53 protein-coding genes and 1 tRNA gene (2 of these 54 running past the window's edge) are annotated in these 56,482 nt (G+C 70.7%); 31 read left to right on the forward strand and 23 right to left on the reverse strand.

What is annotated here, in order from left to right; genetic code table 11:
* From AC07DF_RS12830 to AC07DF_RS12840, 3 genes are all read right to left on the reverse strand, one after another.
* On the reverse strand, positions 1-1,161 hold the 5' portion of the coding sequence (locus AC07DF_RS12830; RefSeq protein WP_478969918.1) for an MFS transporter. It extends 162 nt beyond the left edge of the window; 1,161 of the gene's 1,323 nt are visible here — the first part of the coding sequence; the start codon lies at positions 1,159-1,161; its stop codon lies off the left edge, out of view.
* A gap of 148 nt (positions 1,162-1,309) precedes the next feature.
* Positions 1,310-2,041: a 2OG-Fe(II) oxygenase gene (locus AC07DF_RS12835; protein ID WP_478969920.1), complete on the reverse strand. Its 732-nt coding sequence runs from the start codon at positions 2,039-2,041 to the stop codon at positions 1,310-1,312.
* 40 nt (positions 2,042-2,081) lie between these two features.
* A complete protein-coding gene (locus AC07DF_RS12840) occupies positions 2,082-3,701 on the reverse strand; it encodes an ABC-F family ATP-binding cassette domain-containing protein (RefSeq protein WP_478969922.1) in 1,620 nt (539 codons plus the stop codon).
* 573 nt (positions 3,702-4,274) lie between these two features.
* Between AC07DF_RS12840 and AC07DF_RS12845 the strand changes: the two genes are divergently transcribed.
* From AC07DF_RS12845 to AC07DF_RS12855, 3 genes are all read left to right on the forward strand, one after another.
* Entirely contained in the window at positions 4,275-5,276 is a 1,002-nt protein-coding gene (locus AC07DF_RS12845) for a HesA/MoeB/ThiF family protein (protein ID WP_478969924.1), read from the forward strand.
* A 109-nt stretch (positions 5,277-5,385) separates the two neighbouring features.
* Entirely contained in the window at positions 5,386-6,714 is a 1,329-nt protein-coding gene (locus AC07DF_RS12850) for an ABC transporter substrate-binding protein (RefSeq protein WP_478969926.1), read from the forward strand.
* Positions 6,715-6,723: 9 nt separating this feature from the next.
* Positions 6,724-7,470, forward strand: a complete 747-nt coding sequence (locus AC07DF_RS12855) for a class I SAM-dependent methyltransferase (protein WP_478969928.1) — start codon at positions 6,724-6,726, stop codon at positions 7,468-7,470.
* 112 nt (positions 7,471-7,582) lie between these two features.
* Here the strand turns inward: AC07DF_RS12855 and AC07DF_RS12860 are convergent, their stop codons facing one another.
* Complete coding sequence (locus tag AC07DF_RS12860) at positions 7,583-8,284, reverse strand: DUF5324 family protein (protein ID WP_478969930.1); 702 nt, start codon at positions 8,282-8,284, stop codon at positions 7,583-7,585.
* 352 nt (positions 8,285-8,636) lie between these two features.
* On the opposite strand from AC07DF_RS12860, the gene AC07DF_RS12865 reads away from it, so the two are divergent.
* Positions 8,637-9,164: a peptidylprolyl isomerase gene (locus AC07DF_RS12865; protein WP_215120285.1), complete on the forward strand. Its 528-nt coding sequence runs from the start codon at positions 8,637-8,639 to the stop codon at positions 9,162-9,164.
* 136 nt (positions 9,165-9,300) lie between these two features.
* Positions 9,301-10,191 (forward strand): rhomboid family intramembrane serine protease, encoded by an 891-nt coding sequence (locus AC07DF_RS12870; protein ID WP_454366268.1) that lies wholly within the window; start codon positions 9,301-9,303, stop codon positions 10,189-10,191.
* 255 nt (positions 10,192-10,446) lie between these two features.
* Here the strand turns inward: AC07DF_RS12870 and crgA are convergent, their stop codons facing one another.
* Positions 10,447-10,701, reverse strand: coding sequence for a cell division protein CrgA (gene crgA / locus AC07DF_RS12875; protein WP_215120283.1), 255 nt, complete (start codon positions 10,699-10,701; stop codon positions 10,447-10,449).
* Positions 10,702-10,839: 138 nt separating this feature from the next.
* Between crgA and AC07DF_RS12880 the strand changes: the two genes are divergently transcribed.
* Genes AC07DF_RS12880 through AC07DF_RS12905 form a run of 6 tightly spaced genes read left to right on the forward strand, consistent with a single transcriptional unit; the run spans position 10,840 to position 15,132 of the window.
* Entirely contained in the window at positions 10,840-11,622 is a 783-nt protein-coding gene (locus tag AC07DF_RS12880; RefSeq protein ID WP_478969933.1) for a DUF881 domain-containing protein, read from the forward strand.
* A 20-nt stretch (positions 11,623-11,642) separates the two neighbouring features.
* Positions 11,643-12,320 (forward strand): class E sortase, encoded by a 678-nt coding sequence (locus AC07DF_RS12885; RefSeq protein WP_478969935.1) that lies wholly within the window; start codon positions 11,643-11,645, stop codon positions 12,318-12,320.
* A 17-nt stretch (positions 12,321-12,337) separates the two neighbouring features.
* A complete protein-coding gene (locus AC07DF_RS12890) occupies positions 12,338-12,535 on the forward strand; it encodes a hypothetical protein (protein ID WP_189727378.1) in 198 nt (65 codons plus the stop codon).
* Entirely contained in the window at positions 12,532-13,170 is a 639-nt protein-coding gene (locus AC07DF_RS12895) for an aminodeoxychorismate/anthranilate synthase component II (RefSeq protein WP_193479173.1), read from the forward strand. Before AC07DF_RS12890 ends, AC07DF_RS12895 begins: the two co-directional genes overlap by 4 nt.
* Positions 13,167-14,366: a class E sortase gene (locus AC07DF_RS12900; RefSeq protein ID WP_478969937.1), complete on the forward strand. Its 1,200-nt coding sequence runs from the start codon at positions 13,167-13,169 to the stop codon at positions 14,364-14,366. Before AC07DF_RS12895 ends, AC07DF_RS12900 begins: the two co-directional genes overlap by 4 nt.
* A 13-nt stretch (positions 14,367-14,379) precedes the next feature.
* Positions 14,380-15,132, forward strand: coding sequence for a class E sortase (locus AC07DF_RS12905; RefSeq protein WP_478969939.1), 753 nt, complete (start codon positions 14,380-14,382; stop codon positions 15,130-15,132).
* Positions 15,133-15,137: 5 nt separating this feature from the next.
* Here AC07DF_RS12905 and AC07DF_RS12910 read toward each other — a convergent pair whose 3' ends face one another.
* Together AC07DF_RS12910 and AC07DF_RS12915 are read right to left on the reverse strand one after the other, a co-directional pair.
* Complete coding sequence (locus AC07DF_RS12910) at positions 15,138-15,764, reverse strand: restriction endonuclease (RefSeq protein ID WP_478969941.1); 627 nt, start codon at positions 15,762-15,764, stop codon at positions 15,138-15,140.
* Positions 15,765-15,862: 98 nt separating this feature from the next.
* Positions 15,863-16,420 carry a TetR/AcrR family transcriptional regulator gene (locus tag AC07DF_RS12915; RefSeq protein WP_478969943.1) on the reverse strand — a complete coding sequence of 186 codons (558 nt, stop codon included), beginning with the start codon at positions 16,418-16,420 and terminating at the stop codon, positions 15,863-15,865.
* A gap of 66 nt (positions 16,421-16,486) precedes the next feature.
* Between AC07DF_RS12915 and AC07DF_RS12920 the strand changes: the two genes are divergently transcribed.
* Positions 16,487-17,566, forward strand: a complete 1,080-nt coding sequence (locus AC07DF_RS12920) for an FAD-dependent monooxygenase (protein WP_478969944.1) — start codon at positions 16,487-16,489, stop codon at positions 17,564-17,566.
* A gap of 753 nt (positions 17,567-18,319) precedes the next feature.
* Here the strand turns inward: AC07DF_RS12920 and AC07DF_RS12925 are convergent.
* From AC07DF_RS12925 to AC07DF_RS12960, 8 genes are all read right to left on the reverse strand, one after another.
* Positions 18,320-18,508, reverse strand: coding sequence for a hypothetical protein (locus AC07DF_RS12925; protein WP_478969946.1), 189 nt, complete (start codon positions 18,506-18,508; stop codon positions 18,320-18,322).
* 82 nt (positions 18,509-18,590) lie between these two features.
* Positions 18,591-18,845, reverse strand: coding sequence for a hypothetical protein (locus tag AC07DF_RS12930; protein ID WP_466631066.1), 255 nt, complete (start codon positions 18,843-18,845; stop codon positions 18,591-18,593).
* 1,019 nt (positions 18,846-19,864) lie between these two features.
* Complete coding sequence (gene pknB / locus AC07DF_RS12935; protein ID WP_478969948.1) at positions 19,865-21,883, reverse strand: Stk1 family PASTA domain-containing Ser/Thr kinase; 2,019 nt, start codon at positions 21,881-21,883, stop codon at positions 19,865-19,867.
* A gap of 168 nt (positions 21,884-22,051) precedes the next feature.
* Positions 22,052-23,530: a peptidoglycan D,D-transpeptidase FtsI family protein gene (locus AC07DF_RS12940; protein WP_478969950.1), complete on the reverse strand. Its 1,479-nt coding sequence runs from the start codon at positions 23,528-23,530 to the stop codon at positions 22,052-22,054.
* The gene (locus tag AC07DF_RS12945; RefSeq protein WP_478969952.1) at positions 23,527-24,975 is read right to left on the reverse strand and encodes an FtsW/RodA/SpoVE family cell cycle protein; all 1,449 of its coding nucleotides are present in this window, start codon (positions 24,973-24,975) and stop codon (positions 23,527-23,529) included. The genes AC07DF_RS12940 and AC07DF_RS12945 overlap by 4 nt, the downstream gene beginning before the upstream one ends.
* A 27-nt stretch (positions 24,976-25,002) precedes the next feature.
* A complete protein-coding gene (locus AC07DF_RS12950) occupies positions 25,003-26,556 on the reverse strand; it encodes a Stp1/IreP family PP2C-type Ser/Thr phosphatase (protein WP_478969954.1) in 1,554 nt (517 codons plus the stop codon).
* Between the two features lie 138 nt (positions 26,557-26,694).
* A complete protein-coding gene (locus AC07DF_RS12955) occupies positions 26,695-27,210 on the reverse strand; it encodes an FHA domain-containing protein FhaB/FipA (protein WP_478969956.1) in 516 nt (171 codons plus the stop codon).
* Between the two features lie 10 nt (positions 27,211-27,220).
* Positions 27,221-28,090, reverse strand: coding sequence for an FhaA domain-containing protein (locus AC07DF_RS12960; protein WP_478969958.1), 870 nt, complete (start codon positions 28,088-28,090; stop codon positions 27,221-27,223).
* Between the two features lie 476 nt (positions 28,091-28,566).
* On the opposite strand from AC07DF_RS12960, the gene AC07DF_RS12965 reads away from it, so the two are divergent.
* Positions 28,567-28,650, forward strand: a tRNA-Leu gene (locus AC07DF_RS12965).
* Positions 28,651-28,783: 133 nt separating this feature from the next.
* Here AC07DF_RS12965 and AC07DF_RS12970 read toward each other — a convergent pair.
* The 3 genes from AC07DF_RS12970 to AC07DF_RS12980 all read right to left on the reverse strand — a co-directional run bounded on the left by AC07DF_RS12970 (position 28,784) and on the right by AC07DF_RS12980 (position 32,939).
* Entirely contained in the window at positions 28,784-29,386 is a 603-nt protein-coding gene (locus AC07DF_RS12970) for a winged helix-turn-helix transcriptional regulator (RefSeq protein ID WP_478969960.1), read from the reverse strand.
* A gap of 63 nt (positions 29,387-29,449) precedes the next feature.
* On the reverse strand, positions 29,450-31,900 hold the full coding sequence (locus AC07DF_RS12975; protein ID WP_478969962.1) for an FtsX-like permease family protein: 2,451 nt from the start codon (positions 31,898-31,900) through the stop codon (positions 29,450-29,452).
* Positions 31,901-32,216: 316 nt separating this feature from the next.
* Positions 32,217-32,939: an ABC transporter ATP-binding protein gene (locus AC07DF_RS12980; protein ID WP_478969964.1), complete on the reverse strand. Its 723-nt coding sequence runs from the start codon at positions 32,937-32,939 to the stop codon at positions 32,217-32,219.
* Positions 32,940-33,098: 159 nt separating this feature from the next.
* On the opposite strand from AC07DF_RS12980, the gene AC07DF_RS12985 reads away from it, so the two are divergent.
* The 4 genes from AC07DF_RS12985 (at position 33,099) to AC07DF_RS13000 (ending at position 37,178) form a co-directional block, all read left to right on the forward strand.
* The gene (locus AC07DF_RS12985; RefSeq protein WP_478969966.1) at positions 33,099-34,370 is read left to right on the forward strand and encodes a sensor histidine kinase; all 1,272 of its coding nucleotides are present in this window, start codon (positions 33,099-33,101) and stop codon (positions 34,368-34,370) included.
* Between the two features lie 12 nt (positions 34,371-34,382).
* A complete protein-coding gene (locus AC07DF_RS12990) occupies positions 34,383-35,042 on the forward strand; it encodes a response regulator (RefSeq protein WP_478970960.1) in 660 nt (219 codons plus the stop codon).
* Positions 35,043-35,161: 119 nt separating this feature from the next.
* On the forward strand, positions 35,162-35,833 hold the full coding sequence (locus AC07DF_RS12995) for a ScbR family autoregulator-binding transcription factor (RefSeq protein WP_478969968.1): 672 nt from the start codon (positions 35,162-35,164) through the stop codon (positions 35,831-35,833).
* Between the two features lie 91 nt (positions 35,834-35,924).
* Positions 35,925-37,178, forward strand: a complete 1,254-nt coding sequence (locus AC07DF_RS13000) for a cytochrome P450 family protein (RefSeq protein WP_478969970.1) — start codon at positions 35,925-35,927, stop codon at positions 37,176-37,178.
* Positions 37,179-37,190: 12 nt separating this feature from the next.
* Here AC07DF_RS13000 and AC07DF_RS13005 read toward each other — a convergent pair whose 3' ends face one another.
* Positions 37,191-38,114, reverse strand: a complete 924-nt coding sequence (locus AC07DF_RS13005) for an NAD-dependent epimerase/dehydratase family protein (RefSeq protein ID WP_478969972.1) — start codon at positions 38,112-38,114, stop codon at positions 37,191-37,193.
* Positions 38,111-39,127 (reverse strand): ScbA/BarX family gamma-butyrolactone biosynthesis protein, encoded by a 1,017-nt coding sequence (locus AC07DF_RS13010; protein ID WP_478969974.1) that lies wholly within the window; start codon positions 39,125-39,127, stop codon positions 38,111-38,113. Before AC07DF_RS13010 ends, AC07DF_RS13005 begins: the two co-directional genes overlap by 4 nt.
* Before the next feature lie 170 nt (positions 39,128-39,297).
* On the opposite strand from AC07DF_RS13010, the gene AC07DF_RS13015 reads away from it, so the two are divergent.
* From AC07DF_RS13015 to AC07DF_RS13030, 4 genes are all read left to right on the forward strand, one after another.
* A complete protein-coding gene (locus tag AC07DF_RS13015) occupies positions 39,298-39,963 on the forward strand; it encodes a ScbR family autoregulator-binding transcription factor (RefSeq protein WP_478969977.1) in 666 nt (221 codons plus the stop codon).
* 107 nt (positions 39,964-40,070) lie between these two features.
* Positions 40,071-41,504 carry a DUF2252 domain-containing protein gene (locus AC07DF_RS13020; protein ID WP_478969979.1) on the forward strand — a complete coding sequence of 478 codons (1,434 nt, stop codon included), beginning with the start codon at positions 40,071-40,073 and terminating at the stop codon, positions 41,502-41,504.
* 76 nt (positions 41,505-41,580) lie between these two features.
* A complete protein-coding gene (locus tag AC07DF_RS13025) occupies positions 41,581-42,429 on the forward strand; it encodes a hypothetical protein (protein ID WP_478969981.1) in 849 nt (282 codons plus the stop codon).
* 81 nt (positions 42,430-42,510) lie between these two features.
* On the forward strand, positions 42,511-42,840 hold the full coding sequence (locus tag AC07DF_RS13030) for a rhodanese-like domain-containing protein (protein WP_478970962.1): 330 nt from the start codon (positions 42,511-42,513) through the stop codon (positions 42,838-42,840).
* Positions 42,841-42,856: 16 nt separating this feature from the next.
* Here AC07DF_RS13030 and AC07DF_RS13035 read toward each other — a convergent pair whose 3' ends face one another.
* Positions 42,857-43,990, reverse strand: coding sequence for an acyl-CoA dehydrogenase family protein (locus AC07DF_RS13035; protein WP_478969983.1), 1,134 nt, complete (start codon positions 43,988-43,990; stop codon positions 42,857-42,859).
* Positions 43,991-44,293: 303 nt separating this feature from the next.
* Here AC07DF_RS13035 and AC07DF_RS13040 point away from each other — a divergent pair, with 303 nt between their 5' ends.
* Genes AC07DF_RS13040 through AC07DF_RS13050 form a run of 3 tightly spaced genes read left to right on the forward strand, consistent with a single transcriptional unit; the run spans position 44,294 to position 47,000 of the window.
* On the forward strand, positions 44,294-45,049 hold the full coding sequence (locus tag AC07DF_RS13040) for a DUF5819 family protein (protein WP_478970964.1): 756 nt from the start codon (positions 44,294-44,296) through the stop codon (positions 45,047-45,049).
* Complete coding sequence (locus tag AC07DF_RS13045; RefSeq protein WP_478969985.1) at positions 45,046-46,263, forward strand: HTTM domain-containing protein; 1,218 nt, start codon at positions 45,046-45,048, stop codon at positions 46,261-46,263. The genes AC07DF_RS13040 and AC07DF_RS13045 overlap by 4 nt, the downstream gene beginning before the upstream one ends.
* A complete protein-coding gene (locus AC07DF_RS13050) occupies positions 46,260-47,000 on the forward strand; it encodes a TrmH family RNA methyltransferase (RefSeq protein WP_478969987.1) in 741 nt (246 codons plus the stop codon). The genes AC07DF_RS13045 and AC07DF_RS13050 overlap by 4 nt, the downstream gene beginning before the upstream one ends.
* Here AC07DF_RS13050 and paaN read toward each other — a convergent pair.
* The gene (gene paaN / locus AC07DF_RS13055; protein WP_478969989.1) at positions 46,997-48,688 is read right to left on the reverse strand and encodes a phenylacetic acid degradation protein PaaN; all 1,692 of its coding nucleotides are present in this window, start codon (positions 48,686-48,688) and stop codon (positions 46,997-46,999) included. The genes AC07DF_RS13050 and paaN overlap by 4 nt on opposite strands.
* A gap of 160 nt (positions 48,689-48,848) precedes the next feature.
* On the opposite strand from paaN, the gene AC07DF_RS13060 reads away from it, so the two are divergent.
* Positions 48,849-50,366, forward strand: coding sequence for a 3-hydroxyacyl-CoA dehydrogenase (locus AC07DF_RS13060; RefSeq protein WP_478969991.1), 1,518 nt, complete (start codon positions 48,849-48,851; stop codon positions 50,364-50,366).
* On the forward strand, positions 50,363-50,953 hold the full coding sequence (locus tag AC07DF_RS13065; RefSeq protein ID WP_478969993.1) for a TetR/AcrR family transcriptional regulator: 591 nt from the start codon (positions 50,363-50,365) through the stop codon (positions 50,951-50,953). Before AC07DF_RS13060 ends, AC07DF_RS13065 begins: the two co-directional genes overlap by 4 nt.
* Positions 50,954-50,972: 19 nt before the next feature.
* Here the strand turns inward: AC07DF_RS13065 and AC07DF_RS13070 are convergent, their stop codons facing one another.
* Positions 50,973-51,458 carry an Lrp/AsnC family transcriptional regulator gene (locus AC07DF_RS13070; protein ID WP_478970965.1) on the reverse strand — a complete coding sequence of 162 codons (486 nt, stop codon included), beginning with the start codon at positions 51,456-51,458 and terminating at the stop codon, positions 50,973-50,975.
* A 190-nt stretch (positions 51,459-51,648) separates the two neighbouring features.
* On the opposite strand from AC07DF_RS13070, the gene pdhA reads away from it, so the two are divergent.
* From pdhA to AC07DF_RS13095, 5 genes are all read left to right on the forward strand, one after another.
* Positions 51,649-52,800, forward strand: a complete 1,152-nt coding sequence (pdhA, locus tag AC07DF_RS13075; RefSeq protein ID WP_478969995.1) for a pyruvate dehydrogenase (acetyl-transferring) E1 component subunit alpha — start codon at positions 51,649-51,651, stop codon at positions 52,798-52,800.
* Positions 52,797-53,801: an alpha-ketoacid dehydrogenase subunit beta gene (locus tag AC07DF_RS13080; RefSeq protein ID WP_478969997.1), complete on the forward strand. Its 1,005-nt coding sequence runs from the start codon at positions 52,797-52,799 to the stop codon at positions 53,799-53,801. The genes pdhA and AC07DF_RS13080 overlap by 4 nt, the downstream gene beginning before the upstream one ends.
* Positions 53,801-55,099 (forward strand): dihydrolipoamide acetyltransferase family protein, encoded by a 1,299-nt coding sequence (locus AC07DF_RS13085; protein WP_478969999.1) that lies wholly within the window; start codon positions 53,801-53,803, stop codon positions 55,097-55,099. Before AC07DF_RS13080 ends, AC07DF_RS13085 begins: the two co-directional genes overlap by 1 nt.
* Positions 55,100-55,184: 85 nt before the next feature.
* Complete coding sequence (locus AC07DF_RS13090) at positions 55,185-56,147, forward strand: NTP transferase domain-containing protein (RefSeq protein WP_478970001.1); 963 nt, start codon at positions 55,185-55,187, stop codon at positions 56,145-56,147.
* Positions 56,144-56,482: the start of a molybdopterin molybdotransferase MoeA gene (locus AC07DF_RS13095; protein ID WP_478970003.1), read on the forward strand. Its footprint extends 1,032 nt past the window's final position; the window shows 339 of its 1,371 coding nt (coding positions 1-339); it begins with the start codon at positions 56,144-56,146; its stop codon lies off the right edge, out of view. The genes AC07DF_RS13090 and AC07DF_RS13095 overlap by 4 nt, the downstream gene beginning before the upstream one ends.

Consider the following 56,482-nt stretch of genomic DNA (forward strand, 5'->3'; position numbering starts at 1 on the left):
GGGTTCGAAGCCCAGCGTCGTGAAGCGCATCGCGGAGGTGACCTGGCCGATCATGTGCGTCGGCGTCACCATCTGCTTGATCGTCTCGCTCATGACCAGGTTCACGACGATGGCGAAGCTCCACAGGAACATACCGGCGGCCACGGCGACGAACCGCAGGAGGGAGGAGTCCAGCAGTTCGGAGCCGGGGACGAGGAAGGCGCCCACGGTGGGCACGACCAGGGACAGGACATAGAGCAGCCGGGTCCGCACCTTGCTCATGAACGAGGAGGCGGCCGTCGCGGAGAGCACCCCGCCGAGACCGCCGGCGGCGCTCGCGAGGCCGACGAGGAGGGGGCTGAAGCCCAACTCCTTGACCACATAGAAGGTGTAGACGGCGAAGAACATCGCGGTGAAGAAGTTGAAGTGGGCCGCGGAGACGATCACCGGTCGCAGCACGGGGTGAGAGAAGGCCCAGGTGAAGCCGGTCAGGGCGCCCTTGACGGTCTCCTGCTCCTCCGCGCTCTCCTGCTCGGCGGCCTCGTCCGCGGCGGTCTGGTCCGCGGCGGTCTGGTCCGCGGCGGTCTCGTGCCCGGTGTTCTCCGCCCCCTTCTTCGTGCTGCCTCCGGACCCGAGCAGCAGCACCGTGCTCGCGACATAGCTGCAGACATCGGCGACCAGGGCCAGGGGCGCGCCCAGTGCCTGGACCAGGAGTCCTCCCAGGCCGGGTCCCGCCACCTCACTGACCGCCGTGCTGCCCTCCATATACGAGTTGATCTTGGGGAGTTGGCGGCGGTCGAAGGTGAGCACCATGTGCGACGACAGCGCGGAGTCGTACAGGAGGGTGAGGGCGCCGACCAGGAAGACGGTCGTGAAGAGCAGGGGGATGCTCAGCAGGTCCAGCGCGTAGGCCATCGGGATCATGCCGATCAGCAGCAGGCGCAGGATGTTCGCCGTCACCATGACCGACCTGCGCGGATAGCGGTCGGCGGTCATGCCCACCCACAGCCCCAGGAGCAGCACGGCCAGCGACTCGGCACTGCCGAGCAGGCCCATCTCGAACGCGGAGGCGTCGAGGGTTCCCAGGGCGAGCAGCGGGATGATGACCACGCTGGCCTGGGTACCGAACAGGGACACGGTCTGGGCGGTCCACAGATTTCTGAAACCGCGGTCTTTGAGCACGTCGGACTCCTGGCGGCACGCCGGTAGATCTGATGAGAACGGTGGTGGACGTCACCGCACGGCCCGCCTGTGGCGGCCAGAGCCGTGCGGGGATCAACAACCGGCCGCCGGAGGCTCGTTGGGGCGGGCCGTCGTCCGTGAGCGGCCGCTACTTGGCCGTGCCGAAGTGTACGGCGATGGAGTAGCGCACCCAGGACCGTGAGTGGATTTCGCACACGCTGTGGTGGTATCCGGGGTTGATCCGCAGGAGCGCCACGCGTCCCTGCTCGGGCTGCGTGGCCAGGGCGGCGCCGCTGGGAGCCTCCACCACGAGTTCACCGCCGTCGCCCGCGGCCCAGCCGGGGGAGAGGAAGAAGACGAGGCCGAAGCGCCGGTCGTCGAAGGTGTCGGAGTGACGGCGCAGATAGTGGCCGGTCTCGTACTTGGCGATGTCGGCCGAGCGGAAGGACACCCGCTCGCCGAAAGCATCCGAGAACGACTCGGCCACCTCGGCGCTCTTGAGCGCGGAGATGAAGGCGCGGATGCCCAGGGCGGTCCGGGGGATGTCGCGCAGACAGCCGCTGCGGGAGAAACGCCGCTCCGGAGGAGCCTCGGCGAATTCCTCCTCGCCGCACGGCTTCACGTTGTCATCGGGGGTGAGCAGCCAGTGCTCCGTGGCCCAGGTCGGCAAGGCGGCCAGCTCGGAGACGAGGGGGTCCGTCATGTCCGCAGGCATCAGGGGCAGGCTGGTGGCAGGAGCGTCACTGCCCGGCCGCAGCCGGCCGAGTGCTTCCGCCACGGGGGCCGCGGTCAGCTTGCCGATCGTCTTGCCGTGGAAGGCGATCGCGGCGTCCCTGCTCATGTGGTCCATGACGGAAGCGGTCTGCGCCGAGTCCTGCATCTTGCCTCTCCTTCGGTCGGTAGGGGGCCACGCCAAGGGATCAGCGGACCCTGGTCACCCGGTTCTCGTCCCACACCGGTTCCTGCGTCTGCACCACCTCGCCGTCGGAGCGGAAGAGGAGGTAGCGGTTGAAGGAGCTCGCGAGCCAGCGGTCGTGGGTGACCACGACGACCGTGCCGTTGAACTCCTCGATGGCCTGCTGCAGTGCCTCGGCCGAGACCAGGTCGAGGTTGTCCGTCGGTTCGTCGAGCAGGAGCAGCGTCGCGCCACCGAGTTCCAGGAGCAGGATCTGGAACCGGGCCTGCTGTCCTCCGGACAGCGTTTCGAAGCGCTGGTCCGCCGCGGCCGCCAGCTCGTACCGGGAGAGCATGCCCGCGGCGGCCCCGCGGTCCAGGCCCTCGCGGATGCCTTCACCGCGGCCCATGATCTCCACGAGCGTCTTGCCCACCCACTCCGGGTGCTGGTGGGTCTGGGTGAAGAAGCCGGGCACGACCCGTGCGCCCAGCCGCCAGGAGCCCGAGTGCTCCACGTCGAGGCCGGCCAGCAGCTTCAGCAGGTGGCTCTTGCCGGAGCCGTTCGACCCCAGCACCGCGACCCGGTCTCCCAGGTAGATCTCCAGGTCGAACGGTTTCATGAGGCCGGTCAGTTCCAGCTGGTCACAGGTGATGACGCGGGTTCCGGTACGGCCTCCCGTCAGCCGGGGGACCACGCGCTGCTCGCGGGGCAGCTCGGGCGGGCGGCCGGCCTCCTCGTACTTGCGCAGCCGGGTCTGGGCGGCGCGGTAGCGGGGCGCCATCGCGGCGCTGATCTTCGCCTGCTCGCCGAGGGTGTGCACCAGGTCCTTGAGCCGCTCGTGCTCCTCGTCCCACCGGCGGTGCAGCTCGGCCAGCCGTTCGCGCCGGGCCTGGCGGGCTTCCTTCCATCCGGTGAAGGAGCCGCCGTGCACCCAGGTGGTGCGGCCTTCGAGAGCGACGACCTTCGTGGCGACGTTGCCCAGCAGGGCCCGGTCGTGGCTGACCAGCAGCACGGCCTTGTCGGTGGTCCGCAGCTGCTCCTCCAGCCACCGCTTGCCCGGGACGTCCAGGTAGTTGTCCGGCTCGTCGAGGATGAGCACCTGCTCGCGCCCGCGCAGCAGCGCCTCCAGGACGAGGCGCTTCTGCTCGCCGCCGGAGAGGGTGTTGACGTCGCGGAAGCGGGCGCGGTCGAAGGGCATGCCGAGCGCCGCGGTGGTCACCACGTCCCACAGGACTTCGATCTCGTAGCCGCCGGCCTCGCCCCAGGTGCTCAGTGCCTCGGCGTAGCGCATCTGCGTGGCCTCGTCATCGCGTTCCATCAGCTCGAGTTCGAGGGCGTCGACATCCGCGGCGGCCGTGGCGATCCGCTCGGGGGCGGCGGCCAGCAGCAGATCGCGCACGGTCGAGTCATCACGCACCGAACCGATGAACTGCGGCATCATCGCCAGGCCGCCCTGGACGTGGACGGTGCCCGCACGCGGCTTGAGCCGCTTCCCCGCGACGTTGACCAGGGTGCTCTTCCCCGCGCCGTTGTGGCCGATCAGCGCCGCGACCTCTCCGGCTCCCACGGAGAAGCTGACGTCTTCGAACAGTGTCCGGCCGTCGGCGAGATTGCAGCGGACACTGTTGAATTCAAGGAATCCCATGATTCTGAGCTTCGTTCTCTCGCTTTGGAAGATGCGTTGCGTGCGGCGCGGAATTTAACGCTCCGGTTTTAGGTGGTCGGCCCAAAGGGACAACTTCCCCTGCTGGGTGGCCCTTCAATCCTCCGCATCAATCCCCCCGCAGCACGACGTCAAAGGCGTTCTGGCGTTTCACGGATCCTGCCTGGCCAGATCCGCGAACACAAGGGGAAGAAATGTCCGTGTTGCGGACATTGAGGATGCTTTACGATGAAAAATAAATCTGGATGAGAGACGCTTGACAAGCGCCTATCAGAATGGTGAAGCTTCCTGACGTCAGAGCAATTCGGTTCCGCTGCACATGAGGAGCGACAGTGAACGAGAACGTTGCTGAGTCCGCAATTCAGGTTGCCTCGCAGGAGCAGGATGACATCTTCTTTATCGAGGAGATGGACGTGGCCGACGCCGCTCAGGTGATGGTCCACCGCTGTTGACAGTGTGAGCGGGAGTGCGGCCCCGGTGAAACGGGGTCGCACTCCCGCTCCGTGCATCCCTGAGTGGTATCCGCTCCCTGCCTCGAGGATGTGTTCGCGCGCTATGCGTGTATGGCTGAACCCGGCCTGGCAACTGGAATCGGCCGACGGCACGGTGACGTTCCAGGGCGAGAAGAAGAAATACGTCCTCGATGACGGCGAGGGAACCGTCAGCCGGCTGCTGGAAGCCCTCGGCGGCGGCTGTGAGAACGCAGCCCTCGAAGCGCTGACGCGCCGTGATCCCGAATGCGCGGGCCTCGTCAGAGCCCTGCGGAAACGCGGTCTTCTCATCGAGTCGCCATCGGGACCCGCGGGCGACGACAGCGTCCATGCCCGGCAGTGGGGGCATCTGGCCCTCTACTCACACCGCCCTGACGAGGCACAACGCCGCATCTGCGGGGCCAAGGTCATGGTCATGGGCGTCGGCGGCACCGGCAGCGTGATCCTCCAGCACCTCATCGGAGCCGGCGTCAGGCGCTTCGTCCTGGTCGATTCCGACAAGGTTCAGCTGAACAACCTGAACCGCCAGTTCACCTTCCCCAGGGCAGCCGTGGGCGAACCCAAACTGGACGCGGCCCGCACCTATATCCGTGACCGAGTGCCGGACGCCGACATCTCGCTCGTCGACCGGTTCGTCGGATCGGCAGCGGAAATCGGCGAAGTCCTGGAAACGCATGCGGACGTCGATGTCATCGCCGTCTGCATCGACCAGCCGATCGGCAGTATCTCCGATGCGGTGGCCGAAGCTGCGTGGGGCCGGAATATACCGTCTATCTTCGGCGGTGTGGGCATGCAGAAGGGCTTCTACGGGCCGCTCTTCGCCCCGGGGAGATCGGCCGTGACTCCCGAGCAGCTCTCCTTTTCGGTGGGTGCCGGTGCCACACTGGATAATGATGCCGGGAATCTCCGGAGCACGCGCTATTCCTTCGGCCCCAACAACACCATTATCGGTGCCTGGATGGCCGCTGCGATCATTCATCACCTCGCGGGCATCACCGAGCTCGTCGAATACGACGCACGAAAAATCATCGACTTCGAAACTGGTCATATCATCGCCCAGGCCTGATAAGCGGGCGCTCGGCATGCTGTGGTGAAGGCTTTGAGCGGCTGTACCTCGCCCTAGCGATACGGTTCGCGCCAAAAACGCAGCAGTATCGCGCCAAAGGGGAAGCGGCATGTCCAAGCCGATCCGTGTGGAAACGGACCTGATTCCGTCGGGCCTCTACGGCGCGGCCGACGACTGGACCGGCCTGACGATCACGCGCCAACTCGCCCGCCCGCTCTTCGTGGAAGGCCCCGACCGCACCCTGAGGCCGGGCCTGCTGCACAACGCGCTCCGCCTGGACGAGAAACGCTGGGACTTCGCCGTGCGGCCCGGTGCGCGATGGTCCGACGGCCGGCCGATCCACGCTCGCGACATCGCCCGGCACATCGCGGCAGTCGCCAAGGGGGCCGGGCCCTTCGCCTGGCTCGTGTCGCTCATCGAGCGGATCCGGCCCCTCGATCCCGACCGGCTGCTGCTGACCACCCGCCACCCCGTCGGCAATCTGCCCGCGCTCCTGGCCAACCCCGTCTTCGGCCCCCGGCACGGCGACCCGGCCGTCACCAGCGGCGCCTACACCCTGGCCGACGGCCCGGCCGGTGAAATCCGCCTGCGGGCAACCGGCCCCTGGCCCGATGTCACCTACGTCCTGTCCTCCGGCGCCGAGCACGGGCAGCGCCTCTACGACCGAAGAGCCGTCGACATCACCTGCCCGACGACGTTCCCCGTGGCCCGCTGGGCGCATCGCGCCGACTACCCGGACCTCCAGGTCGACGACCTCGACATCGCCGTCGCCCTCCTACCGCCGAGCGGTATGGCCGAGGCACACAAGCAGGCCGTAGCGGCCGCACTCGACCGCCGGGACCTGGCGCGGGGGCTGCACGGCGCCCTCAGCCCACTGGACTCGTTGACGGGACTGTGGGACCCCCACCGATCACCCACCGCACCGGCCCGTGCGGCACGCGAACGGTTGCCGGCGCCCGGGCGCACCCCCGCCCGGCTGGTCTTCCCGGACTTCTCACCCAACCGGGAAACAGCACACATCCTCGCCGGCCAGATCGGCGAGAACACCGGACTCACCCTCCGGCCCGAGGCCATCGACTACCGGGCCTACCTCACCGAGCTCCACACCACGCACCGCGAAGACTTCCGCCTCGTGCTGATGGCCTCGCCCTGGCCCGACCCGGTTGCCCTCCTTCTCCCCTTCACCCGCCGCCCGGCGGCCCAGCTTCCCGGAGGGCCCGCTTCCGCGTTCAAGTACGTCGTGCACCGGGCTCTCGCAGCGGACGACCTCCAGGACCGGCTCGGCCACTGCGCCCAGGCCGAGGAGCTGCTGAGCGCGACCGGCGAAGTCTGCCCGGTCGGACGGCTCAGGTCGGCGGCCCGGCTCCGCGTGAAGAACTACGTCAGCCCGCCGTCCGGCTGGGCCGACCTGTCGGTGTGCGAACCCCCGCAGGACTGAGGACAAGCCATGGCAAAGATCAACTACCTCAAGGTCAACGAGCGGTACTGGGACTCCAACAGCGAGCTCTACCACGATGCCCACCCCGAGCACTTCGACGCTGACAGACACCCGTCCTGGGGGATCTGGCACCTTCCGGAGAGCGACCTCAAGATCTTCACCGATGACCTCCCGGCCGGCTCCCGGATCATCGACCTCGGCTGCGGCATCGGGCACGACACCACCGGGTTCGCCCGCGCCGGATACGAGGCCTACGGAGTCGAACTCTCCTCCGGCCAGCTCTCGCGCGCCCTCGGCGAAGGAGCCGCAGGCTTCGTCCAAGCCGCCGCGGAGCGCCTGCCGTTCCGTTCAGGGGTCTTCGACGCGGCCTTCTGCGACCACGGCGCGTTCGACTTCTCCCCACCACAACGCCTTCTCCAGGAAGCCCACCGGGTGCTCCGCCCCGGCGGCGTCCTCGGGCTGTGCACCTACTCCCCGCTCCTGCAGATGTGCTTCGACAACCGGAGCGGAACGGTCGGCGAGCGCCTCTCGAACCCCTACGGCGACGCCCGGATGAAGTACGGCGGCGACGTGGTGGTCTTCCACTCCACCTACGCCCAGTGGATCGACATGTTCCGGGACTGCGGATTCTCCATCGAACGTCTGGTGGAACCCCTCGCCCCGGCCGGCGGCGCCACCTACTTCAAGGAAGCCCTCGATCGGAACTGGGCGGAGAAGTGGCCGGCGGAAGTGGTGTGGAAGGTGCGCAAGAGCTGAGCTTGAGCTTGTTTCACGTGAAACAGCACGGCGGGGCGGGAGACCCTCACGGCCGGCTCTCAAAGCCGGACCTCGAGTCTCCCGCCCCGCCGTGCTGTTGCCCCGGCGGCCGTCAGGAACGGTCGTCGCGCTGAGCGGCCTCTTCCTCTGCCTGCTTGGCCTCGACCTCCGGGTCCAGGACCGACTGGCCGGTGCCGTCCACGGAGGACAGCCGGCCCGACTCGGGAACCTCGGTCGCGGCGGGCGGCTCCACCAGCCAGTCCGGGTTGGCCTGCTTGTCCCACCACTTCCAGGCGGCGAAGGCTCCACCGGCGAGGGCGCCCAGAATCGCCAGCGTCTTCACAGCACGGCCGGCCTTCGCCCGCCGTTCCTGCTTGCGGACCAGCTTCTGGATCTCCTTCGACGAGACCTGACCGCGCAGCGCGGCCAGCGCGGCCACACTCCGGGCGGCGGCCTCGGTCGTGACGGGACCAGCCGCGGCCATCGCCTGCTCAAGCCTCGGCCGGGAGTAGTCCGCCGCCTGCCGTGCGGCCTTGCGTGTACGGACGGCGGCTTCCTGGGCGGCCTGGTCGACCTTCGGCGGCACATGTGTACGGGCCTGCTCCAGATACGGCTGCACATGGGCGCCGTACTGAACGCGTGCCTGTCCGGCTGCCTGGGTCACCTTGGGCGCCAGCCGTACGCGTGCCTCGTGTGCGTAGTGCGTAGCCCTGTCCTTGGCCGTGTCGGCGTAGGGCGCCACCACTTCCGCGGCGTGCAGCACGCTGTCCTTCGCCGAACCGGTCGCGGCGCGCACGCTGTCGATGCGGGTCACGGGTTCCTCCTCCTCGGTGGCGTACGGTATTTCGACTTTCCACCCTTTTACGGATCATGCCTCCGGGTGCGCCGCCAGGCATGCGCGGGCGGGCATCCGGGTCACGGGAAACGGCGCCGGGCCCTCTCAGGTCGAGAGCCGATCACGTGCAATAGCGGATGAATCGGGGGCAACGGGAGCTTGTCGTCGACAATGCCACGGATCGCCGCCGCGCGCGCCTGCCCGGGACTACTCGACTGGATTTCCGCAACCGATCGGCCCCGTGTCCACCCGGCGAACGGAGGTCAGGCGACGTGGAGCGCCGTCCGTGCGAGGATCAGGGAGTCACGGAAAGACAACGGAAGGCAGGATCGTGGCTGAGCAGCTCTACGCCACCCTGAAGACCAACCACGGCGACATCGAAGTCCGGCTTCTGCCGAACCACGCCCCCAAGACGGTCAAGAACTTCGTCGAGCTCGCCCAGGGCGAGCGGGAGTGGACTCACCCCGAGACCGGGAAGAAGTCCACGGACAGGCTCTACGACGGTACGGTCTTCCACCGGGTGATCAGTGGCTTCATGATCCAGGGCGGTGACCCGCTGGGCAACGGCACCGGCGGTCCCGGCTACCAGTTCGAGGACGAGTTCCACCCGGACCTGCGCTTCGACAAGCCCTACCTGCTGGCGATGGCCAACGCCGGCCCGGGCACCAACGGCTCGCAGTTCTTCGTCACCGTCTCCCCGACGGCGTGGCTGAACCGCAAGCACACCATCTTCGGCGAGGTCACCGACGCGGCCAGCCAGAAGGTCGTGGACACCATCGCCACGATCCAGACGAACCCGCGCACCGACCGCCCGCTCAACGACGTGGTCATCGAGTCCGTCGTCATCGAGACGCGCTGAGCACGAAGGCCCCCACAGGGGAACCAATCGCCCCGCTCATCCGTAAGGATGGGCGGGGCGGGGCTTTTCCCACCACGGCTTTTGCGAGTCACGGCTTCCACCACAGACCCACGGCTTCCACGACATAGGGGATCTCATGGACGACCAGGCTGCGGGCAGCCCGCAGGACGCCCACAGCGTCCCCATGTGCTACCGCCACCCGGACCGCGAGACCGGCATCCGCTGCACCCGCTGCGAGCGTCCGATCTGCCCCGAGTGCATGGTCAACGCCTCCGTCGGATTCCAGTGCCCCGAGTGCGTCCGCACCGGCTCCGGCACAGGTCACAGCCCCACGGCCGCGATGCCCCGGACTATCGCGGGTGGTGCGATCACCTCCGACCCCCGTCTGCTGACCAAGATCCTCATCGGTATCAACCTGGCGGTGTTCATCGCCGTCCAGGTGCGCGAGTCGATCCTCACCGACATCGTCCTGCTCGGCGCGTGGCCGCCGGCGCCCTTCACGCCCACCCAGGGCGTGGCGGGAGGCGAGTGGTACCGCATGGTGACCTCGATGTTCACGCACCAGGAGATCTGGCACATCGCGTTCAACATGCTCAGCCTGTGGTGGCTCGGCGGCCCGCTCGAAGCGGCCCTCGGCCGGGTCCGCTACCTCGCGCTCTACCTCGTCTCGGGTCTCGCGGGCAGTGCCCTGGCCTATCTGCTGGCCTCTCCGAACACGGCCACGCTGGGAGCCTCAGGCGCGATCTTCGGCCTCTTCGGCGCCACGGCCGTGCTGATGCGCCGGCTCAACTACGACATGCGCCCGATCATCGCGCTGCTGGTGATCAACCTGATCTTCACCTTCAGCCCGGGCTTCAACATCTCCTGGCAGGCCCATATCGGCGGGCTCGTCGCCGGTGTCGTCGTCGGATACGCCATGGTCCACGCCCCCCGTGCGCACCGCGCGCTGGTCCAGTACGGCACCTGCGCACTGGTCCTCGGTGTGGTAGTCCTGCTGACCCTCCTGAGGACGGCCCAGCTCAGCTGAGCGTGATGTTGTCCACAGCGGGTGGCGAATCTTGTGCACACGGTGCGGGAACACATGTGCCCCCTGTCACCGACCTGCTTTTCCGCAGGTCAGGCAGGGGGCGAACAAGTTTTCGAGCTCCAGTACTTCCGTCGTACCGGCGTCAACACTCAACGAGTTATCCACAGATCGTCTTTCTTTTCCACCTGTGGATAACCGCTGTGGATAACTCAGCGAACAGCCCTGGGCAGAGCTGCGTTCACGGTCCGGTGACCGCTACTTCCACTGCGTGGAGACACCGAATCCGGCGGCGATGAAGCCGAAGCCCACCACGATGTTCCAGTTGCCCAGCGAGTCGATGGGCAGCGAGCCGTCGGTGACGTAGAAGACGACGATCCAGGCCAGACCGATGAGGAACATGGCCAGCATGACGGGCGCGACCCAGGAACGGTTGGTCAGCTTGATGGCCGTGGCCTGCTTCGCCGGCGGCGGCGTGTAGTCGGCCTTCTTGCGGATACGTGACTTCGGCACGAGGGTCTCTCCTGTCGATGCGCTGCGTGGCCGCGCAGGGTCTGGGTCTGGCTCGGGGCAGCGTAAGGGGACTCTGAGTGCTCCCCCGGTCGTCCGTTAGCGTAGTGCTTCCGTGGCGCCGAAGGAGATAAGGGTACGTTGAGCAATTCTGCCGACTCCCCCGGGACGGGATCCACCCCTGAGCGCGCGCGCCGCTTCCGGCCCGTGCGCATCCTCACGGCGGCCGTCTTCGCTCTCGCGGGACTCATCTTCTTCACCAGCTTCAACACCGCCAAGGGCACCAACATCCGTACGGACAGCTCCCTGCTGAAGCTGTCCGACCTCATCCACGAACGCAGCCGTGAGAACGGCGAGCTGGACGAGACCAACGGGGCCCTGCGCAACGACATAGAGGCGCTCGCCGAGCGGGACGACGGCAGTTCCAGGGCGGAGGACCTCAAGCTCTCCGCTCTGGAGCAACGCGCGGGCACCCAGAAGCTCAAGGGCGATTCGCTGACGGTCACCCTCAACGACGCCCCGCCGGACGCCACCGCCAAACTCCCCGGCTATCCCGAGCCGCAGCCCGACTTCCTGGTCATCCACCAGCAGGACCTCCAGGCCGTGGTGAACGCGCTGTGGCAGGGCGGGGCCAAGGGCATCAAGGTCATGGACCAGCGGCTGATCTCCACCAGCGCGGTGCGCTGTGTGGGCAACACCCTGATCCTCCAGGGCCGCGTCTACTCCCCGCCGTACAAGATCACCGCGGTGGGCGACCCGGGCAAGCTGCAGAGGGCGCTCGCGGCGTCGCCGGCGATCCAGAACTACATGGTCTACGTCAACGTCTACGGGCTCGGCTGGAAAGTCGAGGAGAACGGGCCGGTGACTCTTCCCGGCTACTCGGGCACAGTGGATCTGCACTACGCGAAGCCCGTGGAGCAGTAGCCAGGCCGGGGGAGCTGCCGGTGCGCGTGATCGTCAGGACCGTCAGCGAACTGTGCGTCACCGTCGGCACCGTGATCGTGCTGTTCGTCGTCTATGTACTGTTCTGGACCGGTGTGAAGGCCGACCATGTCATGGACGACCAGATCGACCTGCTCCAGAAGGAGTGGTCGAAGCCCCGTCCGCCGGCCGGCGGCTCCCCCGCGAGCCCGGGGCGGCCGGCGCCCTACACCAAGGGCAAGCCCTTCGCGATCATGTACATCCCGCGTCTTGGTTTCACGTGGAACAAGCCCGTGCTCGAGGGAACCGCCACCGGCACCCTGAAGAAGGGGCTCGGGCACTACGCGGACACCGCCCAGCTGGGGCAGAAGGGAAACTTCGCGGTCGCCGGCCACCGCCGCACCTACGGTGATCCCTTCAAGGACTTTCCCAGGCTGCGGCGCGGCGATGCGGTGGTGCTGACCGACGGCACGACATGGTTCACGTATCGGATCGACAAAGGCCCGTACAAAACAGTGCCCTCGGACATCGAGGTGATCGACCCTGTTCCACGTACTTCCGGGTACACGCGTGCGGGCCGGTATCTGACGCTGACCACGTGCGAACCGGAATGGGGGCACAGTCATCGTCTGATCGTCTGGGCGCACCTGGACTCCACCCAGCCTGTGGAGGCCGGGAAACCCGAGGCGCTGCGCCGTTAGTCTGGTTGCTGTACGGCGTGGGTCTGGTGCCGTGGTACGACGGAAGGGACGGCATGTACGGCTGGGTCTGGCGGCATCTGCCGGGGAACACGTGGGTGAAGGCGCTGATCTCACTCGCCCTGGTCGTGGCCGTGGTCTACGTCCTCTTCCAGTTCGTCTTCCCGTGGGCGGAACCGCTGCTGCCCTTCAACGATGTGACGGTGGACAACCAGTGAGCGCGCGCATTCTCGTCGTCGACAACTACGACAGCTTCGTCTTCAACCTGGTCCAGTACCTGTACCAGCTGGGCGCCGAGTGCGAGGTCCTGCGCAACGACGAGGTGTCGACGGCGCACGCCCAGGACGGCTTCGACGGTGTCCTGCTCTCCCCGGGTCCCGGCACTCCGGAGCAGGCGGGCGTCTGCGTGGACATGGTCCGGCACTGCGCCGCCACGGGCGTCCCGGTCTTCGGCGTCTGCCTCGGCATGCAGTCGATGCAGGTGGCGTACGGCGGCGTCGTGGACCGCGCGCCCGAGCTGCTGCACGGCAAGACCTCGCCGGTGGAGCACGCGGGCAAGGGCGTCTTCGCGGGTCTTCCCTCGCCCTTCACGGCGACGCGCTACCACTCGCTGGCCGCCGAGCCCGCCACCGTCCCGGCCGAGCTGGAGGTCACGGCCCGGACCCATGACGGCATAGTCATGGGCCTCAGGCACCGCGAACTGCCGGTCGAGGGCGTGCAGTTCCACCCCGAGTCCGTGCTGACCGAGCACGGGCACCGGATGCTGGCCAACTGGCTGGTGGAGTGCGGCGACCAGGGCGCGGTGGCGAGGTCGGCCGGGCTCGCCCCGGTGGTGGGCAGGGCCACGGCGTGACGGCGCTGCGCCCCGAGCGCGAGTCCGACACCTCGTACGGGCAGCAGTCGTACGGGGCGCGGGGCGCGTTCGAGGACTGGTCGGGTTCGGGGGCGTACGGCGCCTCCCCTCAGCCGGAACCGCAGCCGAACCAGCAGCCACAGCCGTACATGTCAGAGCCGTATATGCCGGGGCGCGAGCCCGAGCCGGACCCGTACACGGCGGCGTACGAGCCTCTCCCCGAGGAGCCGTATCTGCCTCCCGTCGACGAGGAGACGGTGGCGCTGCGGATACCGGATCCGCCGCCCGCGGCCGGTGACTCCACAACGGGCTCTCCGGGCTCCTCCGCCCCGCGGCAGGCCGGGCCGGCCCATGGCGGCCGGGCGGCCCGCAGAAAGGCCGCCAAGCGCCGTCACGGGCGCCATGGCGGCGCTCCGGACACCCGCTCGGCTCAGGAGGACCCGACTCAGGGGGACTCGGCTCGGGAGGGGCGGCGGGCGCCGCTGTCACGGGTCGAGGCGCGGCGGCAGGCGAAGGCGCGCAAGCCGGGCGCGGCGGTCGTCGCCAGCCGGGCGATAGGTGAGGTGTTCATCACGACCGGTGTGCTGATGCTGCTGTTCGTCACCTATCAGCTGTGGTGGACGAACGTGCGGGCGCACGCCCAGGCCGGCAAGGAGGCCAGCAGCCTCCAGGACGACTGGGCGAACGGCAAGCGCAACCCGGGGGCCTTCGAGCCGGGGCAGGGCTTCGCCATCCTGCACATCCCGAAGCTGGACGTGGTCGTGCCGATCGCCGAGGGCACCAGTAACAAGGGCGTCCTGGACCGGGGCATGGTCGGGCACTACGCGGACGGCGCGCTGAAGACCGCGATGCCGGGCGACAAGAGCGGCAACTTCGGGCTCGCGGGTCACCGCAACACCCATGGAGAACCGTTCCGGTACATCAACAAGCTCACGCCGGGTGATCCGATCGTCGTGGAGACGCAGGACGAGTACTTCGTCTACAAGATGGCGTCGATCCTGCCGGTGACCCCGCCGAGCAACACGAGCGTCCTGAAGCCCGTCCCCACCGGGTCCGGCTTCACCGAGCCCGGCCGTTACATCACGCTGACCACGTGCACGCCGGAGTTCACCAGCAAGTACCGGATGATCGTCTGGGGCAAGATGGTCGAGGAACGGCCGCGCAGCAAGGGCAAGCCGGATGCGCTCGTCAGTTAAGGGCAGATGACCAGTGGCAGCGACCACCGACACGGACCACGAAGAGCACATCGGCGCGCCCGCGCCACGGCGGGCAGCGGCACGCCGCCGGCCCGGCCCGATCGCCATAGCGGTCAGTGTCTTCGGGGAACTCCTCATCACCGCGGGCCTGGTCCTCGGGCTGTTCGTCGTCTACTCGCTGTGGTGGACGAACGTCGTCGCCGACCGCGCGGCCGGCAAGCAGGCCGACAAGATCCGTGACGACTGGGCCCACGGCCGGGGCGGCCCGGGTGTGCTGGACACCAAGAACGGCATCGGCTTCCTGCACGTGCCCGCGATGAGCGGCAGCGAGGTGCTGGTCGAGAAGGGCACGTCGAACAAGATCCTCAATGACGGCGTCGCCGGTTACTACACCGACCCCGTCAAGGCGACCCTGCCGATGTCGAACAAGACCGGCAACTTCTCCCTCGCCGCCCATCGCGACGGCCACGGCGCCAAGTTCCACAACATCGACAAGATCAAGAAGGGCGACCCGATCGTCTTCGAGACGAAGGACAAGTGGTACGTCTACAAGGTCTACGACATCCTTCCCGAGACCTCGAAGTACAACGTCAAGGTCCTGTCCAAGGTCCCGAAGGAATCCGGGAAGAAGAAGCCGGGCCACTACATCACCCTGACGACCTGCACGCCGGTCTACACGAGCACGTACCGCTACGTCGTGTGGGGCGAGCTGGAACGGGTCGAGAAGGTGGACGCGGACCGGACGCCGCCGAAGGAACTGGGCTGACGGTCCTACCGTGGGCCTTCCAGCCGCTGCAGCCGGGCGTTGTGGTGGCGGAGCCGCTTCTCGATGCGCTGGACGCCTGCCCGTAGGGCGACGAGCTCTCGCCGGTGCTCGCCCGACGTTTCGATCAGGGCGTTGAACATGGGGACGACGGTCTTGCCCAGGACGTGCGTGATGCGCTGGTCGATCCGGTCGTCGAGGGATACGGCGTCGGCCGGGACAGAGTTGTCCACAGGCTGTGTGCGGGCCAGGTACTCCACGTCGAGGAGATACACACGCACCTGACGTGCGACTTCGCTGTCACGGAGCAGCATGGCGACGTTGAGGACGGCGCGTCGGGAGAAGAGAGCGAGGGAGCGGGTGCGGGACTGGATTCCACTGAGGTTCTTGAAGGACCTCAGTTCTTCGCCGGTCAGCAGACCGTAGCCGTTGGCTTCCAGCTCGGTTCGGTGGTCCTTGACGAGTGACTTGATGGCTTCGAGACCGACCTCGAAGTACGCCGCCACCATCGCCGTCGTCACATGCATCCCGTCCGGCAGCAGCGACAGCGTCTTGACCCTGTCGAGTACGTCCGTGCGGTCGAGCACGCCGCAGCGCAGAGTCCGCGATTCCACCAGCGCCATTTCGTTGATCACGTCTTGTCCTTCGACTCGTATGGCCGGGGGCGGAGTTCCGATTCCCCACCGCACCCGGTCAACGAGTCGTGAAATGTGAAGACACGATCGGCCGAGCCCTAGCGCCGCAGCAGCGCCTCCAGTACCAAGCGGATGCCGGGCTCCGGGTCGAAGTGGGGCTGGGGCAGGGCCATCTGGTGGAAGATCATGCCGTCGAGGTAGTCGAACAGGACGCGGCAGCGCTCTCGCGGGACGGGGGAGCCCAGGGCCGTGAGCCACTGGGAGACCCAGTCGGTCAGGGACTGCTGGGCGCGGCTCAGTGGCTCGCGGACGTCAGGGCGGGCGAGGCCCTCGAGGATGAGTGCGTAGCGCGCGGCGGTGCGGTGGCGGCCCGGGCCGAGGGCGTGGCGGACCATGTGGGTCAGGGCCCCGACGAAGGCCTCGGGGTCCTCTGCCGCAGGCTCGCCCGCGGCCTGTTCCCAGTCCCGGCGGTCCAGTGACTCGAGGTGGGCGACGACGCCGCTGACCAGGACGTCTCGGCTGCGGAAGTGGTTGGACGTCGTGCCGGCCGGCACGCCTGCGGCGGTGTCGACGGCCTGGTAGGTGAGGCGCCGCAGGCCGCCCTCGGCCAGCACCGCGATGGCCGCGTCCAGTACTTCGTCCCGCCTGCCCGGCATGCTTCTGCCTCCCTCTTCACTATGAATATAGTGTTGCTACTACTACAAACATAGTAGCGTGGCGCCATGCCCAAGAAAGCGATCATCGTCGGCGGTGGCATAGGTGGTCTCGCCGCCGCCGTTCACCTCCAGGCCGACGGCTGGGACGTCGAGGTGCGCGAGCGTGCTCCCGGGCCGCCGGGCACCGGCACCGCAGTCGGACTGTGGCCCGGCGCCTTGGGGGCGCTCGACGAGCTGGGAGTCGGGCAGGCCGCCCGTCGGCAGGCGCGGCCGGCGACCCGGGGCACCTTCCTGCGGGCCGACGGCCGCCTCATCGGGAAAGTGGACTTCGCCGGCCTGCGCCGTCGTACAGGCGACACTGTGCACGTGATCGCACGGCCGGCGCTGTTCACAACCCTCACCGCCGCGCTCGACGACGGCGTCGTGCGCTACGGGGAGGAGGTGACCGATGTGCGTGCCCTCGCCGGGTCCTGTGATGTCGTCATCGCTGCGGACGGGCTGCGCAGCCGGGCCCGTACGACCCTCTTCGGCGCCGAATTCGGCCCCCGCTACTCGGGCGTCACCGCGTGGCACGGCACCGTGGACCTCGACACCGAGGCCATCAGCGAGACCTGGGGACAGCGCGCCCGCTTCGGCGTCACCCCACGCGCGGGCTGCCACTCCAACTGGTTCGCCTGCGCCCCCGCAGCCGAGCGCGTCCCCGTACCCGGCGGCGATCTCGCGGCCCTGCGGAGCCACTTCGGGTCCTGGCACCCCGGGGTGCGACGTGTCCTTGACCGGGTGGCCGAGGGCGGCGGCGCGGGCATCTCGCGCAACGACCTGTACGACCTGGCCGAGCCGCTCCCTCGGTACGTCAGCGGGCGCATCGCTCTGATCGGTGACGCCGCCCACGCGATGACACCCGACCTCGGCCGGGGCGCCTGCGAGGCGTTGACCGACGGCGTCACCCTGGCCCGCGAACTCACGGCCCGAGCCTGCGTCGAGGACGCACTTACCGCCTACGACATGATCCGCCGCCGCCCCACCCAACGACTTGCCCGCGCTGCCCGTCTGATGAACCGGGCGGTACACACCCGCCGCCGGGTCGCTCCGGTGCGGAACGCAGCGATGCGTCTTTTCCTGGCGGTGGGCCGACCACCGGGCTGACTACACCAGGACCTTCAGCCCTCGGGAATGATCGACCGCGAGGTCGGATGCATGGACCACTCCTCGCCAGCGTGATGGAGCTGCTGTCCTCTTCGGTGCCGCCGGCATCGTCGTGGCGTCGGTGGTTGGCGTGCTGTGTCTCGGCATGGTCGCCGGATGCCGAGCGGCATCCGGGCCGTCCGTGCGGGATGGCGGGGGGCGGTTCGATCAAGCACACGCGGAGAAGTTCAACCCTTGGTTCCGGTGCACACAGCAAGTGCACGAAAACTTCGATCCCGTCCCGCCAGGTTCAGGCCATACCTACCCCCCGTGTGCGGGTTGATAGCCAGCACACGATCGGGAAGTTTGCGTTCGACTCAGCCTAAGTTTCGGGTGGCGGGAGACCGAGCGGTCCGTGCTCGTCGAGGGATGAACGAAGTCTGGGAAACAGTAAAGGACTTCCTCGATGCAGTTCCGCTTCGCCTTCTTTCCATAGGCTGAGTCGGAGGAATCCTTCTTTATCTCGGTCGTTGGAAGGTGACGCCGCGGCGGGCGAGTAGGCCGAATACCTCTCGCCGACGCGTATGACCCGCCGTGGACTTCCGCTCGCGACAACGAGTTTGTGCAGCGACGAGTGCGTGAAAAGCAAACCTGGTGGAGCGGGCGGTCGGGTCGTGACGACGAAGTTCTCGTCGTCACGACCAAGCAGGCGAAGGTGCTTGCCCGCCCCATGAGGGTCCACGCGGGCCAGGCTGATCTCGTTGATCCGGTGGATCACATCGCGGGCGGTGTCCTCGTTGGCCTGCGCCAGCTGGGTGGGGCCGGCGCCTGGTTGGCGCCGACTGAGGCCAGCTTCATCATCGCGTGCCGGTAGCGCACCGAGGTGCTGTCCCTTCGCACGATGTGCAGCAGCTTCTGCCCCTCTTGGTCGGCCCGCCCGTGCATGCGGACAGGCTCGGTCACAGCACCTCCGACGGTTGGATGGACGTCAACGCACATCCAACCGCTACGACCACCAGCCCGGCGAACCTATGCGGTCCGTCGGTCAGTTCCAGTCGGTACAGGAGTTGAGCTTCCGGTCGCCTTCGAAGCGCGCCACCTCGACCCCAGTGTGCTCAATGCCGTACTCGGCCTGCGCGGTGGTACTGACGGACACGGTCTCCCCACTGCCCTTGGTGTTGGAGCGCCACGGCCACGTGAAAACTTGCTGGCTCCCGACAGGCTTCGTCAGGAGACGGACTCGTACGTGGTGCCCGTCGGCGGATGTGTCCGTAACCGACAGCGCGATCTTGAACTCCATGAAGGGCCAGTGGTCTCCTGAAGGTGCAGTCGCCCCCATGCTGCCTCGCGCCCCGGTCGTGGAGCAGCTGGCGGTGCCGCCCGCGCCTTGAGGTTCGAGTACGGAAGCTGCGGACTCCGCCCCGGGGGCAGCGGCTTGGGGCGTGGCCGACGCCTGACCGCTCAAAGCCATCGAGGACACAACTGCTGCTGCGCAGGCTGTGGCTATACGCGTGCGAGTTTTCATACTGGTTCCCTCCCTCGATTGCCGGTGTCCCGATCTGCCTACGGTCGGGCCCATCCGGTGATCACGAGGGTTGATCGTTGCCGAGCCGATCGGAGACCGCAAGCGATAATCGAACCAATGGTCGATATTTAGTCATTGCTGTGAGCATCTAACTCAAGGGCCCGGTAAGAGTTCGCTGCAGGCGACGGAGACGAAGGTGTCGTGTTTCGGTGCGCCGTAGCAGCGCACAGTGAGGCGCGTCGGAGTCGTAGCCCTTGTAGCCGAGCAAGACTGGGGGCGTCGGCGGGTCCGGCCCGGCCCCTGACGACGGGCGGGATGCCGTCGCCCCTGGGGCAGCAGCTCTCAGGCGATGTCGTCGTGGAGTACGTGGAGGATGCCCTGCAGCCACGGTCCGGCCCGGCGGGGCGGGAGCCTTCTTGGGCCAGGGCGGCAGCAGGGGATTCGCGCCCACCGAATTTGTCACGAACTCACGGCCCGGCCTGCGTCGAGGGCGCTCTAACCGCCTACGACATGACCGCCGCCCCACCCAACGACTTGCCCGCGCTGCCCGTCTGATGAACCGCGCGGTACGCACCCGCCGCCGGGTCGCTTCGGTGCGGAATGCCGCGATGCGGCTCCTCCTGACAGTGGGCCGACGACCGGCGTGAACGCGTCGCCTGGGGGGGGACATCTTCATGCACCCCAGGACGGCCACGATTCGCCGCTTGATGATCACCCCCACCTGGGCAGACTTGGACAGAAAGCGAGGCGCCCCAGCACCTAGGGTGCTGGGGCGCCTTCCGTACGCAATGCGCTCAGTCCTCCTCGCGGCCGGTGATGCCGCCGAAGATGCCGCCGTTGCCGTTGCCGCCGTTGTTGCCGCCTCCGACGCCGACGGTCTGCAGGGTGATCGTCGTGGCCGCCGGGTCGTCGACCTCCTGGTTGCCCTGGGGGTCCTGGCCGGCGACGAGGGCTGTGTCGCTCTGGTCACTGCCGTTCGCGAACTGGATGTTCGTGAAACCGGCCTGGGCGAGCGTCTGCTTGGCCTGGCCGACCGTCTGGCCGACGACCTGCGGCACGCGCGCCTTCTGCTTTTCCTTCTTGCCGATCTGGATGTTGACCGACGAGTTCTTGTCGACGGAGGAACCGGCCTGCGGCGTGGTCTGGATGACCTTGCCGACCTGGTTGTCGTCCTGGGTGTCCACCTCGGTGCAGTTGCCGACCAGGTTGTTGGCCGTCATCTGCGCCTTGGCCTGGTCGCAGCTCTGGCCGAGGACGTCCGGGACGGTGGACTTCTCCTCCGCCTTGGCGATGGTGAGGGTGATCTTGGATCCCTTCTCCACCTCCTCGCCCAGTGCCGGGTTCTGCTCGAGGACGGTGCCGGGGTCCTCGGAGGACTCCTCCGACTTCGTCTCGACCACGAACTGGTACTTGTCGCCCTCCAGCGTCGCCCTCGCGTCGTCGATGATGTCGCCGACGACACTCGGCACCGCCACCTTCGGCGCCCCGGTCGACACCACCAGGGAGATGGTGTCGCCCTTCTCGACGTTCGTTCCGGCCTTCGGGTCCTGGTCGCAGACGTTGCCCTTGGTCTGGTTCTCGCAGGGCTTCTTGGTGAAGGTCAGCTTCAGGTCGGCGTTGTTGGCGAGCTTGCTGGCGTTGGCTTGGGTCTCGCCGACGAAGTTGGGTGCGGGGAGCGTGTCGTTGCCCGCGCCTCCGCTTCCGCTGAATGCCCAACGCCCGATCAGGATCGCCCCGACCAGGACCAGGATGCCCGCCACCACCAGCAGGATCGTGGACGTGTTGGACTTGCGCTGCTGCCCGCGGCGCCGGTCGGGGCGGTCGTCGTAGCCGTAGCCGCCGTCGTCCGGGTTCATGGGGGGCAGCATCGACGTGGCGCCCGCGCCGGAGTCCGCGCGCAGGGCCGTCGTCGGCTGGTCGTCGGGGTAGCCGCCGTAGCCCACCGAGCCCATCGCCGCCGTGGCCGCGACCGGCTGGCCGTCGAGGCAGGCCTCGATGTCGGCGCGCATCTCGTCGGCCGACTGGTAGCGGTAGTCGGGGTCCTTGGTGAGCGCCTTCAGCACGATCGCGTCCATCTCGGGCGTGATCTCGGGGTCGAAGACCGAAGGAGCCTGGGCCTCTTCCCGCACGTGCTGGTACGCCACCGCGACCGGGGAGTCGCCCACGAACGGCGGGCGGACCGTCAGGAGCTCGTAGAGCAGACAGCCGGTCGAGTAGAGGTCCGACCTCGCGTCGACCTGCTCGCCCTTCGCCTGCTCCGGAGAGAGGTACTGGGCGGTGCCGATGACGGCCGCGGTCTGGGTCATCGTCATGCCGGAGTCGCCCATGGCGCGGGCGATGCCGAAGTCCATCACCTTGACCTGGCCGTTGCGCGTCAGCATGACGTTCGCCGGCTTGATGTCTCTGTGGACGATGCCGTTGCGGTGGGCGTACTCCAGGCCCTGGAGGATGCCGATGGTCATCTCCATGGCCCGCTCCGGCAGCAGCTTGCGGCCGGAGTGGAGCAGCTCACGGAGCGTCGAGCCGTCCACGTACTCCATGACGATGTACGGGATCGACACGTTGTCGATGTAGTCCTCGCCCGTGTCGTAGACCGCGACGATCGCGGGATGGTTGAGCGAGGCGGCCGACTGGGCCTCCCGGCGGAACCGGGCCTGGAAGGAAGGGTCACGCGCGAGATCCGCGCGCAGCGTCTTCACCGCCACGGTGCGGCCGAGGCGGGTGTCATGCGCGAGGTAGACCTCCGCCATGCCACCACGCCCGAGCACCTGGCCCAGTTCGTACCGGCCGCCGAGGCGACGCGGCTCTTCCATAGCTACCTACCAGCCCTCTCCGTCGGTCCCGACCGGAAACTTGTACGGTCGGAGGCTGCCGTCCGGGCCTACCGTACCCGGCTCGCTTTGTGTGACCTGGCCAAGCCCGTCAGCCGATACAGGACCGGTATCGCAACGTGCACCGATGTGAAGCAGACGTGAGTGGGGTCACTTCTTGCTGTCGATGACCGCCTCCATCACGTTCCTCGCGATCGGTGCCGCGAGGCCGCCGCCGGAGATGTCGTCACGGACGGCGTTGTCGTCCTCGATCACCACGGCGACCGCCACCGGCGCGCCGCCGTCGCTGTCCTTGGCGTAGGAGATGAACCACGCGTAGGGGTTCTCGCTGTTGTCGACACCGTGCTGTGCGGTACCGGTCTTGCCGCCCACCTTGACGCCGGCGATCTTGGCGTTCGAGCCCGTGCCCTTGTCGACGACCGTCTCCATCATCGACTGGAGGATCTGGGCGTTCTCCGAGGACATCGGCTGGCTGTACTCCTCGGGCTCCGTCTGCTCGACGGTGTCGAGGCTCGGCGCCTGGAGCTTGTCTACCATGTACGGCTTCATGAGCTTGCCGTCATTGGCGACGGCCGAGGCGACCATGGCCATCTGCAGCGGGGTCGCGGCGGTGTTGAACTGGCCGATGGAGGACAGTGCGACCTGCGACGGGTTCATGTCGTCGGAGAAGACCGAGGCGTTGGCACGGACCGGGGTGAAGTGCTCCTCGGTGAAGCCGAACTTCTTCGCCATCGCCAGCATCTTCTCGTTGCCGAGGTCGGAGCCGATCTTGCCGAAGACGGTGTTGCAGGAGTACTGGAGCGCCACGCGCAGAGTGGCGTTCTTGCAGGGGATGTTGCCCTCGTTCTTCAGCGGGGTCGTGGTCCCCGGCATGGTCCACGGCAGCGGCGTCTTGGTGTTTTGGTCCGCCTCCGAGTACAGCCCGTCCTCGAGCGCGGCGGCCGCGGTGAGCACCTTGAAGGTGGAACCGGGCGGGTAGGTCTCGCGCAGCGCCCGGTTGAGCGTCGGGTCGTCGGGGTTGTTCTTCTTCTCCAGCTTCTGCCACGCCTTGGTGTCCGTGGTCGTGGAGTTGCCCGCGAAGGTCGAGGGGTCGTACGACGGGAAGGAGGCCAGCGCCAGGATCTTGCCGGTGGACGGCTCCAGCGCCACCACCGAGCCCTTGCCGCCCTGCTTCTTCAGGCCGTTGTACGCGGCCTTCTGCGCGGCGGCGTTCAGGGTGGTGACGACGTTGCCGCCCTGCTGCTTCTTCCCCGTGAGCATGTCGAGGGTGTTCCGGAAGAACAGCCGGTCGTCGTTGCCGGTGAGGATGCCGTCCTCGAGGTTCTCCAACTGGGTGGCACCGAAGGCCTGCGAGGCGTAGCCGGTGACAGGCGCCCACATCGCGCCGTCCTTGTAGGTGCGCTTGAACTTGAAGTCGCTGCCGGACGTCTCGGTGGAGCCGGTGATGGGCTTGCCGTCGACGATGATGTCGCCGCGCGGCGAGGCGTAGCGCTCGATGATGACCCGGCGGTTGTTCTTGTCGGTCCTGAGCTCGTCGGCCATGACGTACTGGATCCAGTTGTCACGGACGAGGAGGGCCAGGACGAGGAGACCGCAGAAGATCGCGATCCGGCGCAGGGGCTTGTTCATGACGGGCGGACCACCTGGGTCATCTCGGCGTCGGGGTTGCCGGCGGGAGCGGGTGCCGGGCGGCGGGCGGTGTCGCTGATCCGGAGCAGGATGCCGATCAGCGCCCAGTTGGCGATGACGGAGGAACCGCCATACGCCAGGAACGGCATCGTCATACCGGTCAGCGGGATGAGCCCCATCACACCGCCGGCCACGACGAACACCTGGAGCGCGAAGGCGCCGGACAGGCCGATGGCAAGCAGCTTGCCGAACGGGTCGCGGGCGGCGAGGGCGGTGCGCACGCCGCGCTCCACGATCAACGCGTACAGCAGCAGGATCGCCATGAGCCCGGCCAGACCCAGCTCCTCGCCGAAGGTCGCGAGGATGAAGTCGGAGTTGGCGGCGAAGCCGATGAGGTCGGAGTTGCCCTGCCCGAGTCCGGTGCCGAGGGTGCCACCGGAGCCGAAGGCCCACAGGGCCTGCATCGACTGCTCGGTGTGACCCAGGACGCCGTCCCGGCTCAGCCTGAACTCGTTCATCGGGTCGAGCCAGGCCTGGACACGCTGCTGAACGTGCGGCTCGAAGGAGGCCACGCTGACGGCACCGACCGCGGACATCAGCAGACCGAAGACGATCCAGCTGGTCCGCTCGGTCGCGACGTACAGCATGATCACGAACATGCCGAAGAACAGCAGCGACGTTCCGAGGTCGGTCTCGAAGACCAGAATCAGGATCGACATCGCCCAGACGACCAGGATCGGGCCCAGGTCGCGGCCACGCGGCAGGTACAGGCCCATGAAGCGCCGGCTGGCCAGGGCCAGCGCGTCGCGCTTCACCATGAGGTAGCCCGCGAAGAACACCGCGAGGACGATCTTGGCGAACTCACCGGGCTGGATGGTGCCCAGACCGGGGATCTGGATCCAGATCCGCGCGCCGAAGACGTTCTTGCCGAGACCCGGAACCAGCGGAAGCACCAACAGCAGCAGCGCGCCGGCCATGGAGATGTACGTGTAACGCTGCAGGACACGGTGGTCCTTCAAGAAGATGATCACCCCGACGAACAGGGCGACACCGAGCGCGGAGTACATCAGCTGGCGAGGAGCCGCTTCGACGAACGTGTTGGACGCCTGCAGTCGCGTCGACTGGTCCAGCCGCCAGATGGCGACCAGCCCGATCCCGTTCAGCAGCGTGGCCAGCGGCAGCATCAGCGGGTCCGCGTAGGGCGCGAACTTCCGTACGACGAGATGGCCCACACCGGCCAGTAGACCGAGGCCCAGCCCGTAGCTCAGCAGGCCGGCGGGCACCTCGTCATTGATGGCCAGCCCCACGTTGGCGTAGGCGAAGACCGGGATGACGACGGCGAACACCAGCAGCGCGAGTTCGGTGTTGCGCCGGCTCGGCGCACCGATCGCGCCGATCGTGGACGTGTGGTGCGTCGGCGAGTTCGACGTATTCGTACTGCTCATCGTGTGACAGGGCCTCTCACGGCTTGCCTACTGCTTACCGCACAGCGAGACGACCTTCTGCTCTTCCTCCGAGAGGCTGGGGCCGGGGCTGGGAGTAGGTGCGGTCGTGGACGGGGGCGTGGACTTCTCAGGCGCCGACGGCGAGCCCGACGGGTTCGACGGGTTCGGCGTCGGTGTGGCCTTGGACGTGAAGGAGGCGGGAGTGGTTCCCGTGGTCCCCCCGGCCTCGCCTTCGCCGGTCTTGGCGTTGTTCCGGCTCTCGGCGTCGCGCCGCTGCGCTTCCTTCTTGCACGCGGAGGCCTGCACCGACAGTTCCTGGATCTTCGACTGGGCGTTCTTCAGTCCGCCCTCGGCGATGGTCGCCTTGACCAGCTTCTGCTGGTAGGGCGGCAGGTACTTGAGTTCGATCTCGGGGTGGTCCTTCTCGACCTTCGACAGCGACACCCAGGCCAGATCCTGGCTGATGCCCCGGTACAGCGCGACGTGCTCGTCCTCGGCGCCGACGTAGTACTGCGTCTGCGTCCAGCGCCAGCCGCCGTACAGACCGCCGCCGATGACGGCCAGTGCGAGCGCGCCGTAGAAGGATCTCTTCAGCCACCGGCCCTTGCGCCGCGGCTTGACGAAGTCGTCGTCGCCGTAGTCGAGGCCGTTCGCCGGGATGTAGCCGGTCGTGTCGCCGGAGCCGGGCGGGCCGAACTCGCCTCCGCCGCCGTGCCCGTGCCCCTGACGGCCGAGGCCGGAGGCGCGGCCGGCGGGGGTCTGCATGATGCCGTTGTCGTGCAGCTGGTGCTGGTTCTCGGCGACGGCGCCGACCACGACCGGGGTGTCGGAGAGCTGGCCCGCGAGGGTGTCACCGGTGTCCAGGTCGAGGACGTCGGCGACGATCACCGTGATGTTGTCCGGGCCGCCGCCGCGCAGCGCCAGCTCGATCAGGTTCTGGACGGTCTCCTGCGGCCCCTGATAGCTGGCGAGGGTGTCCTCCAGGGTCTGGTGGGACACCACGCCGGACAGGCCGTCGGAGCAGATCAGATAGCGGTCGCCGGCGCGGACCTCGCGGATGGACAGGTCCGGCTCGACGTGGTCGCCGGAGCCGAGCGCCCGCATCAGCAGCGACCGCTGCGGGTGGGTCGTCGCCTCTTCCTCGGTGATGCGGCCCTCGTCGACCAGGCGCTGCACCCAGGTGTGGTCCTGCGTGATCTGCGTCAGGACGCCGTCGCGCAGGAGGTAGGCGCGGGAGTCGCCGACGTGGACGAGACCGAGGCGCTGGCCCGTCCAGAGCAGGGCGGTCAGGGTGGTCCCCATGCCCTCCAGCTGGGGGTCCTCCTCGACCATGGAGCGCAGCTGGTCGTTGGCGCGCTGCACGGCGGTGCCGAGCGAGGTGAGGACGTCGGAGCCGGGGACGTCGTCGTCGAGCGCGACGATGGTGGAGATCGCCTCGGAGGAGGCGACCTCACCGGCCGCGGCGCCGCCCATGCCGTCGGCGATGGCGAGCAGGCGCGGGCCGGCGTACCCGGAGTCCTCGTTGCCCTCCCGGATCATCCCCTTGTGCGATCCGGCGGCGAAGCGCAGTGACAGACTCATGCGCACCTCGCCTGTCGGCTCCGGGTACAGCCGGTCGTGTCGAGCCACACTGCCCACCCTCCGGTCGGGAGCGCGCGGGGGCCAGGGGGGCCCGCCACTGCGTGCTCGCTCCGCTCGCGCTCATTCATTGGTGTAGCACTACTTCCGCAGCTCGATGACGGTCTTGCCGATGCGGATCGGCGCGCCCAGCGCAATCGGTGTGGGAGTCGTCAGCCGGTTCCGGTCCAGGTACGTGCCGTTGGTGGATCCGAGGTCCTCGACGATCCACTGGCCGTCGCGGTCCGGGTAGATCCTGGCATGACGGCTGGACGCGTAGTCGTCGTCCAGCACGATCGTCGAGTCGTGCGCCCGGCCCAGGGTGATGGTCTGGCCCTGGAGCGCGACCGTCGTGCCGGTGAGGGTGCCCTCGGTCACGACCAGCTTGGTGGGGGCGTTACGGCCGCGCCGGCCGCCGGCGGACTGCTGGCGCTGCTGCGGCGGTGCCTGGCGGGCAGCGGCGGCCTGCTGCTGCCGGCCGGCCTCGCGGCGCGAGCCGCGCTGCGTGACACGCGTACCGAACAGGTCGCTCCGGATGACCTGCACGGCCACGATCACGAACAGCCACAGTACGGCCAGGAAACCCAGCCGCATGACCGTGAGGGTCAGCTCTGACATTGCCCCCGCTTCACCCTTCGGCTTGCCGGTAAATGATGGTGGTGCTGCCCACGACGATCCGCGAGCCGTCGCGGAGCGTAGCGCGGGTGGTGTGCTGCCCGTCCACCACGATGCCGTTGGTGGATCCGAGATCCTGGATCGTCGAGGGCGTTCCGGTCCGGATCTCGCAGTGCCGGCGGGAGACGCCGGGGTCGTCGATCCGCACGTCGGCCTCGGTGCTGCGACCCAGCACCAGCGTCGCGCGGGAGATCTGGTGGCGTGTGCCGTTGATCTCGATCCAGTGGCGGGTACGTCCGCCGGCCGCCGGGGCGGCCGGGGGCCGCTGGCCGCCTGCGGGCTGCGGGTAGCCGTACCCGCCGGGGCGGCCGCCGGGCGGCGGCGCGGCCGGCATGGGCGGCGCGCCCGCGGGCGCGCCCGCGGCCGGCGGGTAGCCGTAGCCGCCGCGTCCGCCCTGCGGGGCGGCGGGCGCTGCCGCGCCGCCTCCGGGGCCGTCCTGCTGGCTGCTGGAGGAGGCGAGCGTACGGCTGCGCACGCGGTACAGGCCGGTGTCGAGGTCGTCAGCCTTCTCCAGATGGACCTTGATCGGGCCCATGAAGGTGTAGCGCTGCTGCTTGGCGTAGTCGCGCACCATGCCTGCGAGCTCGTCGCCGAGCTGGCCGGAGTAGGGGCTGAGCCGCTCGAAGTCCGGCGTGCTCAGCTCGACGATGAAGTCGTTGGGCACGACCGTCCGGTCGCGGTTCCAGATGGTGGCGTTGTTGTCGCACTCGCGCTGGAGCGCACCCGCGATCTCCACGGGCTGGACCTCGGACTTGAACACCTTGGCAAAGGTGCCGTTGACCAGACCTTCGAGACGCTGCTCGAACTTCTTCAGGACTCCCATGGGGCACCTCCTCCTTGGCTGCCGTCCTGTGTACTGCCCTGCGGGCCACTTGCCTGGTACTGCTTACTGATCGTATCCACGCGCCGGTCGATCGGCTGGTTCCCCCTGTCGGCCAGGCCGACGGGTGTCGACGCATGACGAAGTTCCCTGTGGAGCTCGTCTTCGAACTCCTCCGGTGGTACTGCTGCGCGTTACCGCCTCGCGTACCCCTGCCAAGGATCGTAGAGGCGGCCGTGGACCAGTGTCCCGCACCCGGCTGTGGAGCCGGACCGCCTCTTGGGGAGACAAGGGGTACCGGTACGAGGTTGATACGTGAAGCAGTGCGTGTTGATACGTGGCCAGGGCATCGAAGGTTCGGGGGCCGGTCTGCCTGCGGGGAGAAGGGATGTGAACCCACCCCGTCCTGCGTGCTAATGTTCTGGGTGTCGGAAGGCGCCAGGCCCGCAAGGGGCCAGGAGCCCAGGGCACACCCAAATGCGCGGGTGGCGGAATAGGCAGACGCGCTGGATTCAGGTTCCAGTGCCCGCAAGGGCGTGGGGGTTCAACTCCCCCCTCGCGCACAGAGAGAACCGATGAGACGGGTCTCTGCCGGTGACGGAAGTCACGGCAGGGGCCCGTTTCTCGTTCGTATGAACCCTGTGAGGCATCACACAGCCTGGTCAGACCCCACGGCGGCCTCGCGCGTGAGCTATCTCACGGCGCCTGGGGCGTGGTGTGAGGAGCCGGTGGTGCCGCCGCGCGGCCGGTTCTTCCTGCTGGAGACTGCGACGTCTGGACCCGGCGGTCCCCCAGGGTCCGTCCGGGGGCGAAGCGCTCCCGGACGGCGGGGTCGTCCAGGAGGCGGGGCGGGTAGCCGGGGCCGGTGCGGGCGGTCAGGTCCTGGTGGTGCAGGGGCGCGCCGCAGGAAGAGCAGACGACCCTGGCCTCGGTGTCGTGGTCGCACAACGTGTGGCGCAGGACGACCGGGGCGCCCTCCTCGCCGGCCAGCCAGCGGTCGCCCCAGGCGTTGATCGCGGCGAGGACACCGAAGAAGTCACGGCCCTTGTCCGTCAGCAGGTACTCGTGGCGCACCGGGTCGGTCTGGTAGGCGCGCCGCCGCAGGAGGCCCTCGGACTCCAGGCGGCGCAGCCGGTCGGTGAGGGTGTTGCGGGCGATGCCGAGCGAGCCGATGAAGCCGTCGAAGCGGGACTCGCCGTAGAAGACCTCGCGCAGCACCAGCAGGGTCCAGGCGTCGCCCAGGATGTCTGCGGTGCGGGCGATCGAGCAGGGCCAGGTGTCGAACGAGGTCCGTCGCATGGCTCCACTTTATTGGTCCCGCGTTTCTCGGTCTCATGATGAGATCCACCGGCGTTCGCCGCGTCACTCCCGTACGCCCGCCAGTTCCACGGGGCGGCGGCGCAGGGCGACCGCTGCGGGGAGTGTCGCGGAGAGGACGGCCAGGAGCGCGCAGGCGGCCGCTGTCGTGCCGAGGGCCTGCCACGGCAGGACGAGGGTGGGCCGGACCGACAGCAGCGCGACGGCGGTCCACATGCCGGCCAGGTTGACCACGGCGGCCAGGAGGCCGAGGAGTGTGCCGGCCGTGACGACCGTCAGGGCCTCGGCGCCGGTCAGCCGCAGGACCTGCCACCTGGTGGCGCCGGTCAGCCGCAGCACGGCCAGGTCGCGGATCCGGTCGGAGGTGGCCATGACGGTGGTGTTGGCCACGGAGATGCCCGTGTAGAGGAGGGCGATGCCGAGGACGAGCAGGAGGCCGAGGCGGGTGGTGCGGTTGGTGCCGGGGGCGGTGGCGCTGAGCCATTCCTGCCGGGTGAGGACCTGCCCGTTCCCGGTGCCGGCCGCCTCGCGCAGGGCGGTGGCCACGGCGCCCGGGTCCGCGCCGTCGGCCAGGGCCACGTCCACGCGGTCGACCGGGGCGCCGGGGGCGTTGCGCGGGGTGACGTAGACACCGTTGTCGCCGGTGCCGGTAGCCATCACCGCGGCGATCCGCAGGGTCCGCGGGGTGCCGTCGCCGAGCCACACCCGGACCCGCTCGCCGACCCGGTGCCGCTGCCACTCCTCGTTGACGATGATCGAGTCGTCGTCGAGGCCGGTCGTGCTGCCCGCGGTGAGCGGAAGGCGTGCGGTGGCAGCGAGGAGGCCGGGGGTCGCGGCGCGGGCCTCGGAGCGGACGAGGGCCACGCCGTCCTCCAGGACGTGGACGGCCGTCGTGGACGTCGGGGACACCTCGGCTCCCGGTACCGCCCGGAGCCTGCGCAGCGTGGCGGCGTCGAAGGCCGTCCCGGCCGCCGGGGTGACGACGAAGGCCGCGGTGGTGCGCTCCCTGGCCTCGGTGGCCTGCGCCCCGTCGAGGGTCGCGGTGGCGCCGAGCAGGGAACCCGCGAGGGCGACCGTGACCAGCACGGGGGCCGCGAGGGCTGCGGTGCGGCGTACCCCGGCGGCGGTGTTCTCGCGGACCAGCAGGCCGCCGGCACCGGGCAGGAGGGCGGGCAGCCAGGTCAGCAGCCGGGTCAGGGGGCGCAGGACGAGCGGTGTCAGCAGGGCGGTCGCGGTGATCAGCAGCATCGGGCGGGTGATGTACGTCTTGCGCTGGAGGAGGTCGCCCGGGGCGCCGGTCAGGGCGAGGGCCAGCGTCACGGCGGACGTCAGGAGGAGGGCCGTACCGAAGAGCAGCCGGCCGGGTGTCAGGGTCCGGCTGTCCGCCGAGGCCTCGCGCAGGGCTTCGGTGGGGCCGGTGCGGCCGGCCCGCCAGGAGGCCGCGGTCGCTCCGCACAGGGCCACGAGCAGGCCGGTCCAGAAGGCCGCGTGGTACGGCCAGGTGTGGTCGCCGATGGTGAACCAGGCCGGGGCGAGGCCCTCGGCGGCCACTCGGTCGGCCAGCAGCGGTGCCCCGTAGGAGCCGAGGGCGCAGCCTGCGGCCGAGGCGAGGACGCCGACGGCGAGGGCCTCGAGGAGGACGGTCCGGCGGATCTGGCCCGGGGTCGCCCCGGCGGTGCGCAGCAGGGCGAACTCCCGGCGCCGCTGGGCGACCGCGAAGGCGAAGGTCGACGCCACGACGAAGACCGACACGAAGGCGGTGACGCCGCCGGCCGTGCCGAACAGGGCGTTCATCGCGGTGAGTGCCTCGCTGTCCCGGTCGGGATCGGCGTCGGCGAGGCGGCGCGCGTTCCCGGTGAGGACCTGGGCGCCGTCGCCCACGGCCTTCCGTACGGCTGCCGGATCCGCCGTGACCGCCAGCCGGTGGACCGGAGGGGACAGTTCGGCGGCGCGGGCGTCGGTGAAGAACACGGCGTTCTCGAAGCCGCGGGAGGTCAGGGTGCCGACGACGCGTACGGTGCCCCGGTCGGTGCGGAGCTGTTGGCCGGGGCGTGCCCAGTCGCCGGTGACGGCTGCCTCGCCGGCGGTGCGGGGCGCGCGGCCGGTGGCGAGGTCGTAGGGGGCGAGCGCGGCGGTGGACCAGGGGTGGCCGACGAGGTCGGCGGGGCCGCCCGCGGCGCGTACGGCGAAGGAGCGGTCCGCCACCACGGGGCCCAGCTTCCGCACCTCCGCGATCGTCGCGGCGGACAGCGGGCGCGGGTGGGCGAGCCGGGACGTGCGCTCGCCGATCGGGGTCGGTACGCGCAGCGTGTCCTGGCCCTTGACGACGACCGGGGCGGCGGCGAACCGTTCGGGGGCGCGCTCCGGGGCGGCGGCCGAGGAGGCCAGGGCCAGTCCCATCACCGTGAGCAGGGCCACGCCCAGCGAGAGCGCGACGAAACTGCCGGTGAAAGTGACCCAACGGGTGCGCAGGGAACGCAGGGTGACGCTCAGCATGGAAGGGCCTCGGGGTGGGGGGTGTGGGTGGCGGTGGGCTTCGGGTGGGGTGTGCGGGCGGTTGTGCTCTGCGGGCGGGGCGTAGCGGTGGTGCTCTGCGGGCGGGGCGTTCGGGTGGCGGTGGTCCGTGGGCGGGTTGTGCGGGCGGCGAGGGCCTCGGAATGGGGCGTTGGGGCGGCGATGTGACTCGGGCGGGGCTTGGGGGTGGTGGTGGCCCCGGGGCGGGTTGTGCGAGTGGCGGTGGTCTTCCGGCGGGGCCTGTGCGGGCCGGTGGTCTTCAGGCGGGGCCTGGGCGGGCCGGTGGTTTTCCGGTGGGTCATGCGCACGGCGCGGCCTCCAGGCGGGTCATGCGGGCCGCGACGGTCTCGGCGTCCGGGGTGGTCAACTCGCCGTGGACGCGGCCGTCGACGAGGAAGAGCACGCGGTCGGCGTACGCGGCGGCGACCGGGTCGTGCGTGACCATGACGACCGTCTGGCCCTCGCGGTCGACCATGCCGCGCAGCAGCTCCAGCACCTCACGGCCGGTCCGGGTGTCCAGCGCACCGGTCGGTTCGTCGCCGAACAGCACCTCGGGGCGGGTGATCAACGCCCGGGCCAGGGCGACGCGTTGCTGCTGGCCGCCGGAGAGCTGGGACGGTCGGTGCCGGGCCCGGTCGGCGAGGCCGACCTGCTGGAGTGCCTGGCGCACCCGGGCCTTCGGGACGCGGCGGCCGGCCAGGCGCAGGGGCAGGGCCACGTTCTGCTCGGCGGTCAGCGAGGGCAGCAGGTTGAACGCCTGGAAGACGAACCCGACGCGCTCGCGGCGCAGCAGGGTCAGCCGCCGCTCGCTCAGGCCGGTCAGTTCCGTGCCGCCGACGGTGACCGAGCCGGAGGTGGGCCGGTCCAGGCCCGCGGCGCACTGGAGCAGGGTGGACTTGCCGGAGCCGGAGGGGCCCATGACGGCGGTGAAGGTCCCCGCGGGGAACGAGAGCGACACCCCGTCGAGTGCGGTGACGGCTCCGTAGGTCCTGGTGACCGAGTCCAGCTGGATGGCGTTCATGGCCCTACCTCACGTCGACTGACCGGGCCTCAACGAAATCGCGCGAGGGCGGGCCGGCGCAGTGCGGCGGGGCCTAGACCTGGGGTAGGGCCAGGCATACCGTCCGGCCTCCGCCTGAGCCCATGGCCGCGCCCCCGACCGGCTTCTAGGGTGATCGTCATGCACCCTCGGAATGTGTGGCAGGCCCTGTCCCGCCCGGGCTATCCGCTGTCGGCGTGGCCCTGGCGCTCGGCCGGTTACCTGCTCACCGGCGCGGTGACGGGCGTCGTCGTACTCGTGGGGATCGTGCTGTCGGCGGCGGCGGGCGGGGTGCTCGCGCTCGCGCTGGTGGGGCTGCCGCTGCTCCTGTGCACGGTCCTGGCGGGCATCCCGGTGGCGGCGCTGGAGCGGCTGCGGCTGCGGCTGGTCGACCCGGACCCCGCGCCCGACCCGCACGAGCCGCCCCGCGCCCCGGGCCTGCGGGCCTGGCTCACGACCCGGCTGCGGGAACGGGCCACCTGGCGGGAGTTCGGCCACGCCCTGCTGTTCGCGGGGCTGCTGTGGCCGGTCGACGCCCTCGCGCTCGCCGTGGGCCTGCTGTGCCCGTTGACGGTGGTGGCCACCCCGGTGTTCCTGGCCGTCTTCGGCGAGGCGAAGGTGCTCAAGGTGTGGCTCGTCACCTCCTGGCCGGCCGCCTTCGGGTTCGCCCTCCTCGGGCTGCTGCTCCTCGCCCTGGGCGCCTATCTGCTGGGCGTCGTGGCCGGGGCCCGGGCCGGGCTGACCCGGCTGCTGATCGCGCCGCGCGAGGCCGACCTGGGGGCCAGGGTGGTCGAACTGGCACGGTCCCGGGTGCGGTTGGTGGACGCCTTCGAGGCGGAACGGCGGCGTATCGAGCGCGATCTGCACGACGGGGCGCAGCAGCGGCTCGTCGCCCTGACGATGACGCTCGGTCTGGCCCGGCTCGACGTCCCGCCCGGGCCGCTGGCCGATCAGCTCGCCAAGGCCCACGAGGAGGCGGGCACGGCCCTCGCGGAACTGCGCGAGCTCATCCACGGCATCCATCCCAAGGTCCTCGCCGACTACGGCCTCGAGGCCGCCGTAGCCGACGCCGCCGACCGCTCGGCCGTGCCCGTGGACGTCGATCTGGAGCTGCCCGGGCGGCTCTCCCAGGCGGTCGAGGCCGCCGCGTACTTCGTGGTGTGCGAGGCGCTCGCCAACGTGGGCCGGCACAGCGGGGCCGGCCGGGCGGAGGTGAGCGGCGGGCACCGCGACGGCCGGCTGTTCCTCCTGGTCCGGGACGACGGCCGCGGGGGTGCGCGGGCCGGCGCGGGCAGCGGGCTGACCGGACTCGCCGACCGGGTGTCGGTGCTCGATGGCAGACTCTCCCTGTCCAGCCCGCCCGGCGGGCCGACCCTGCTGCGTGTGGAGATCCCCTGTGAGCCTGAGAGTTGACCGGCCGTGACCCTGCGAGTCGACCGGCCGCTGCGTGTGGTCCTGGCCGAGGACAGCGTGCTGCTGCGGGACGGGCTCGTCGGGCTGCTCGGCCGTTGCGGACACGAGGTCGTCGCCGCGGTGGGGGACGCCGAGGCGCTGGTCGCGGCCGTCGAGGAGCACACGCCGGACGTGGTCGTGACGGACGTACGGATGCCGCCCGGCTTCCAGGACGAGGGCCTGCACGCGGCCGTGCGGCTGCGCCGGGAGCGTCCCGCGCTGCCCGTCCTGGTCCTCAGCCAGTACGTGCAGCGCCGGTACGCCGCCGAGCTGCTGGACTCCGGTGACGGCACGGGCGTCGGCTATCTGCTGAAGGACCGGGTCGGCCAGGTCGAGGAGTTCGTCGAGGCGCTCGGCGAGGTGGCCGACGGCGGCACCGTCGTCGACCCCGAGGTCGTACGGCAGTTGCTGCGCCGCCGCCGCGACCCGCTGGAGCGGCTCACCCCGCGCGAGCGGGAGGTGCTGGCGCTGATCGCGCAGGGCAGGTCCAACAGCGCGATCGCCCGTGAACTGGTCGTCTCCGATGCGGCCGTGGGCAAACACATCTCCGGCATCCTCATGAAGCTCGACCTGCCACCGGCGGACGAGACCCACCGCCGGGTGCTGGCGGTGCTGGCGTATCTGCGGGCCTAGGGCGGTCCCGGTCCGCGGGCGGGAGCCGGCCCCAAGGCGCTTGTGTCGCGGGCGCGTTGTATAAAACCAGCGAGTTGGTTTCATTGCGCCGCCATCAGAGCCCTCCAGGGGAGCCACCGGTGACCAAACAGGACCGGGCCGTCCGGACCCGCCTCGCGCTGATCCGGTCGGCGGCCGGGCAGTTCGAGGCACGGGGATACGTCCAGGCCAACCTGGCGGAGATCAGCGCGGGCGCCGGGGTCAGCTCCGGAGCGCTGCACTTCCACTTCGAGAACAAGGCGGCCGTCGCCGAGGCCGTCGAGGACGCGGCCGCCCGGGCCCTGCGCCGGGCGGCGGCCCGGGGCCGCGACGGCGACGGCTGCGCCCTGCAGCGCCTCGTGGACGTCACGCACCAGGTCGCCCGGCTGCTGTGCGCGGACAGCGTGGCGCGGGCGGGGTTACGGCTGAACGCGGAGGCGGCCGCCGGGCGGGTGCGGGATCTGCGCCATGAGTGGCGGGAGTGCGTGGACGACCTGCTCGCCGAGGCGGAGCGCAAGGGCGAACTCGCCGCCGGTGTGCCGCCGCACCGCACCGGCGCCGTCGTCCTCGCCGCCACGACCGGCATCGAGGTGCTGGCCCGCGAGGATCACGGCCGGCTCGCCCGCCCCTCGCTGACCGACCTGTGGCGGCTGCTCCTGCCCTGCGTGGCCGCGCCGCACCTGGCCGGCGTGCTGGATCCGGCGGGGACCTGTCCGGACCCCGTGGATTCCGGCTACACGGAGACGTGCCAGTCCCTGGCCAACACTCTGTGAAGCAGTGGCCAAAACAAACCGGACGCCAAGTTTTTTCGATGGCCGGATCGCACCATGGTTCCCCAGCCCTTGGACCAAGGAGCGAAGTGTCATGGCACAGCAGGCCTGCCCCTTCCTGATGATCGACCCGTCAGGCCAGGACCTCTACAGCGAGATAGCCCGGATCCGCGACCAGGGCCCGGCCGTCGAAGTGGAACTCCCCGGCGGCGTCCGGGCGTGGTGGATCAACGGCCTGGAGCTGAACAAGCGGCTCCTGGCCGGCCCCGAGACGAGCAAGGACGCCTTTCGGCACTGGCCGGCCTGGATCAACGGGGACATCTCCCGCACCTGGCCGCTCGCGATCTGGGTTTCGGTGCGCAACATGGTCACCGCCTACGGCACCGACCACAGTCGGCTGCGCAAACCGATGGCCGCCGCCTTCACCAAGCGGCGCGTCGAGGCGCTGCTCCCGCGCGTCCAGGAGATCGTCGACCGGGCGCTGGACGACCTGGAGCGGATCCCGGAGGGCGAAGTCGTCGACCTGCGGGCGGCGTTCGCGGCCGCGGTGCCGCACGAGGTGGTGTGCGAACTCTTCGGCGTACCGGCCGGTGAGAACGGTCCGCGCGGTGCCCTCCACCGCATCATCGGCCGCTTCTTCGACACGGCGATCTCCCTGGAGGAAGCCCAGGCCAACGGGGTCGAGCTGTACGGCACGCTCACCGCGTTCCTCCAGGACAAGCGCGAGCACCCGGCCGACGACCTGACGACGGCCCTCATCGCCGCCCGCGACGAAGGCAGCCTCAGCGAACAGGAGTTGATGGACAACCTGATCCTGCTGCTCACCGCGGGCTTCGAGACCACCGTCAACCTCATCGACAACACCGTGCACAGCCTGCTCGCCCACCCCGACCAGCTCGAACTGGTCCGCTCCGGGCGGGCGACCTGGGAGGACGCCCTCGAGGAGTCGCTGCGCCTCGAAGCGCCGGGCGCCATGTCGGGCCTGCGCTACGCCGTCGAGGACATCGAGATCGAGCCGGGTCTGACGATCCCGAAGGGCGATCCGCTGGTGGTCTCCTTCGCCGGTGCCGGACGCGACCCCGAGCGGCACGGCCCCGACGCCGAGCGGTTCGACCTCACCCGTGCCACCAGCCGCGACCATGTGTCCTTCGGCCACGGCGTGCACCACTGCCTGGGCCGGCCGCTGGCCATGGCCGAGGCGACGGCGGCCCTGACGTCCCTGTTCGACCGTTTCCCGCGCCTGGCCCTGGCCGACCCGTCCCGCCCGCCGAAGCGGCTGCGCTCCATCATCTCGACGGGGCACGAGGAACTGCCCGTCCTGCTGCACGGCCCCCGGCTCGAGGAGTGAGGAGCCGGCCGGTCAGGAAGCCGTCCGGTCTCCGAGGAACGAGCGGTACCAGGGTGCCGCCCGCGTGAAGGACGCCGCGAAGCCCTCGCCGGGCGAGCAGTCGAGATCCTTCCAGAAGGCGTCGTCCACGAACCAGTGGTCGACCGTGAGCATGCCGAGGTGATGGAGGGCGAGCGGTGTCCCGGCGGCCCGGTCCAGGGCCGTGGCGACGTCCACCGAGGCACCGCCGCCGGGCAGGTCCAACTGCGCGGTCACGGCTCCGAGCAGGTCCGCGACCGCGACCGGCTCGGGGTGGTTGACGTGGTGCACACCGCCGCCGTGCGCCGGGGACAGGGCCGCGGCCACCACTACACGGCCCAGGGTGCCGACGTCGATCATCGACTGGAGCGCCGCGCAGCCGGTCAGGGTCGCCGACAACTCGCCCAGCAGCCACACCAGTCCGGGGACGACCCAGCGGTCGCCCTCGCCGTAGACGAGGTGCGGCCGCAGCACCAGGCCACCCGCGTCGAGGACGTGCCGTTCGGCGGCGGCCCGGGTACGGCTGGTGGTCGACGCGGGTGCGATCGGCACCTCCCCGGGGCGTACGCCGCGGAAAGGGCCCCGGCCGTACACGGCGGCCGTGCTCACGTACACGATCCGGCCCACCCCGGAGCGCACGGCCTCCTCGACCAGGGCCCGAGTGCCCAGGTCGTTGACGGCCTCGACGGTCTCGGCGTCGCCGCTGACCCGGGTGGCGCAGTGCACCAGGACGTCGGTGCCCGCGCAGACGCCGCGCAGGGAGGCCGGATCGGCGAGGTCGCCGGGGACGGATTCGGGGCCGGGCGGGGCCCGCCGGGACAACCGCCTTACGCGCACACCGGGTTGTCGGCCCGCGGCGGCGGCCACCTGGCTGCCGACGAAGCCGCTCGCGCCCGTGATCAGAAGGTCGGCCGTCACGACAGCGACCGTACCCGGGCGGGCCGTGCGGAGGTCAGCGTGGCGGTGAAGACGGACTCGCCGTCCTGCCGCCCCGAGACCCGTACGGTCACCTCCTCCGGGTCCGTGCCGAGCACCTCGGTCTCCAGCCGGCAGGGGCTGTGCAGTTCGGCGTACCGGGCGAAGGTGGCCGTCATCGAGCGGGGCAGGAAGGGGTGCAGGCCGGTCGCGGCGGTCGCGGCCTGGCGGGCCGCCTCGAACAGGGCCATGCCCGGCACATGGTCGTTGGGGCGGGGGAAGAGGACCGGGTGGCGGGTGTCCACGCGCAGCAGCCAGACACCGGGGCGGTCGCCGGGGGCGAGGACGACGTCCTCGGCGCGGGAGCGGCCGGCGAGCTCGGGCGCGATGCCCTCCAGCAGCGGCACCGGAGTGTCCAGGGCCGCCAGCTGCCGCTCGCGCAGACGGCGGTAGGCGAGCGGCGAGGTGCAGCCGGTGCTGCCGGTGCCGCGGGCGACGAAGCGTCCCGCGCGGCGGAACTCCATCGTGGTCCGCATGCTGCTCAGACCGCGACCGCGGCGGCGTACCTCGGAGCACACGACGTCGATCTCGACCGGTTCGGCGGCGTCCGACAGCGGGAGCGCGGACGGGTCGGCCCGGACCGTCAGGTCCCACATCACGAAGTGGGTGTCGGCCGGGGCCCCGTACTCGGCGTGGGCGAGCACCATCGAGGCCTGCCGCAACGTTTCGCCTACGACCATCGGGTCCTGGTGGCGGTCGTCCACGGGGCCGAAGAAGGGGTGGGCGGCCGGCCAGCGCGCGGTGAAGCGGAAGCGGGCGTCGGAGATCCGGCGCCACCGGGTGGGGAAGACGTCGGCGGCGGTGGTGCGGTGGGCGAGGTCGGCGGTGACGGCGGTGTGGGGCGCGCGCCCGGCTTGTGGCGCGTTCTCGACGGCCGCAACGGTTCTGTTTGCCGGACGGGCCTCGCGTCCGGTCTGATCGTCCGTGGGCGCGCTTAAAGGCCCTGTCTGCGGCATGAGAACCCCCAGGATCGGCTGCCTGGCTGCGGTCTGTCTGACTTGGACGTTTGTCTAAGATACGGACGAGCCGGTTTTTTTCAAAGGGTGAGCCAAGCCGCCGGGACAGGCCCTCGAGCCCCCGCTGCACAGTGACTTCACAGGGATCGACGGAGATCAGGAGGCACCCGATGGCGCGACAGGAGCGCGCGATCCGCACCCGGCGGACCATCCTGGAGGCGGCGGCGGCCGTCTTCGACGAACGCGGCTACACCTCGGCGACCATCGGAGAGATCCTGGACCGGGCGGGCGTCACCAAGGGCGCGCTGTACTTCCATTTCGGCTCCAAGGAGGAGCTCGCGATCGGGGTGTTCGAGGAACAGCTCGCGATCACCCTCCCGCCGCAGTCCAGCAAACTCCAGGAACTCGTCGACTCCGGTCTGGTGCTGGCCCGCCGGCTGCGGTCCGAGCCGCTGGTGCGGGCCAGTGTGGGGCTCGCCCTCGACCAGGGGGCCATGGACCTCGACCGCACCCAGGCCTTCGGGATGTGGTTCGACCAGAACGTGCAGCGGCTGGCCGAGGCCAAGGCGCAGGGCGAACTGCTGCAGCACGTCGACGTGGCGGAGACGGCCGAGCTGCTGGTCGGCAGCTTCTCGGGCGTGCAGCTGCTCTCCCAGCTGCGCTGCCAGCGGCGGGATCTGGAACGCCGTGTCGTCGTGCTGTTCGAGCACTTCCTGCCGAGCATCTGCGTGCCCGCGGTGCTGGCCAGGCTCGACGTCTCGGTGGGGCGGGCGGAGCGGGTGCTCGCCGAAGCGGCGGAGGTGGCGAAAGGACAGGCGCTCCCCGCTCCCGCGTGAGCTGTCCACAGCCGGGGAGTTGTCCACAGGGTCTGACGCGTTTCAGCCGCCCGGATGTACGGTCGGCACGAGTTGATGTTCGTGCGCGTACGGGGGAGGCGGTTGGGATGACCAGGGCTGGTGTAGGGGCCGAGGACATGGCGGCGGACGGGACGGACCGCCGGCTGCCCCGGGTGCGCGGCTTCGCCGACTGGCCGGCCGAGGGCTCGCCCAAGGACGAGGGCAAGGCCCTGCGCAAGCGGATCCCGCGCGGCGCGCACTCCCTGCTCGACCTGGACGCGTCCCGGCCCGACGCGGTGAGCGCGGTCGAGGAGTCCGGCCGCGGCCGGCTCCCCGAACTCACCCCGATCCGGGTCGGCCGCATGGCCGCCACCCCGTTCGCGTTCCTGCGCGGCACGGCGGGCCTCATGGCCTACGACCTGGCGCGCACCCCCATGACCCGGATCCGGGCCCAGATCTGCGGTGACGCCCACGCGGCCAATTTCGGCCTGTACGCCGACGCGCGCGGCGGCCTCGTCATCGATCTGAACGACTTCGACGAAACGGTGCACGGCCCCTGGGAGTGGGACCTCAAGCGCCTCGCGGCCTCCCTGGTGCTGGCGGGCCGGGAGGCCGGCGCGGACGAGGACCGGTGCCGCAAGGCGGCGTACGACGCGGTGGGCGCCTACCGCCGCACCATGCGGCTGCTGGCCAAGCTCCCGGTGCTGGACGCGTGGAACGCGATCGCGGACGAAGAGCTCGTCTCCCACACGGACGCCCATGACCTGCTGGGCACGCTGGAGCGGGTCTCCGAGAAGGCCCGGCACAACACGAGCGGCAGGTTCGCGGCCAAGTCGACTCAGGCCACGGGCAGCGGAGGGCGCCGGTTCGTCGACGCCCCGCCGGTGCTGCGGCGCGTCCCGGACGCGGAGGCCGCGGCGGTCGCCTCGTCCCTGGAGGAGTACGTCGGGACCCTGCCGGAGGACCGTCTGCCGCTCCTCGCCCGGCACGCGGTGCACGACGTGGCGTTCCGCGTCGTCGGCACCGGCAGCGTCGGCACCCGTTCCTACGTCGTGCTGCTCCTGGACCACCGGGGCGAGCCGCTGGTGCTCCAGGTCAAGGAGGTGCGTTCCTCGGCGCTGGTGCCGCATCTGGTGACGGCCGGTTTCGAGGCGCCGGAGCCGGTGCACGAGGGCCGGCGGGTCGTGCTGGGCCAGAAGCGGATGCAGGTCGTCAGCGACATCCTGCTGGGCTGGACGACGGTCGACGGGTTCCCCTTCCAGGTCCGCCAGTTCCGCAACCGCAAGGGCAGCGTCGATCCGGCCGCGCTGGCCGCCGACCAGATAGACGACTACGGCAGGATGACCGGCGCGCTCCTGGCCCGGGCACACGCCCACAGCGCCGATCCTCGCCTCATCGCCGGGTACTGCGGCAAGAGCGAGGAGCTGGACGAGGCGATGGCGGGATTCGCCGTGGCCTACGCGGACCGGACCGAGGCGGATCACGCGGATCTGGTGGCGGGGGTGCGGACGGGGAAGGTCGCCGCGGAGATGGGGGTGTGACCTCTGTTGTCGCTGTGGCCTTGGGGTGTCTGCGGCGTGTGGCCGTCCCGGGCGCGGTGTGGCCTAGGCTGGTCGGGTGACGACCCCGGAAGCTGAGCAGGGCGGTGGCGGCGCCGATGAGGAACGGGTGACGCCCGAAGGCGACGCGGCCCGGCCCGAGGAGCGGCTCGAGCGGGCCGTGCGGGCCGCCGAGCAGGCGTTGATCGAGTACGAGATCGCGGTGGAGACCTTCCGCGTGGAGGTCGAGAACTTCTCCCGGCTGCACGAACAGAAGCTCGGTCCGCTGTACGCCCGGCTCGAGGACCTGGACGCCCGGATCCTCGAGGCCAGGGCCGCTCGCAGCGGCGACCCCGACGACCTGCGGCGCGCGGAGGAGGCCAGATCGCGGCTGGCGCCGATCCCGGGCGTCGAGGAGCTGCTGAACGGCTGGATGGACGACAGCGGCCTGTTCCCGGAGGCCGTGTCGATGCTCACGGACCAGCCGGTCCGGCCCCCGCAGCGGGTCCGCCCCAGCGAGGAGGCCCGCAAGCTCTACCGGGACCTGGCCCGCAAGGCGCACCCGGACCTGGCCCAGGAGGAGAAGGAGCGCGAGCGGCGCGAGGAGTTCATCACCCGGGTCAACGCCGCCTACGCCCGCGGCGACGCGGCGGAGCTGCGCGAGCTCGCCGAGGAGTGGGCCAAGGGGCCCGAGCTGAAGCGGGGCCCGAGCCGCGCCGAGGAGCTCTACAACCGCCTGGAGTGGCTCGCCCAGCGCAAGGAACTGCTCGCCCTGCTCGCCAAGGAGCTGGAGGAGAGCGCCATCGGCCACATGCTCCAGCTGGCCCCGGACGACCCGGACCGTCTTCTGGACGAGATCGGGCAGCAGCTGCGCACCCAGGTCACCGAGCGGGAGACGGAGCTGGCCACGCTGCTCGGCGAGGGCTGAGCCGCGAGGGCTGAGCCGCGTCCCGGCCGGGGCCCGTGGGGCGGGTCGGGTAGCGTCGGAGGCATGAGTTTTGGAGCTGGTGTGCCCACGGTCGAGGTCGGGGACCTCAAGGACGGCGACTTCCTGCTGGACGTCCGGGAGGACGACGAGTGGAAGGCCGGTCACGCCGAAGGGGCGCTGCACATCCCCATCGGCGAGTTCGTCGCGCGGTACGGCGAGCTGACCGAGGCCGCCCCGCAGGACGGCCGCGTCCATGTGATCTGCCGCTCCGGCGGCCGGTCCGCCCAGGTCACGATGTACCTGGCCCAGCAGGGCGTCGACGCCGTGAACGTCGACGGCGGCATGCAGGTGTGGGAGGCGGCGGGCCGTCCCGTGGTGACGGACGACGGGCAGCAGGGGTTCGTCCTCTGACGCTTCTCGCGGGCGTTCAAGCCAGTGGGTGCGCCGCCAGCAGGTCGCCCAGGGCCTCCTCGTGTGCCGCGGCCGGGCCGAGCGACAGCTCCAGGTGCTTGGCCCAGGCGTGGTAGCGGTGCAGGGGGTAGTCGACGTCGGCGCCGAATCCGCCGTGCAGATGCTGCGCGGTCTGCACGACCCGGCGTACGCCCTCCGCCGCCCAGATCTTGGCGACGGCGACGTCACCGGCGGGGGGCAGCGCGCCGGGTGACCCCGTGGCGATCCGCCACGCGGCCTGCCACAGTGTGGCCTCCATCGCGCGCAGGTCGATGTAGCGGTCGGCGGCCTGCACGGCGACGGCCTGGAAGGTGGCGATCGGGAACCCGAACTGCTCCCTTTTGCTTGTGTACTCCCCGGTCATCCGCAGCACGCGCTCCCCGAGCCCGAGCGCCAGTGCGCACGTCCCGGTGGCCAGCAGGTCCCGCAGCCACTCCCACGCCCCCTCGGCGTCGATCACGTCCCGCGCGGTGAGCCGGGCCGACTCCAGCCGCAGCTCGCCGAGCCGCTCACCGCTGGTGGAGAACTGCTCGGCGAGGACGGCCCCGGGGTGCTCGCGGGGCACCAGGGCCAGGACGGTCCGGCCGGTCGCGGTGTGGGCGGGTACGACCGTGACGTCCGCGTCGTAGGCCCACGGCACGGCCGTCTGCACCCCGTCCAGCACCCAGGCCTCGCCGTCCTGCCGCGCGGTCACGGCGAGCTCGGCCGGGTCGTGGCCGGTGCGGCCGTGCGCGGCGACGGTCAGCACGATCTCGCCCCGGCCGGCCCGGGCGAGCAGGGCGGACTTCGCCTCGTCGCCGGCGAAGGCCTGGACGGCCGCCGCTGCCGCGCTGCTCTCCAGCAGCGGCACCCTGGCCAGCACCTGAGCCGACTCCCGCAGCACCAGGCACAGCGCGATGGCGTCCAGGCCGGCCCCGCCGTAGCGCTCGTCGAGCAGCAGGCTCAGCAGGTCCGCGCCGGCGAGCCCGGCCCACAGGGCGCGGTCGTGGGTCTCGGCGACGGCGCCGGGGGTGAGCGCGGGGCTGGGCACGGCGTCCGGGGCGACCCCGGCGAACACGCCCTTCGCCGCCTCGGCCGCCGCCTGCTGCTCCTCGGTGAAGGTGAAGTCCACGGTGCCTGTCCTTCCGGGCCGATCCCGTTGAGCTGACGGGGCGTCAAGATAGAACAGGTTCTAGAAGAAGGGAATGGGCGTACGGGCGGGCGCCGTAGGGTGTGCTTCCTGCCGTACGGTCGGCTTCCGGCTTCCGCACGGTCGGCTTCCGCACAGTCGGCTTCCGCGGTGTGGCGACGGCCACGACAGGGACCGGCGGCCAGGGGCTGTGCCGGGGTGGGTGGCCTGAGTACCGTGCCGGTGCCGACGCCGCGCGCTGGTGTGCGGGAGGTACGACGGACCGGGATCTGGAACGGGGCGGAATTGGACGCGTACGACGAGGGCTCGAACGCCCGGCACGGGCCGGACGGCCCGCCCGGCCCGTCCGGGCTCGCCGAGCCGGGTCCGCCCGACCCGCCCCGCTCCGGCATCGCCGCGCTCTCCCTTCCGTACCAGATCGGTGTCGCGGTGGCCCTCGCCGTCGTCGCGATCGGGGTCTGTGTGCATATCGCGATGACATTCCTGCACGTCGCGCCCTCGAACACGGTCACCAAGGAGCACGGCAGGGCCGTGGACGACTGGATCTATCCGGAGTTCGAGCAGAACTGGAAGCTCTTCGCCCCGAATCCGCTCCAGCAGGACATCTCGATCCAGGCCCGCGCCGAGGTCCGCGGCGCGGACGGCGACAAGCTGAGCACCGGCTGGTACGACCTGTCCGCCGAGGACGGCCGGGCCATCGACGGCAATCTGCTGCCCAGCCACACCCAGCAGAACGAGCTGCGCCGCGCCTGGGACTTCTTCACCGCGACGCACGACAGCGAGAGCCGCCCGGTGGGCCTGCGCGGCTCGCTCTCCGAGTCGTATCTGCGCCGGATCGTGGTGCTGCGGCTCGACCGCGACGACGCGGCGGACGCCTCGGCCGGGGACGGCGCTGTCATCGAGCGCGTCCAGGTCCGCTCCCGCACCACCAACGTGCCCCCGCCCAAGTGGAGCCGGGAGAAGGTCTCCATGACGCCGGCCTACCGCGAGCTGCCCTGGTGGCCGGTGCCGCGCGACGAGGCCCGGGGAGGCGTGCGGTGAACGGCTTCTCGCTGGCCGTCTCGCGCGGCATCGCCCGGGTCACCGAGGCCGCCCTCGGCCCGTACCAGACGGCCGTGATCCGCATCGGCTTCAGCGCGACCTGGCTGCTGTTCCTGCTGCGCGAGCTGCCCCACCGCCATGAGCTCTACGGTCCCGACGGGCCCTGGAGCTGGGGTCTCGCCGAGCAGCTGATCGGGACCAACAAGGCCTTCACCATCCTGATCTGGTCGGACGGCCGGATCTGGTTCGAGCTCGTCTACGCGCTCGCGATCCTGTCCAGCGCCCTGCTGCTGCTGGGCTGGCGCACCCGCACCATGTCGGTGCTGTTCATGGTCGGCGTGCTGTCGCTGCAGAACCGCAGTGTCTTCATGGGCGACGGCGGCGACAACGTGCTGCACCTGATGTCGATCTATCTGGTCTTCACGCGCTGTGCCCAGGTGTGGTCGCTGGACGCCCGGCGGGCCGCGCGCGCCCGGGACGCCCGTGCGCGGGGCGAGCGGGCAGGGGACCGGACCGGACCGGCCCTGTGGGGCGTGCTCGGGGCGGTGCTGCTCGCGGCGACCCTGGCCGGCCGGATGGACGGCGACGACCTGCTGATACCCGTGCTGCTGTGGACCGTGTGGGCGGCGCAGGCCCTGTGGTGGCTGGTCGGGCGCCGCGCGAAGTCCGGCGAGCCGCGGATCCTGCTCGACGTCGTCGCCAACATCGTGCACAACGGCGCCCTGCTCGTGATCATGGCTGAGGCGTGCCTGATCTACGCGACGGCCGGCTGGTACAAGATCCAGGGTTCCCGCTGGCAGGACGGCACCGCCGTCTACTACCCGCTCCACCTGGAGTATTTCTCGCCCTGGCCCGCCCTCGCCGACCTGCTGTCCTCCAGCGGCACGTTGGTGATGCTTGTGACCTACGGGACGGTCCTCGTGCAGGTCGCCTTCCCGTTCACGCTGTTCAACCGGCGGGTGAAGAACGTCCTGCTGGCGCTCATGATCACCGAGCACGCCGTGATCGCTGTCGTCCTGGGCCTGCCGTTCTTCTCGCTGGCGATGATCGCGGCGGACGCGGTGTTCCTGCCGACGTCCTTCCTGCGCCGCCTGGGAGGCTGGTCGGCACGCGCGCGTGACCGGCTGCCGCGCCGGCGCGGCGGGCGCGTGCCGGTGCCCGAGCAGCACGCCCCCGAGAGTTCCCAGGCCACGCGCGTAGGCTTCGGGGCATGACCGACCCCGTCACCGTCTGGCACCGGCTCGCCGGCGGCACCGTCCTGCTCGACGGCTTCCACGCCCTCAAGCACGCGGTGCGGTTCGGCGCCGAGGTGCCGGTGGCGGTCACCGCCGACCGGGCGGCCGCGCTCGCCCTCGCCGACGAGCTGGCCCCGGACGTACGGGACGCGCTGGGCGCGCTGCTCACGGAGGTGCCGTACGAGACGTACGCGTCGTTCGTGCCGCGCCCGCACCCCACCGCCATGGCCGCGCTCGCCGTACGCCCCTCCCGCGAGTCCAACCTCGCGCGGCTGGCGCGCACGCCCCGCACCACCCCGGTCGTGGTCCTCGACAACCCGCGCAACCTGGGCAACGCGGGGGCGGTGATCCGCCTGGCCGCCGGCTTCGGCGCGACGGGCGTGGTGACGACCGGGACGGTGGACCCCTGGCATCCGACGGTCGTACGCGGCGGGGCCGGGCTGCACTTCGCGACCGCGGTGGAACGGCTGGAGGTCCCCGACCTGCCGCCCGGCCCGCTGTTCGCCCTCGACCCAGAGGGCGACGACATCCGGGGCATCAAGCTCCCGGACGACGCCGTCCTCGCGTTCGGCTCGGAACGCACGGGCCTGTCGAGGGAACTACGGGCGCGTGCGGACCACTTGCTGTCCCTCCCCATGCGTCCGCAGGTCAGCAGCTACAACCTGGCGACGAGCGTGGCGATGACCCTGTACCACTGGAGCTGCGGGAGCTTCTAGGCCTCCCGCCGCACCTCGACCACCCTGAACCGGTTGGCGACGAACGCCCCGTCACACAGAGCCGCACTCGCCGCCGGGTTCCCTCCCGACCCATGGAAGTCGGAGAACGCGGCCGTCTGGTTCACATACACCCCGCCCGTCAGGTTCAGCGACAACTGCGCCGCCTCCTCCAGACAGGCCTCCCGCACGTCCTGCTCGACCTCCGGGTCGGTCGTGTACGCCCCGACGGTCATGGCGCCCTTCTCCCGGACGGTCCGACGCAGCAACTCCACCGCGTCCGAGGCCGAATCGACGGCGACGGCGAAGGACACCGGCCCGAAGCACTCGCTCATGTACGCGGCCTCGTCGTCCGGCTTGGCCCCGTCCAGCTTGACGATCACCGGCGTGCGGACGGCCGCCCCCGGGAAGTCCGGGTTGGTGATCTCGCGGGAGGCCAGGGCGACCTCGCCCAGTCCCGACGCGGCTTCGAGCCGGGCCTTCACGTCCGGGTTGACGATCGCGCCGAGCAGCGCGTTCGCCCGGGCGTCGTCGCCGAGCAGGCCGTCGACCGCCTTGGCGAGGTCGGCGACCACCTCGTCGTAGGACTTGGGGCCCTGGTCCGTGGAGATGCCCTCCCGGGGGACGAGCAGGTTCTGCGGGGTCGTGCACATCTGGCCGCTGTACAGGGACAGCGAGAACGCCAGGTTGGAGAGCATGCCCTTGTAGTCGGCCGTGGAGTGGACGACGACGGTGTTGACGCCGGCCTTCTCCGTGTACACCTGCGCCTGGCGGGCGTTGGCCTCCAGCCAGTCGCCGAACTCGGTCGAGCCCGTGTAGTCGATGATCCGGATCTCGGGACGCGTCGCCAGGGTCTTGGCGATGCCCTCGCCGGGGCGCTCGGCGGCCAGCGCGACCAGGTTCGGGTCGAAGCCCGCCTGGGCGAGCACCTCGCGCGCGACCCGCACGGTCAGCGCGAGCGGCAGCACGGCGCGCGGGTGGGGCTTGACCAGGACCGCGTTGCCCGTGGCGAGGGAGGCGAACAGGCCCGGGTAGCCGTTCCACGTCGGGAAGGTGTTGCAGCCGATCATCAGGGCGATGCCGCGCGGGACCGGCGTGAACTGCTTGTTCATCGCCAGCGGGTCGCGCTTGCCCTGCGGCTTGGTCCACTCCGCGTTGTCGGGCGTGCGCACCTGCTCCACGTACGCGTACGCCACCGCCTCCAGGCCGCGGTCCTGGGCGTGCGGCCCGCCCGCCTGGAACGCCATGATGAACGCCTGGCCGGAGGTGTGCATGACCGCGTGCGCGAACTCGTGGGTCCGGTCGCTGATGCGCTTGAGGATCTCCAGGCAGACCACCGCGCGCTGCTCCGCGCCCGCGTCCCGCCAGGCCCGCTGTCCGGCCTTCATGGCGGGCAGCAGCACGTCGAGGTCCGCGTGCGGGTACGTCACGCCCAGGTCGACGCCGTACGGGGAGGTCTCGCCGCCCACCCAGTCGTCGGTGCCGGGCTGGCCCAGGTCGAGGCGGGAGCCGAGCAGGGCGTCGAAGGCGGCCTTGCCCGCCGCCGCGTCCAGGCTGCCGTGCTCCCCGTAGGCCTTGGGGTGCTCGGGGTGCGGGGACCAGTACGCGCGCGTGCGGATCGCTTCCAGCGCCTGGTCGAGGGTGGACCGGTGCCGGGCGATCAGCTCGTGCGCCGAGAGTGCGGCGGTCATGGGTGACCAACTCCTCGTCTCAAGAACTCTTCGTCGAGTTCATGACCTGGGCAGAAACCTGGGCAGGAACACTCGGACACAGCTAGAGTAACCGAACGATCGGTCGGCTCAAGGGGGTCCGCCGCATCTGTGGAAAACCCCGTGCGGGAGGATCGCGCACATGACAGCACTCGACCTCAGCAGCCCCGTGGCCGTCGTCGGCACCGGCACCATGGGCCAGGGCATCGCCCAGGTCGCGCTGGTCGCGGGCCATCCCGTACGGCTGTACGACACCCTTCCCGGGCGGGCCCGGGAGGCGGCCGACGAGATCGGCGCGCGCCTGGACCGGCTCGTGGAGAAGGAGCGGCTCACCGCCGCCGAGCGGGACGCGGCCCGCGCCCGGCTGCTGCCCGCCGGGACCCTCACCGAGCTCGCGGACTGCTCCCTGGTCGTCGAGGCCGTCCTGGAGCGGCTGGACGTCAAGCAGGACCTGTTCCGCGAGCTGGAGGGCATCGTCGCCGACGACTGCCTGCTCGCCACCAACACCTCGTCCCTGTCCGTCACCGCCATCGGCGGCGCGCTGTGCTCCCCCGGCCGCTTCGTCGGCCTGCACTTCTTCAACCCGGCGCCGCTGCTGCCGCTGGTCGAGGTCGTCTCCGGGTTCGCCACCGACGTCTCGTCGGCCACGCGCGCGTACGAGACGGCCCGCGCCTGGGGCAAGACGCCGGTCGCCTGCGCGGACACCCCCGGCTTCATCGTCAACCGCATCGCCCGGCCCTTCTACGCCGAGGCCTTCGCGGTGTACGAGGCACAGGGCGCCGACCCGGCCACCATCGACGCCGTGCTGCGCGAGTCGGGCGGCTTCAGGATGGGCGCGTTCGAGCTGACCGACCTGATCGGCCAGGACGTCAACGAGTCCGTCACGCGGTCCGTCTGGCAGTCCTTCTTCCAGGACGTGCGCTTCACCCCGTCCCTCGCCCAGCGGCGCCTGGTCGAGTCCGGCCGGCTGGGCCGCAAGACCGGCCAGGGCTGGTACGACCACCAGGAGGGCGCCGAGCGCCCGGAGCCCGACACGGCGGAGAAGCGGCAGCCGCCCGCGTACGTCGTCGCCGAGGGCGACCTGGGACCGGCGTCCGACCTGCTCGCGCTGATCCGCGAGGCGGGCATCCCGGTCCGCGACGAGGACGACGACAACGGCACCCGCATGGTGCTGCCGAGCGGCGGCCAGCTCGCCCTCGCCGACGGGCAGACCTCCGTGGAGTTCCGGGACGTCGTCTACTTCGACCTCGCCCTCGACTACCGCAAGGCCACCCGGATCGCCCTGTCCGCCTCCCAGGACACCTCCCCGGGGACCCTCGCCGAGGCCATCGGCCTCTTCCAGGCGCTGGGCAAGCGGGTCAGCCTCATCGGCGACGTCCCCGGCATGATCGTCGCCCGCACGGTCGCGCGGATCATCGACCTGGCGCACGACGCGGTCGCCAAGGGCGTGGCCACCGAGGAGGACATCGACACCGCGATGCGCCTCGGCGTCAACTACCCCCTGGGCCCCTTCGAGTGGAGCCGGAAACTCGGCCGTTACTGGGCCTACGCGCTCCTGGACGACCTCCACCTGCGCGACCCCTCGGGGCGCTACACGCCGTCCCTCGCCCTGTACCGCCACGCCCACGCCTCCGACAAGCGGGAGGGCACAGCATCATGACCACCGCCAAGCGCGACACGTACACCCCGGACACCCTGCTGTCCGTCGCCGTCCGGGTGTTCAACGAGCGTGGCTACGACGGCACCTCCATGGAGCACCTCTCCAAGGCGGCCGGCATCTCCAAGTCGTCGATATACCACCACGTCACCGGCAAGGAGGAGCTGCTGCGCCGCGCCGTGAGCCGGGCCCTGGACGGACTCTTCGGGATCCTCGACGAGGAGCACGCGCGCGTGGGGCGGTCCGCCGAGCGCCTGGAGTACGTCGTGCGGCGCATGGTCGAGGTGCTCATAGCCGAGCTGCCCTACGTGACCCTGCTGCTGCGGGTGCGCGGCAACACGGACACCGAGCGGTGGGCCCTGGAGCGGCGCCGCGACTTCGACCACCGGGTGGCCGACCTGATCAAGGCGGCGGCCGCGGACGGGGACGTGCGCGGCGACATAGAGGTCCGGCTGGTGACCAGGCTGGTCTTCGGAATGATCAACTCGATCGTGGAGTGGTACCGGCCCGACGGGCGCGGAATGAACGAGCGCGAGGTGGCCGACGCGGTGGTGCGGCTGGCCTTCGGAGGGCTCCGGAAGGACTCCTGAGCCTCTGGGGTCCTTTCACTCACCCCTGCGGCTCGAGGTCCTCCTCCTCGAACACCAGCAGCGTGCGGGTGCTGAGCACCTGCGGAATCGCCTGGAGGCGGGTCAGCACGAGTTCGCGCAGGGACCGGTTGTCGGACACGTGCACCAGCAGCAGCACGTCGAAGTCCCCGCCCACCAGGGCGATGTGGGAGGCGCCTGGCAGCTGTCTGAGCTCCTCGCGCACCGTGCGCCAGGAGTTCTGCACGATCTTCAGCGTGATGTACGCGGACGTCCCCTGACCGGCCCGCTGATGGTCGACGCGGGCGCCGAAACCGCGGATGACACCGTCCTCGACGAGCCGGTTGATGCGGGCGTAGGCGTTGGCGCGCGAGACATGGACCCGTTCGGCGACCGACCGTATCGAGGCGCGGCCGTCCGCCTGGAGCATGCGCAGGATGTCCTGATCTATGGCGTCCAGGGGCCGCGGCGGCGGCAGCGCGGCGCCGGTGTCCTGCCCTTCGGCCATTTGTTCAGATGCCACCTGCGCCGACCTCCCTACCATGGACGTACTGCGTCCATCACAGGCTGTGGAGAACCGTTTGTCCACAGCCTGGGGCCACCCATAGCCAAATTGTGCCGTCGACCGAACAATCGGTAGGTGAGGCGGGTCACAGCCGACACGCCTCCCGTAGCCGCTCCCACGAGGAGGTGCCGTCATGACGGTCATGGAGCAGCGGGGCGCGTACCGGCCGACCCCGCCGCCCGCCTGGCAGCCCCGCATGGATCCCGCGCCGCTGCTGCCCGACGCCGAGCCGTACCGCGTCCTGGGCACCGAGGCCGCCGCGAAGGCCGACCCGGAACTGCTGCGCACGCTGTACGCGCAGCTGGTCCGCGGCCGACGCTACAACGCGCAGGCCACCGCCCTCACCAAGCAGGGGCGCCTCGCCGTCTACCCGTCCACCACCGGCCAGGAGGCCTGCGAGATCGCCGCCGCGCTCGTGCTGGAGGAGCGGGACTGGCTCTTCCCGAGCTACCGCGACACGCTCGCCGTGGTGGCCCGCGGGGTGGACCCCGTCGAGGCGCTCACGCTGCTGCGCGGCGACTGGCACACCGGCTACGACCCGTACGAGCACCGGGTCGCCCCCCTGTGCACCCCCCTCGCCACACAGCTGCCGCACGCCGTGGGCCTCGCGCACGCCGCCCGCCTCAAGGGCGACGACGTGGTCGCGCTGGCCATGGTCGGCGACGGCGGCACGAGCGAGGGCGACTTCCACGAGGCGCTGAACTTCGCCGCCGTCTGGCAGGCCCCGGTCGTCTTCCTGGTGCAGAACAACGGCTTCGCGATCTCCGTCCCGCTCGCCAAGCAGACCGCGGCCCCGTCGCTGGCCCACAAGGCCGTCGGCTACGGCATGCCCGGCCGCCTGGTCGACGGCAACGACGCCGCGGCCGTGCACGAGGTGCTCTCCGACGCCGTACGGCACGCGCGGGCCGGCGGCGGTCCCACCCTCGTCGAGGCGATCACCTACCGCGTCGACGCCCACACCAACGCCGACGACGCGACCCGCTACCGCGGTGACGCCGAGGTCGAGACCTGGCGCGAGCACGACCCGATCCGGCTGCTGGAGCGGGAGCTGACCGAGCGCGGCCTGCTCGACGAAGCCGGCAAGCAGGCCGCACGGGACGCCGCCGAGGCGATGGCCGCCGACCTGCGCGCGCACATGAACCAGGACCCGGCACTCGACCCGATGGACCTGTTCGCCCACGTCTACGCCGAGCCCACCTCGCAGCTGCGCGAGCAGCGGGACCAGGTGCGGGCCGAGCTGGCGGCCGAGGCCGAGACCGAGCCGGGCGGGGGGACGCACCGATGACCACCGTCGCCGTCAAGCCGGCCACCATGGCGCAGGCCCTCACGCGCGCGCTGCGCGATGCCATGGCCGCCGACCCCGCCGTGCACGTCATGGGCGAGGACGTCGGCACCCTCGGCGGCGTCTTCCGCGTCACCGACGGACTCGCGAAGGAGTTCGGCGAGGACCGCTGCACGGACACCCCGCTCGCCGAGGCGGGCATCCTCGGCACCGCCGTCGGCATGGCGATGTACGGCCTCAGGCCGGTCGTGGAGATGCAGTTCGACGCGTTCGCCTACCCGGCGTTCGAACAGCTCATCTCGCACGTGGCCCGGATGCGCAACCGCACACGCGGCAAGATGCCCCTGCCGATCACCATCCGCGTCCCCTACGGCGGCGGCATCGGCGGGGTGGAGCACCACAGCGACTCCTCCGAGGCGTACTACATGGCGACTCCGGGGCTCCATGTCGTCACGCCCGCCACCGTCGCGGACGCCTACGGCCTGCTGCGCGCCGCCATCGCCTCCGACGACCCGGTCGTCGTCCTGGAGCCGAAGCGGCTGTACTGGTCGAAGGACTCCTGGAACCCCGAGGAGCCGGCGCCCGTTGAGCCGATAGGCCGCGCGGTGGTGCGGCGCTCGGGCCGGAGCGCCACGCTCATCACGTACGGGCCGTCCGTACCCGTCTGCATGGAGGCGGCCGAGGCGGCCCGGGCCGAGGGCTGGGACCTCGAAGTCGTCGATCTGCGCTCCCTGGTGCCGTTCGACGACGAGACGGTGTGCGCCTCGGTGCGGCGGACGGGACGCGCGGTCGTCGTCCACGAATCGGGTTCCTTCGGGGGCCCGGGCGGGGAGATCGCGGCCCGGGTCACGGAGCGCTGCTTCCACCACCTGGAGGCGCCGGTGCTGCGCGTCGCCGGGTTCGACGTTCCGTATCCGCCGCCCATGCTGGAGCGCCACCACCTGCCCGGTGTGGACCGGATCCTGGACTCCGTGGGGCGTCTGCAGTGGGAGGCCGAGAGCTGATGGCACAGGTGCTTGAGTTCAAGCTGCCCGACCTGGGTGAGGGGCTCACCGAGGCGGAGATCGTGCGCTGGCTGGTCGAGATCGGCGACGTGGTCGCCATCGACCAGCCGGTCGTCGAGGTCGAGACGGCCAAGGCGATGGTCGAGGTGCCGTGCCCCTACGGCGGTGTGGTCACGGCCCGCTTCGGCGAGGAGGGCACGGAACTGCCCGTCGGGGCGCCGCTGATCACGGTGGCGGTGGGGGAACGGGCGCCGTCGGGCGCTGCGGAGGAGGCCGGGTCCGAGAACTCGGGGAACGTCCTGGTCGGTTACGGCACCTCCGAGGCACCCGCGCGGCGACGCAGGGTGCGACAGGAGCGGAGGGACGCCCCCGCCGCGGCGGTGAACGGGCAGGCGGGTGTCCCCGAGGCCGAGGACGGTCCCGTCCCCGTGATCTCACCCCTGGTCCGCAGGCTGGCCCGGCAGAACGGCCTCGACCTGCGGGAGCTGACCGGCTCCGGGCCCGACGGCCTGATCCTGCGGGCGGACGTGGAGTACGCCCTGCGTGCCGCGCCCCGCCCCGCCGAGACGGCGGCCCCCGCCCCCCGGCCCACCACGACAGCCGCCCCGGGCGAGATCCGTACGCCCCTTAAGGGCATGCGCGGCGCCGTCGCCGACAAGCTGTCCCGCAGCCGCGCCGAGATCCCCGACGCGACCTGCTGGGTCGACGCCGACGCCACCGAGCTCATGCGGGCACGGACGGCCATGAACACGGCCGGCGGGCCGAAGATCTCCCTCCTGGCCCTGCTGGCCCGGATCTGCACCGCCGCCCTCGCCCGCTTCCCCGAGCTCAACTCCACCGTGGACGCGCAGGCCAGGGAGGTCGTCCAGTTCGACCATGTGCATCTGGGCTTCGCGGCGCAGACCGACCGGGGGCTCGTCGTCCCGGTGGTCAGGGACGCGCACGCGCGGGACGCCGAGTCGCTGACCGCGGAGTTCGCCCGGCTGACCGAGGCGGGCCGGACGGGGAAGCTGACGCCCGGCGAACTCACCGGCGGGACCTTCACGTTGAACAACTACGGAGTCTTCGGCGTCGACGGCTCCACACCGATCATCAACCACCCCGAGGCCGCCATGCTCGGCGTCGGCCGCATCGTCCCCAAGCCCTGGGTGCACGAGGGCGAGCTGGCCGTGCGGCAGGTCGTCCAGCTCTCGCTCACCTTCGACCACCGGGTGTGCGACGGCGGCACGGCGGGCGGCTTCCTGCGCTACGTGGCGGACTGTGTGGAACAGCCGGCGGTGCTGCTGCGGACACTGTGATTCCGCTCCGGCGCGCGGGCGTTCCCGGTGATCGCGTCGGTTCCCCCGCGTTCCATGTGATCGCGGGGGCACGCATACTCGGGGGGTGACCGCGAACGAGCCTCCCGGTGAACCCGGCGCCGGCCCCCGCCCCCCGCGGGGGACGGGCCCCGCCGCCTACGACGCCGTCGTGCTCGCCGGCGGCGCCGCCCGGCGCCTCGGGGGCGCGGACAAACCCGGTGTGCGCGTCGGCGGGCGGGCCCTGCTCGACCGGGTGCTCGCCGCGTGCGGTGGCGCCCGCACCACCGTCGTCGTGGCCGCGCCCCGGCCGACGGCACGGCCCGTGAGCTGGGCTCGCGAGGACCCGCCCGGCGGCGGACCGCTCGCCGCGCTCGACGCCGGGCTTCGGCACACCACGGCGGAGCACGTCGTGGTGCTCTCCGCCGACCTGCCGTTCCTCCAGGAGCGGACCGTCGGCCGGCTGCTGGACACACTGCGGGAGAGCGCCGCCGACGGCGTGCTGCTGACCGACCCCGACGGCCGCGACCAGCCGCTCGTCGCCGCGTACCGCACGCCGCGGCTGCGCGAGGCGCTCGCTCTCCTCGCCGAACGGCACGGCAGTCCGCAGGGTCTTCCCCTGCGGCGTCTCACCGCCGAGCTGAACCTCACCCGCATCTCCGATCCCGTCGCGTCTTTCGACTGCGACACCTGGGACGACATCGCCTCCGCCAGGGCACGCATCAGGGAGCATGGGCACGTGTTGGATGAATGGATTTCCGCGGTCAAGGACGAGCTGGGGATCGACCTCGACGTCGACCGGAAAGAGCTGCTCGACCTCGCCCGCGACGCCGCCCACGGTGTGGCCAGGCCCGCCGCGCCACTGACCACCTTCCTCGTCGGCTATGCGGCCGCGCGGGCCGGCGGAGGCCCCGAGGCGGTCACCGAGGCCGCCCGCAAGGCCGTGGCCCTCGCCGCCCGCTGGGCGGAGGAGAACCCCCCGAAAGCCTCCGGGGACCGGCCCGACGCCGCCCCCGACGCGACGCCCGACACCCGCCCGGACGCCGGATGACCCCGCGCTCCACCCGCACCGGTGAGGACGCCGAAGACCTCGACGTCGAGGAGGTGCTCGCCCTCGTGAACAACAGCAACGGCACCCCCCTGCCCGACCCGGCCGCACGGGATGAGAGGGACAGCACCGGCACACCCCGGAAGCCGGAGACCCGGCACCGGGCCACCCCCTGGCCTCAGGCCCGGGACATCGCCGAGCGCGCCGCCCGGAGCGCCGGCCGGGCCGCCCGCCGCGAGCCCGTCTCCGTGCCGCTCGACGCCGCCCTCGGGCTCACCCTGGCCACGTCCCTCGACGCCCTCACCGACCTCCCCTCCTTCGACACCTCCGCGATGGAC

This window comes from Streptomyces sp. NPDC044719 (genome assembly GCF_056433405.1).

What these genes read in the sequence shown, in the direction of transcription:
- AC07DF_RS12845 (WP_478969924.1), top strand. Translation starts at nt 4,275, where the DNA reads ATGCGTGTATGGCTGAACCCGGCCTGGCAACTGGAATCGGCCGACGGC.
- AC07DF_RS13010 (WP_478969974.1), bottom strand. Translation starts at nt 39,127, where the DNA reads ATGCCGCAGACAGGGCCTTTAAGCGCGCCCACGGACGATCAGACCGGA.
- AC07DF_RS12915 (WP_478969943.1), bottom strand. Translation starts at nt 16,420, where the DNA reads ATGCCGGGCAGGCGGGACGAAGTACTGGACGCGGCCATCGCGGTGCTG.
- AC07DF_RS13000 (WP_478969970.1), top strand. Translation starts at nt 35,925, where the DNA reads ATGGCACAGCAGGCCTGCCCCTTCCTGATGATCGACCCGTCAGGCCAG.
- pknB (WP_478969948.1), bottom strand. Translation starts at nt 21,883, where the DNA reads ATGGAAGAGCCGCGTCGCCTCGGCGGCCGGTACGAACTGGGCCAGGTG.
- AC07DF_RS12955 (WP_478969956.1), bottom strand. Translation starts at nt 27,210, where the DNA reads ATGTCAGAGCTGACCCTCACGGTCATGCGGCTGGGTTTCCTGGCCGTA.
- AC07DF_RS12950 (WP_478969954.1), bottom strand. Translation starts at nt 26,556, where the DNA reads ATGAGTCTGTCACTGCGCTTCGCCGCCGGATCGCACAAGGGGATGATC.
- AC07DF_RS12945 (WP_478969952.1), bottom strand. Translation starts at nt 24,975, where the DNA reads ATGAGCAGTACGAATACGTCGAACTCGCCGACGCACCACACGTCCACG.
- AC07DF_RS12870 (WP_454366268.1), top strand. Translation starts at nt 9,301, where the DNA reads ATGGACGACCAGGCTGCGGGCAGCCCGCAGGACGCCCACAGCGTCCCC.
- AC07DF_RS12855 (WP_478969928.1), top strand. Translation starts at nt 6,724, where the DNA reads ATGGCAAAGATCAACTACCTCAAGGTCAACGAGCGGTACTGGGACTCC.
- AC07DF_RS12940 (WP_478969950.1), bottom strand. Translation starts at nt 23,530, where the DNA reads ATGAACAAGCCCCTGCGCCGGATCGCGATCTTCTGCGGTCTCCTCGTC.
- AC07DF_RS13050 (WP_478969987.1), top strand. Translation starts at nt 46,260, where the DNA reads ATGACCGACCCCGTCACCGTCTGGCACCGGCTCGCCGGCGGCACCGTC.
- AC07DF_RS13065 (WP_478969993.1), top strand. Translation starts at nt 50,363, where the DNA reads ATGACCACCGCCAAGCGCGACACGTACACCCCGGACACCCTGCTGTCC.
- AC07DF_RS13070 (WP_478970965.1), bottom strand. Translation starts at nt 51,458, where the DNA reads ATGGCCGAAGGGCAGGACACCGGCGCCGCGCTGCCGCCGCCGCGGCCC.
- AC07DF_RS12970 (WP_478969960.1), bottom strand. Translation starts at nt 29,386, where the DNA reads ATGCGACGGACCTCGTTCGACACCTGGCCCTGCTCGATCGCCCGCACC.
- AC07DF_RS12960 (WP_478969958.1), bottom strand. Translation starts at nt 28,090, where the DNA reads ATGGGAGTCCTGAAGAAGTTCGAGCAGCGTCTCGAAGGTCTGGTCAAC.
- AC07DF_RS13080 (WP_478969997.1), top strand. Translation starts at nt 52,797, where the DNA reads ATGACCACCGTCGCCGTCAAGCCGGCCACCATGGCGCAGGCCCTCACG.
- AC07DF_RS12975 (WP_478969962.1), bottom strand. Translation starts at nt 31,900, where the DNA reads ATGCTGAGCGTCACCCTGCGTTCCCTGCGCACCCGTTGGGTCACTTTC.
- AC07DF_RS12840 (WP_478969922.1), bottom strand. Translation starts at nt 3,701, where the DNA reads ATGGGATTCCTTGAATTCAACAGTGTCCGCTGCAATCTCGCCGACGGC.
- AC07DF_RS12835 (WP_478969920.1), bottom strand. Translation starts at nt 2,041, where the DNA reads ATGCAGGACTCGGCGCAGACCGCTTCCGTCATGGACCACATGAGCAGG.
- pdhA (WP_478969995.1), top strand. Translation starts at nt 51,649, where the DNA reads ATGACGGTCATGGAGCAGCGGGGCGCGTACCGGCCGACCCCGCCGCCC.
- AC07DF_RS13020 (WP_478969979.1), top strand. Translation starts at nt 40,071, where the DNA reads ATGACCAGGGCTGGTGTAGGGGCCGAGGACATGGCGGCGGACGGGACG.
- AC07DF_RS13085 (WP_478969999.1), top strand. Translation starts at nt 53,801, where the DNA reads ATGGCACAGGTGCTTGAGTTCAAGCTGCCCGACCTGGGTGAGGGGCTC.
- AC07DF_RS12850 (WP_478969926.1), top strand. Translation starts at nt 5,386, where the DNA reads ATGTCCAAGCCGATCCGTGTGGAAACGGACCTGATTCCGTCGGGCCTC.
- AC07DF_RS12980 (WP_478969964.1), bottom strand. Translation starts at nt 32,939, where the DNA reads ATGAACGCCATCCAGCTGGACTCGGTCACCAGGACCTACGGAGCCGTC.
- AC07DF_RS12985 (WP_478969966.1), top strand. Translation starts at nt 33,099, where the DNA reads ATGCACCCTCGGAATGTGTGGCAGGCCCTGTCCCGCCCGGGCTATCCG.
- AC07DF_RS12930 (WP_466631066.1), bottom strand. Translation starts at nt 18,845, where the DNA reads ATGGAGTTCAAGATCGCGCTGTCGGTTACGGACACATCCGCCGACGGG.
- AC07DF_RS12920 (WP_478969944.1), top strand. Translation starts at nt 16,487, where the DNA reads ATGCCCAAGAAAGCGATCATCGTCGGCGGTGGCATAGGTGGTCTCGCC.
- AC07DF_RS13060 (WP_478969991.1), top strand. Translation starts at nt 48,849, where the DNA reads ATGACAGCACTCGACCTCAGCAGCCCCGTGGCCGTCGTCGGCACCGGC.
- AC07DF_RS13015 (WP_478969977.1), top strand. Translation starts at nt 39,298, where the DNA reads ATGGCGCGACAGGAGCGCGCGATCCGCACCCGGCGGACCATCCTGGAG.
- paaN (WP_478969989.1), bottom strand. Translation starts at nt 48,688, where the DNA reads ATGACCGCCGCACTCTCGGCGCACGAGCTGATCGCCCGGCACCGGTCC.